The organism is Streptomyces sp. NPDC020489 (genome assembly GCF_044386545.1).
In the GTDB taxonomy this organism is placed as follows: domain Bacteria; phylum Actinomycetota; class Actinomycetes; order Streptomycetales; family Streptomycetaceae; genus Streptomyces.
Map to the genome: position 1 here is coordinate 283,557 of NZ_JBIRUZ010000009.1, position 46,141 is coordinate 329,697.

A 46,141-nucleotide genomic window follows, 5' to 3' on the forward strand; every position below is an offset into this window, starting at 1 on the left:
CTTCATCGGCCGTGTCGGTGGCTGGCTCGACACCCGGCCGGTGGAGGACGGCGGCCGGATCGTCGCCGTCGCCGAGCCCTCGGTGGTGCGCGCCGCGCTGGTGTACGCGCTGAAGGCGCCGCCGTCGACCTACTGGAACATCGACGTCCGCCCCCTGTCGACGACCACCGTGACGGGCCGCGGGGGCCGCTGGAACCTGCGTTTCGACGGGGCGCCGACGCAGCCGTTGCGGGCGTAGCGGTCAGCTCGCGCGGGTGTAGTGCGTGGTGAGGACGAGGTCCTTGGCGGGGCCGCCCACCCGCCACACCGACCGCCACCGGTCCTCGTCCAGGACGGTGAACTCGCCGCGGTAGAGGTCCGCCGCACAGGGGTGGTCGGCGAGGTGGTGCCCGAGGCTCAGATCGAGGGTGTGGAAGAAGCGGCCGTCGGCGAAGCACACCTCGGCCTCGGCCGCCGAACTCCCCGGCAGGAAGCGCAGAGTGCGTTCGGCGGGGCGGGGGACGCCCTGCCAGACGAAGGTGCCGGACTCGTGATGCAGGAGCCCGCCGCCGTCCAGGGGGCGGAAAAGCGTCGTGCCGGAGAACTCCCCGGTCCCCCCGCTCGCCAGATCCCGCACCGCGCGCCCCACCCGCCAACTCCCGGCCAGATACGCCAGCACGTCGGTTACCGGCCAGAACTCACCCACGCGTTCCTCCCTTCCGACACTTTCGGTACCGCGCGACCCGTTGACGCTCGCCGACCCCCTCCCTATCTTGCCGTTCGAAGTGCTGATCAGTGTCTGATATATCGAACAACTCCCCATCGAGCCGCGGAGTATCCATGTCACGCACCCGCTGGAGATTCGGCCTCGCCGCCACCGCCTTCCTGGTGGCCGCCGGTCTTGTGCCGGCTCCCGCCCACGCCGAGGACGCCACCGACTACGCGATCACCGTCGATCCCACCGCCAAGGGCGCGAAGATCGACGACACGATGTACGGCGTCTTCTTCGAGGACATCAACCGGGCCGCCGACGGCGGTCTGTATGCCGAGCTCGTGCAGAACCGGTCCTTCGAGTACTCCACCGACGACAACGCCTCGTACACGCCCCTCACCTCCTGGAGCGTCGACGGCACCGGACGGGTCGTGAACGACGACGGCCGACTCAATGCGCGCAACCGCAACTACCTCTCCCTGGGCGTCGGTTCGGCCGTGACGAACGCCGGGTACAACACCGGTGTCCCGGTCGAGGAGGGCAAGACGTACGACTTCTCGGTGTGGGCCCGCGCCGAGGGCGGCACGACCCTCACGGTCTCCCTCCAGGACGCCGCCGGCTCCCTCGCCACCGCCCGCCGGGTGGCCGTCACCAAGAGCGGCTGGGCCAAGTACCGGGCCACCCTCACCGCGACCCGGACCAGCAGCGCGGGGCGGCTGACCGTGGCCTCCTCGGGCGCGACCGCCCTGGACATGGTGTCCCTCTTCCCCCGGGACACCTACAAGCACCAGGCGAACGGCCTGCGCAAGGACCTCGCGGAGAAGATCGCCGCCCTGCACCCGGGCTTCGTGCGCTTCCCCGGCGGCTGCCTGGTCAACACCGGCTCGATGGAGGACTACAGCGAGGCCTCCGGCTGGCAGCGCAAGCGCTCCTACCAGTGGAAGGACACCGTCGGCCCGGTCGAGGAGCGCGCCACCAACTCCAACTTCTGGGGCTACAACCAGAGTTACGGTCTCGGCTACTACGAGTACTTCCGCTTCTCCGAGGACATCGGCGCCATGCCGCTGCCCGTCGTCCCCGCCCTGGTCACCGGCTGCGGCCAGAACAAGGCCGTCGACGACGAGGCGCTGCTCGAACGGCACATCCAGGACACCCTCGACCTCATCGAGTTCGCCAACGGCCCGGCGACCTCGACATGGGGCAAGGTCCGCGCCCGGATGGGCCACCCCAAGCCCTTCCACCTCACCCACCTCGAGGTCGGCAACGAGGAGAACCTGCCGGAGGCGTTCTTCGCCCGGTTCACGCGGTTCCGCGCCGCCATCGAGGCGAAGTACCCGGACATCACCCTGATCTCCAACTCCGGCCCCGACGACGCCGGTTCGACCTTCGACACGGCCTGGAAGCTCAACCGGGACGCCCACGTCGACATGGTCGACGAGCACTACTACAACAGCACGCAGTGGTTCCTTCAGAACAACGACCGCTACGACTCCTACGACCGGCAGGGCCCGAAGGTCTTCCTCGGCGAGTACGCCTCCTGGGGCAACGCCTTCAAGAACGGCCTCGCCGAAGCGGCCTTCATGACCGGCCTGGAGCGCAACGCGGACGTCGTCAAACTCGCCTCCTACGCACCGCTGTTCGCCAACGAGGACTACGTCCAGTGGCAGCCGGACCTGGTCTGGTTCAACAACCACGCCTCCTGGAACTCCGCCAACTACGAGGTCCAGAAGCTGTTCATGACCAACGTCGGCGACCGCGTGGTGCCCTCCACGGCCACCGGGACCCCGTCGCTGACCGGCCCCATCAAGGGCGCCGTCGGCCTGTCGACCTGGGCGACCACGGCCGCCTACGACGACGTCCAGGTCACGGACGCGGACGGCGACTCCCTGCTGAGCGACGACTTCTCCGGTGACGCCTCGCGGTGGACGCACACCGGCGGCGGCAGCTGGAGCGTCCAGGACGGGCAGTACGTGCAGAGCGACGTGGCCGCCGAGAACACCATGGTGTCGGCGGGCGACCCGGACTGGCACGACTACGACCTGAAGGTGAAGGCCACCAAGAAGTCCGGCAAGGAAGGCTTCCTCGTCGCGTTCGGCGTCAAGGACACCGGCACCTACTACTGGTGGAACCTGGGCGGCTGGAACAACACCCAGTCCGCCGTCGAGCAGGCCGTGGACGGCGGCAAGTCCACGCTGATCTCCAAGCCCGGCACGATCGAGACGGGCCGCACCTACGACATCGAGGTGAAGGTGCGCGGCCGCCAGGTCACCCTCTACCTCGACGGCCAGGAGTGGGGCAGCTTCACCGACGACAAGCCCGCCGAGCCGTTCCGGCAGGTCGTCACCCGGGACAAGAAGACCGGCGACCTGATCGTCAAGGTCGTCAACGCCCAGTCCGTCCCGGCCCGCACCGCGATCGACCTCGGCGGCGCCAAGGTCGCCTCCAGGGCCCGCGTCACCACGCTGACGGCCGACCCCGACGCGGTGAACTCGCAGACCGAGACGCCGGTCGCCCCGGTCCGGTCCACGTTCGACGGGGTCGCGAGCGAGTTCTCGTACACCTTCCCGGCGAACTCGATCACGTTCCTGAGAATCCGGCAGAAGTAGTTTCTCGCCTGCGCGCCGGTGACGTGAGTGCACCGGCGCGCAGGGTGCCGGGCCGGGAGCGAGGGTCCATCTGCGGGCGCGCGCCCTCGGCCGGCCGACGGGCCCACCGGCGCTTCCGGTCGGAGGGCGACGGAGGGGACTGCCAAGATTGCATAAACGTGCATCGAAACGTATAGTCATGCCATCCAAGAGGAGGATTCCATGGCGGTACGTGCGGCAGTGGCCGGAGCGAGCGGATACGCGGGCGGCGAAGTCCTGCGGCTGCTCCTGGCGCACCCCGAGGTCGAGATCGGCGCCCTGACCGGCAACTCCAACGCCGGACAGAAGCTGGGCGCGCTCCAGCCGCACCTGCTGCCGCTGGCCGACCGCGTGCTCCAGGAGACCACGGCCGACGTCCTCGCCGGCCATGACGTCGTCTTCCTCGCCCTGCCCCACGGCCAGTCCGCCGCCGTCGCCGAACAGCTCGGCCCGGACGTCCTCGTCGTCGACATGGGCGCCGACTTCCGGCTGAAGGACGCCGCCGACTGGGAGACCTTCTACGGCTCCCCGCACGCCGGCACCTGGCCCTACGGCCTGCCCGAACTGCCGGGCGCCCGCGCCGCGCTGGAGGGGTCCAAGCGCATCGCGGTGCCCGGTTGCTACCCGACCGCCGTCTCCCTCGCGCTCTTCCCCGCGTACGCCGCCGGTATCGCCGAGCAGGAGGCCGTGATCGTCGCCGCCTCCGGCACCTCCGGCGCCGGCAAGGCAGCCAAGCCCCACCTGCTGGGCAGCGAGGTCATGGGCTCCATGACGCCGTACGGCGTCGGCGGCGGCCACCGGCACACGCCCGAGATGATCCAGAACCTCAGCGGGGTCGCGGGAGAGCGGATCTCGGTCTCCTTCACCCCGACCCTCGCGCCGATGCCCCGCGGCATCCTCGCGACCTGCTCCGCCAAGGCGAAGCCCGGTGTCACCGCCGAGTCCGTCCGCGCCGCCTACGACAAGGCCCTCGCCGACGAACCGTTCGTGCACCTCCTCCCCGAGGGGCAGTGGCCCGCCACGGCGTCCGTCCTCGGTTCCAACGCCGTTCAGATCCAGGTCGCCCACGACGAGGCCGCGGGCCGCATCATCGCCATCAGCGCCATCGACAACCTGACCAAGGGCACCGCGGGCGGTGCCGTACAGAGCATGAACATCGCCCTCGGGCTCGACGAGTCCACCGGGCTTTCCACGATCGGAGTCGCACCGTGAGCGTCACGGCAGCCAAGGGATTCCAGGCGGCGGGCATCGCCGCCGGGATCAAGGAGAACGGCAACCCGGACCTGGCCCTCGTGGTCAACACCGGTCCGCGCCGCGCCGCCGCCGGTGTCTTCACCTCCAACCGTGTGAAGGCCGCGCCGGTCCTGTGGTCCGAGCAGGTCCTCAAGAGCGGCGAGCTGACCGCCGTCGTCCTCAACTCCGGGGGCGCCAACGCCTGTACCGGACCCAAGGGCTTCCAGGACACGCACACGACCGCCGAGAAGGTCGCCGAGGTGCTGGAGATCGGCGCGGGCGAGGTCGCCGTCGCCTCCACCGGCCTCATCGGCGTCCTGCTCCCGATGGACAAGCTGCTGCCGGGAGTCGAGGCCGCGGCCGCCCAACTCTCCGAGCACGGCGGTGAGAAGGCCGCCATCGCCATCAAGACCACCGACACCGTCCACAAGACGTCCGTCGTCAGCAAGGACGGCTGGACCGTCGGCGGCATGGCCAAGGGCGCGGGCATGCTCGCCCCCGGCCTCGCCACCATGCTGGTCGTCCTCACCACGGACGCCGACCTCGACAGCGCGGCACTGGACCAGGCGCTCCGGGCCGCCACGCGCACCACCTTCGACCGCGTCGACTCCGACGGCTGCATGTCCACCAACGACACCGTGCTCCTGCTCGCCTCCGGCGCCTCCGACGTCACCCCGGCGCAGGCGGAGTTCGCGGAGGCCGTACGGCAGGTCTGCGACGACCTCGGCCAGCAGCTGATCCGGGACGCCGAGGGCGCCAGCAAGGACATCAAGGTCGAGGTGATCAACGCCGCGAGCGAGGACGACGCCGTCGAGGTGGGCCGCTCCATCGCCCGCAACAACCTCCTCAAGTGCGCGATCCACGGCGAGGACCCCAACTGGGGCCGCGTGCTCTCCGCGATCGGCACCACGAAGGCCGCCTTCGAGCCGGACCAGCTCAACGTCGCCATCAACGGCGTCTGGGTCTGCAAGAACGGCGGAGTCGGCGAGGACCGCGACAAGGTCGACATGCGCTACCGCGAGGTGCACATCGTCGCCGACCTCGCGGCCGGGTCCGAGACCGCCACGATCTGGACCAACGACCTGACCGCCGACTACGTCCACGAGAACAGCGCGTACTCGTCATGAGCACTACTCGCAAGCACACCGCACTGCCGAAGGCTCAGATCCTCATCGAGGCGCTGCCCTGGCTGGTCCGCCACAACGGCAAGACCGTCGTCATCAAGTTCGGCGGCAACGCCATGATCGACGAGGACCTGAAGGCGGCCTTCGCCCAGGACGTCGTCTTCCTGCACCACGCCGGCCTCAAGCCGGTCGTCGTGCACGGCGGCGGCCCGCAGATCAGCGCCGCCCTCGACAAGCACGGCATCGTCAGCGAGTTCAAGGCGGGCCTGCGCGTCACCACCGAGGACGCCATGGACGTCGTACGGATGGTGCTGGCCGGGCAGGTGCAGCGCGAGCTGGTCAACCTGCTCAACGAACACGGGCCGCTCGCCGTCGGGTTGACCGGCGAGGACGCCCACACCATCACCGCCACCAAGCACCAGCCCGAGATCGACGGCGAGTTGGTCGACATCGGGCGGGTGGGCGAGATCACCGCGATCGACACGGGCGCCATCGAGGCCCTGCTCGCCGACGGCCGGATCCCGGTCGTCTCGTCGATCGCCCGAAGCCAGGACGACGGGCATGTCTACAACGTCAATGCTGATACGGCGGCTGCGGCACTCGCTGCTGCTCTGGACGCCGAGACCCTCATGGTCCTCACGGACGTCGAGGGCCTCTACGAGGACTGGCCGCACAGCGACGAGGTGATCAGCCGCCTCACCGCTTCCCAACTGGAGAAGCTACTGCCGGAGTTGAGCTCCGGCATGGTCCCGAAGATGGAGGGCTGCCTGCACGCCGTGCGCAACGGCGTGCACACGGCCCGGGTCATCGACGGGCGGGTCCAGCACTCGATCCTGCTGGAGATCTTCACGGACGAAGGCATCGGCACGATGGTCGTGCCGGACGCGCACGAGGGGGATGCCGTATGACCGACAATCAGGAGCTCACCCAGCGGTGGCAGGGCTCGCTCATGAACAACTACGGCACCCCGCGCCTGCCTCTCGTCCGCGGTGAGGGCATCAAGGTCTGGGACAGCGAGGGCACGGAGTACCACGACTGGGTCGGCGGCATCGCCACCAACGCGCTCGGCCACGCCCACCCGGCGATCGTCGACGCCGTGAGCCGGCAGATCGCCTCCCTCGGCCACATCTCCAACTTCTTCATGGCCGAGCCCACCGTCGCCCTCGCCGAACGGCTGCTCCAGCTCTTCGGCCGGGACGGCAAGGTCTTCTTCTGCAACTCCGGCGCCGAGGCCAACGAGGCCGCGTTCAAGATCGGCCGGCTCACCGGGCGCGGCCACATGGTCGCCACCTCGGGCGGCTTCCACGGCCGGACCATGGGCGCCCTCGCCCTCACCGGCCAGCCCGCCAAGCGGGAGCCGTTCCTGCCGCTGCCGGGCGAGGTCACGCACGTGCCGTACGGCGACGCGCAGGCACTGGCCGCCGCGGTCACCGAGGAGACCGCCCTCGTCGTCATCGAGCCCATCCAGGGCGAGAACGGCGTGGTCGTGCCGCCCGCCGGCTACCTCAAGGCGGCCCGGGCGATCACCGCCGCCACCGGCACCCTCCTCGTCCTCGACGAGGTGCAGACCGGCATCGGCCGGACCGGCCACTGGTTCGAGTACCAGGCCCACGAAGGCGTCCTGCCGGACGTCGTCACCCTCGCCAAGCAGCTCGGCGGCGGGCTGCCGCTGGGCGCGACCGTGGCCTTCGGCCGGGCGGCCGAGCTGCTCCAGCCCGGTCACCACGGCACGACCTTCGGCGGCAACCCCGTCGCGTGCGCGGCCGGACTCGCCGTGCTCGACACCATCGCGGCCGAGGGACTCCTGGAGAACGTCAAGCGGCAGAGCGCCGCGCTGCGGGACGGGATCGAGGCCCTGGGGCACCCGCTGATCGCCCATGTCCGGGGCAGCGGCCTGCTCCTGGGTATCGTGCTCACCGAGCCGCTCGCGCCCCAGGCGCAGCTGGCGGCTCAGGACGCCGGTTTCCTGGTGAACGCGCCCGCCCCCGATGTCGTACGGCTGATGCCGCCGCTGAACCTCGGCGACGACGAGGTGGCGGCGCTGCTCCAGGCGCTGCCCGGCGTTCTTGACGTGGCCCACGGGGACGGATGATCCGGAGAAATGAGACGTCGATGAGCCAGGCGCAGGAGCATGAGCAGAACGGGGCCGGCGGGCCTGCGGTGCCGCAGACCCGCACCGCGCGGCACCGCCGGATCGTGGACATCCTCAACCGGCAACCGGTGCGGTCGCAGAGCCAGTTGGCGAAGCTGCTGTCCGACGACGGGCTGAGCGTCACCCAGGCGACGCTCTCCCGGGACCTCGACGAGCTCAACGCGGTGAAGATCCGCAACACCGACGGCGACCTGATCTACGCGGTGCCCAGTGAGGGGGGCTTCCGGACCCCCCGGGCGCCGCTCGGGGAGTCGGCGAAGGAGGAGCGGATGCGGCGGCTCTCCCAGGAGCTGCTGATCTCCGCGGAGGCGTCCGCGAACCTGGTCGTGCTGAGGACACCGCCGGGCGCGGCCCAGTTCCTGGCGTCGGCGATCGACCAGGCCGAACTGCACGACATCCTGGGCACGATCGCGGGGGACGACACGCTGATGCTGATCAGCCGTGACCCCACGGGGGGTCAGGCTCTCGCCGAGCACCTGCTGCGGCTGGCACAGAACGGCCACTGAACGGGACGCTGGCGGTAGGCGGTAGGCGGTAGGCGGTAGGCGGTAGGCGGCAGGCGGTAGGCGGCAGGCGGCAGGCCGTCGGGCCGCCGGGTGGTGTGGGGCAGGCGGCCGGGCGCGCGCCGTCCGTGGCTCGTCGCGCCGTTCCCGGCGCCCCGAGGCGGGGGCGCTCACCCGAGTCGGGACGCCAGGCCCTCTGTGCACCGCACCTCGTCGCCGGCCGTGATCAGCAGGGCCTCCACGTCCGGGAGCGACTCCAGCCAGCGCAGGCCGTCCCGTGAGCCCATCGCGAACGCCGCCGTCGCCCAGCAGTCCGCCCAGGTCACGCTGGGCGCGACGACGGTGACGGCGACCAGGTCGGTCACCGCCGAGCGGCCGGTGCGCGGGTCGACGATGTGGGCGCCCCGCTCGGCCGTACCGGAGGTCGCCACGGACAGCTCGGTCGTACCCGCCGCGGACACCACCGCCGCCAGTCCGCCCGGCCGCAGGGGATCGGCGACCCCCACCCGCCAGGGCCGCTGCGGCTCCGGCGCCCCCAGCAACTGCACGTCGCCGCCGCCGTTGAGGCTGACCCCCGTCGCCCCGGCCGCCGTGAGGGAACGGGCCGCGCGTTCCACCGCCCAGCCCTTGACGACACCCGTCGGGTCCAGTCGGCCCTCGTAGCGCGTGCTGAACCAGCCGTCGCTCAGTTCCTCGGCCCTGGCCCCCAGCTCCAGGACCTCGGCGACCTCCGGATCGCAGTCGGTGACCGTCAGCTCGCCGCGCGCCAGCCGGGAGATCTGGCTGTCGTCGCGGTAGGTGCTGAAGACGGCGTCGACGCGGTGCAGACCGGCCACGGCCCGCTCCAGGGCAGCTCGCACGGCTTCGGGATCCCCGCCGCGGACGTCGAAGGAGAAGACGGTCCCCATGACCTCCTCCGTGTGACGCACCGCGGCGGGAGCCTTCGAGGGTCCGGTCACCGTGTCAGCCACCGGCCTGGTCCAGCGCGGACTGCAGCGACTGCTTGTATCCGGCGCTGGTGTACGTCGCCCCCGAGACCGCGTCGATGTCCGCGCTGCCCGCCGCCACCGCCGCCTGGTTGAGCTTGGGCACGGCGTTGCCGGAGATCTGGTCGCTCTGCCCGCCCTTGGGCTGCTGGACCGCCTCCGCCTTGGTGATCTTGCCGCCGCTGACGGTGACACGGACCTGGACCGGGCCGTACTGCGTCTGGGCGACCGAGCCGGTGACGGTCTTGGGGGCGGCTGCCTCGGCACCGCCCGGGCTCTGGGAGGGGGCAGGCGTGGACGAGCCCGACGCGCCCGAGGAGGCCGCCGCGTTCGCCTTGTCGATGGCCGACTGGAGCGACTTCTTGTAGCCGGCGCTGGTGTAGGTCGCCCCGGACACCGCGTCGATCTGCGCGCTCTGTTTCGCCAGCACGGCCGCGTTGAGCTTCGGCACCGCGTTGCCGGTGATCTGGTCGCTCTGGCCGCCCTTGGGGGCCTGCACCGCCTCGGCCTTGGTGATCTTGTTGTTGCTGAAGGTGATACGGACCTGGACGGCTCCGTACTGGGTCTGCGCGGCGTCCCCGGTGGCCGTGCCGGTGGCGCCCTGGGCACCGCCCTGCGCGGACTCCTGGGCCGCCGCGGTCGCCTGCGGGGCCGCGCCGCCCGCCGCGGAGGCGGAGGCCGGGTCGCTCGCCGGCTTCAGCGCCAGCAGCAGCACGATCCCGGAGACGGTGGCGGCGCCGGCCAGGACGACACGCCGTACGGGGTGACTCTTCCTCATCGCTAGAACAGCTCCTGAAGTCCCGTCGCTCACATCTCGAACGACTCGTGATGGATGCGGCGGGCGGGCACACCCGCACCGCGCAGTGCTTCGTAGACGCCCTGTGCGAAGCCGGGCGGCCCGCACATGAAGACGTCGTGGTCCTCGATGTCCGGCAGCTTCTGCCGCAGCCGCTCCGCCGAGATGTCGGGCCGCTCGCCGTCCGGACTGTTCACCGCGTACATCAGCCGCGCGCCCCGCTCGTCGGCGATGGCGGCCAGCTCGTCCCAGAGCGCCAGGTCCTGGGTGCTGTTGGCCCGGTAGAGCAGGGTGATGTCACCGGCCGCCCCGGGCAGCGTCTCGAACAGGGCCCGCATCGGCGTGATACCGACCCCGCCCGCCACCAGCAGCACCTTGCCGCGGCTGCGCCGCTGGGCGGTCAGCGCGCCGTAAGGGCCCTCGGCCCACACCTTGGTGCCGGGCGTCAGCTCGCGCAGCCGGGAGGTGTGGTCGCCGATCGCCTTGACCGTGATGCGCAGCATGTCCGGGCGCGGCGCCGCCGACAGGGAGTACGGGTGCGAGCTGAACCGCATGCCCGGCGCCTTGAACCGCCAGCGGAAGAACTGTCCCGCCTCCGCGCCCATCCGGTGCAGCTTCCTGCCGCCGATGAGCACCGACACGATGCCCGGGGTCTCCTCGATGACCGCCTCGACGTACATCCGGTGGCGCAGGTTGAGGCGGATCGGGGTCAGCACCCGGTACCAGAGCACCAGCGCGGTGACCACGCCGTACAACCCGTACCAGAAGGTCTTCGCGGCCGGTTCGACGGCGAACTCGTTGCCGGTGGTGATCTGGTGCCAGAACGTCAGGTACACCACGGCGTAGGTGAGCAGGTGCACGTGGTACCAGGTGTCGTACGGCAGCCGGCGGCGCACCCCGCCGATCGACAGCAGCGCGACGACCAGCAGCAGCCCGGTGCCGATGGCCGCCTTGCCCATGTCCGGCAGGGTGGTGATCAGGTCGATGAACTGCTGCACCACGTCGCCGAGCGTCCTGCCCGCCTGGAGCGCGTATCCCCAGGTGATGAGGAAGACGTGCGCGATGACCAGGCTCACCGTGTAGCGGCCGCTCATCGCGTGCCAGCGGGCGACCCGGTCCGAGCCGACCCGTCGCTCCAGCGCGGGCACCCGGGCCATCTGGAGCACCACGAGCGCCATCAGGTAGCCGGCCAGCAGACCGGTGATGCGGCCCGCGGCGACGATCCGGGCGGTGTTGTCCGCGAGGGACGGTGTGTTGTCCCACCACAGCCACAGCACCGCGGCCGCGCCCGCCCACAGGGCGATCACCAGCGGGACGGCCGGGGAGCGGCGCGGGCGGATGCGGCGCATCGTCTGGCGGCGGGCGGCGCGGCCGCCGGCGAGCGTGGTGGTCACGGTTCCTCCGGGAGCGGGGCAAGGGGGTTGGCGTGGTCCCCTGGCCCTGAGGTACGTGCCGCGACGCCCGGGTGTTCAGTCTCCGTTCGAGTTCGAGGCGGACTGGAGTGACTCGGGGTAACCCTCAGTACCGCGTGATCGCCGTACGCCCGCTCGTGGTGCCGATCGCGATGTGCGGCTCGGCGTCGGGCTCGGCCCAGTCGAGGATCCGCCGCATCGCGCCCGCGGACACCGACACGCATCCCGCGGTCGCCCCGGCGCCGTTGACATGGAGGAAGATCCCGGCACCCCGACCACGCACCGGCCGGCTGTAGTTGAAGCCGATGACCAGGGCGTACGCGTACTGCTTCGGGTACGTGACCAGATGCTCGGCCTCCGCGGCCCGGCAGTCCGCCGCGCGCGGCTCGCTCCAGCGGTTGTAGGAGCGGGAGTCGTTGTCCTGGCACCACCAGGAGTGCGCGCGCACGGGGCGGTACGGGTAGGAGGTCCCGTCCGGCGCGGCCTTGATGCCGAAGGCGAACGGCAGGTGGTAGAGCCCCGTCGGGGTGGTGTTCGTGCCCTGCTCGCGTGCGGCGCCCTCGACGAGCCCGCCCGCGCCGAACCGGGCCCTGACCGACCCGGCCTTCACCCACCGCCCCTCACGCCGGTCCCACCAGGTGACGGTCCCGGTGGTCGAGCCGCTCCGCGCGGCGACCGCGGTGATCAGCTGGGTGCCGCCGCCGGTGTCGGCCATCCGGGCGGGCAGCGGCGGCCCGCCGCCGGACGCGCCGGTGAGCACGAGCAGGGACGCGGTCACGACAGCCGTGGCGACGGTGGGGGAGCCCATGGCTCAGACCGTAGAGGGAGGCAGCGGCAACGGCAGCCCGGGTAGGCCGTCCAGGCTCGTGGCGATGTGCTCCTTCTTGGCGAAGTAGGCACTGAGCGACGCGTCGTCCTCGCGGGCGAAGCGCCTGGCGTGCAGGTCGCGGTCCTCGTCGTACGTCATGAAGGGCACCGCGTAGCCGCAGGAGTCGCGGACCGTCTGCGCGGTCACGAGGATGATCGCGCGCAGTCCGTGCAGGCTCGGGTCGATGTCGGGGAAGTGGCCGAGCAGTTCCCCGAAGCGGGGGTCGTCGCGCAGCACGGCCTCGCCGCGCCCGTGCACCCGGACGATGTTGGGCGGCCCCTGGAACGCGCACCACATGAGGGTGATCCGGCCGTTCTCCCGCAGGTGAGCGACGGTCTCCGCGGTGGATCCGGCGAAGTCCAGGTAGGCCACGGTGAGTTCGTCGAGGACCGCGAAGGAGCCCTTGAGGCCCTTGGGGGAGAGGTTGACCGTGCCGTCGCCGGAGAGAGGGGCGGTCGCGGTGAAGAAGAGGGGCTGCGCCTCGATGAAGTCGCGCAGCCGGCCGTCTATGCGTGCGTAGGTCTTTCCCATGTCTAACGATTATGGGAGCGACTCTTTTGCCTGTCTAAGGAATTGCCGCATTGGCCTCGGAGGCATCCGCGTCGGAGCCATTCGCGTCGGCGGCATTCGCCCCGGAGGCATCCGCCTCAAGGACACCTGCCGCGGAAGCGCCCGTCTCGGGGCCGGCCGGGGTCTGGCCCGGACATGCCGTGGCCGCCCCGGCCGGCGCTGAACTCGGGGCGGCCACAGCACCTGTCACGTCACTTGGTGACCGTGCAGGTGGCGAGAGCGTCCAGACCCTGGGGCTTGGCGGCGGTGCGGCCGATGGAGATGGCGATGCGGTCGATGGTCGACTTCCGCTTGTCCGCCAGCGGGCCGAGGATGGCGTTCTGGACGAAGTTGGGGCCGCCCTGTCCGACGGTGTCGACGAGTCGCTTGTTGGCCTCGGCGATCTGGGTCTGGAGGAGGGTGAGGTTGCGGGTGACCTCGGCCTGTGCGGTGGCGGGGATCGCGGGGAGCTTGGAGGCCACGTCCGGGCACGAGATGGTGCCGACACCGGCGTTCCCGGCGTTGTTCCCGGCCCCCTGACCGTTGCCCTGCTGGCCGGCCCCGTTGTTCGCCCCCTGGCCGTTGCCCTGCTGGCCGGCGCCGGTGTTCGCGCCGGCTCCCGCGCCGTTCCCGGCCGCGCCGCCCGCGTTCAGGGAGCACGGTGCGAGGGCGTCCAGGCCCTGGGGCTTGGCGGCGGTGCGGCCGATGGCGGTGGCGATGCGGTTGACGGTGGCCACCCGCTTGTCCTTGAGCGGGCCGAGGATGGCGTTCTGGACGAAGTTGGGGCCGCCCTGTCCGACGGTGTCGACGAGTCGCTTGTTGGCCTCGGCGATCTGGGTCTGGAGGAGGGTGAGGTTGCGGGTGACCTCGGCCTGTGCGGTGGCGGGGATCGCGGGGAGCTTGGAGGCCACGTCCGGGCACGAGATGGTGCCGGGGGAGGCCAGGGTCCGGGCGTCGGTGGCACCGCCGCTCTTGGAGCTCTCCCCGGCGAGGGCGGAACCGGCGATCACCGCACCGGTCAGCACGAGGGCGGTGGCACCGCCGATCAACGCGACGCGGCGCTTGTTGTACTTCGGAAGAGCCCTGGACATGCGGATGCCTCACAAGGGTCGGGGTGTCGTCGTTTACAAACGCGGCGCCTGCGTTCGGGGAGAGGTACGGGTAAGCGGTTTCACTTGTTCAAAGGATCTTCAGATCCATGCCGGAGGATCCTGAATTGACGAATCATGCAGTGCACTGCATACTCATGCAGGTACTCAGGTGGGTACTCATGCGTGACAGTGAACGCGGCATGATCCGGCGCAGACGCACCCCGACCCCTCTAGGAGCAACGCAAGTGAGCAGCAACAGCGGTGACGTTCGGCTCTGGGGCGCCCGTTTCGCCGACGGCCCGGCCGAGGCCCTGGCGAAACTGTCCGCGTCCGTGCACTTCGACTGGCGCCTCGCGCCCTACGACATCGCCGGTTCGCGGGCCCACGCGCGCGTGCTGCACAAGGCGGGCCTGCTCACCGACGACGAGCTGACGCGGATGACCGCGGGCCTGGACCAGCTCGCCGCGGACGTCGCCGACGGCTCCTTCGTGGGCACCATCGCCGACGAGGACGTCCACACCGCCCTGGAGCGCGGCCTGCTGGAGCGTCTCGGCCCGGACCTCGGCGGCAAGCTGCGCGCCGGCCGGTCCCGCAACGACCAGGTCGCGACCCTGTTCCGGATGTACCTGCGGGACCACGCCCGGATCATCGGCAGTCTGATCGCCGAGCTCCAGGACGCGCTGATCGGCCTCGCGGAGGCGCACCCGGACGTGGCGATGCCCGGCCGCACCCACCTCCAGCACGCCCAGCCGGTGCTCTTCGCCCACCATGTCCTCGCGCACGCCCAGGCCCTGTCCCGGGACGCGGAGCGGCTGCGCCAGTGGGACGAGCGCACGGCCGTATCGCCGTACGGCTCGGGAGCCCTGGCCGGGAGCAGTCTCGGCCTGGACCCGGAGGCGGTGGCGAAGGACCTCGGCTTCGAGCGCGGCAGCGTCGGCAACTCCATCGACGGCACGGCCTCCCGTGACTTCGTCGCGGAGTTCGCCTTCATCACGGCGATGATCGGGGTGAACCTGTCCCGGATCGCCGAGGAGGTCATCATCTGGAACACGAAGGAGTTCTCCTTCGTGACCCTGCACGACGCGTTCTCCACGGGCTCGTCGATCATGCCGCAGAAGAAGAACCCGGACATCGCGGAACTGGCCCGCGGCAAGAGCGGCCGGCTGATCGGCAACCTGACGGGTCTGATGGCGACCCTGAAGGCCCTCCCGCTCGCCTACAACCGCGACCTCCAGGAGGACAAGGAGCCCGTCTTCGACTCCTGCGACCAGCTCGAGGTCCTGCTCCCCGCCTTCACCGGCATGATGGCCACCCTCACCGTCAACCGCGAGCGCATGGAGGAACTGGCCCCGGCCGGCTTCTCCCTCGCCACCGACATCGCCGAGTGGCTGGTCAAGCAGGGGGTGCCCTTCCGCGTGGCCCACGAGGTGGCCGGCGAGTGCGTCAAGGTCGCGGAGGCCGAGGGCAAGGAACTGGGCGACCTGACGGACGAGCAGTTCGCGAAGATCTCGCCGCATCTGACGCCCGAGGTCCGCTCGGTCCTGAACGTGCCGGGCGCGCTGGCCTCCCGCGACGGCCGCGGCGGCACGGCCCCGAGCGCGGTGGCGGTGCAGCTGGCGGAGGTCAAGGCGGACGTGGCCGCACAGCACGAGTGGGCAGCGGAGAAGCGCTCTTAAGGGCCTCGGGGGACCGCACGTCAGACCCCGGTGGACCCGCCCCGCCCAGGAGCCGCGACCACCCGAGCTCCTGGGCGTGCGGCTCCCTCGCCGCAGGTCGTCGCGCGTTACGTTGGGTCCCAGACCGTCACCGGACCCGACCGAACGGAGCCCGCGATGCCCTTCGCCCGCCTGGCAACGGCGACCACCCCCACCTGCCACATCGGACTCGGCCTCGCAGCCGTCGGGCGCCCCGGCTACATCAACCTCGGCCGGGACGAGGACCTCGGGGAGAACCGCACCGTCGACGCCCTGCGCGCCCGCACCCATGAACTCCTCGACGCCGCCTACGCCCAGGGCGTCCGCTACATCGACGTGGCCCGCTCCTACGGCCGCTCCGAGGAGTTCCTCGCCGACTGGCTCGGAGCCCGCCCCGAGATCGACGACATCGTCGTGGGCAGCAAATGGGGCTACACCTACACCGCCGACTGGACCACCGACGCCGAGCGGCACGAGGTCAAGGACCACAGCCTCGCGACGTACGAGCGTCAGCGCGCCGAGAGCGCCGGGCTGCTCGGTGAGCGCCTGGACCTGTACCAGATCCACTCGGTGACCCCGGACAGCCCGGCCCTCACCGACAAGGAGCTGCACGCCAGGCTGGCGGAGGCGGCCGCCGCGGGCGTGAGCATCGGGTTCTCCACCAGCGGCCCCGCCCAGGCCGACGCCGTCCGGGCCGCCCTCGCCGTCACGGTCGACGGGGAGCCCCTCTTCCGTACCGTGCAGTCGACGTACAACATCCTGGAGACCTCGGCCGCCCCCGCCCTGGCCGAGGCCCACGACGCCGGACTCACGGTCATCGTCAAGGAGGGCATGGCCAACGGCAGGCTCGCGGACCCGTACGCGCCGGACGCCCTGAAGGCGGTCGCCGCGGAGACGGGCCTCGGCTGCGACGCGGTCGCCCTCGCCGTGATCCTGCGACAGCCCTGGGCCGGCGTCGTCCTCTCCGGTGCCGCCACCGCCGGCCAGCTCGCCTCCAACCTGCACGCCGCGGTCGTGGACCTGGACGAGGACCAGCTGGCCCGCCTCGCCGGGCTCGTGGAGGAGCCGCAGGCGTACTGGGCGCGGCGCGGGCAGTTGCCCTGGCACTGACAGCAAACGCCGCTCGACGGCCATGCGTGAGACGTCCATGCCCATGATGAGACGAGACTGTCTCACATGGGCTACCCTTGTCTCATGGCTGTCGATCGTGACCATGTGCTGCGCAGTGCCGCGGCCCTGCTGACCCGCAAATCCACCGCGACCATGGACGAGGTCGCGAAGGCCGCCGGGCTCAGCCGCGCCACCCTGCACCGGCACTTCGCCGGGCGGGACGCCCTCGTGCGGGCGCTGGAGGCGCTCGGCATCGCGGAGTGCGAGGCCGCCCTGGACGCGGCCCGCCCCGCCGAGGGGCCCGCGAGCGACGCCGTGCGGCGGCTGGTGCGTGAGATCGAACCCGCCGCCGGGCTGCTCGCCTTCCTCTACAGCGAGAACCAGCTGTTCGAGGGCGGGGAGCAGAACGCGGGCTGGACCCGGATCGACCAGCGCATCTCCGCGCTGTTCCGGCGCGGACAGGACAGCGGTGAGTTCCGTATCGACCTCAGCCCCGTCTGGCTCACCGAGGCGGTGTACGGCCTGCTGGCCTCCGGCGCCTGGGCGGTGTCGGAGGGCCGGGTCGCCCGCAAGGACTTCACCTTCATGATCACCGAGCTGCTGCTCGGCGGCGCACTACGGAGAGAGGAATCATGACCAGCACCCTGCGGCCGGCGTCGACGACCGAGGCGGTGACCAAGCGCCCGGGCCGTTGGCTCGCGCTGTCCGTCCTCGTCCTCGCCGTGCTGCTGGTGGCCGTCGACGCGACCGTCCTCGGTCTCGCGACCCCTTACATCAGCGAGGACCTGAAGCCCTCGGGCACGCAGCTGCTGTGGATAGGCGACGTCTACTCGTTCGTCATCGCCGGTCTGCTCGTCTCGATGGGCAGCCTCGGCGACCGTGTGGGCCGCAAGCGGATCCTGCTCGTCGGCGCCACGGCGTTCGGCGCGATCTCGGTCCTCAACGCCTACGCCACGTCACCCGAGTTGATGATCCTCGCCCGTGCCCTGCTGGGCGTGGCGGGCGCGACCCTGATGCCGGCGACCCTGGCCCTGATCCGCAACCTCTTCCACGACCCGCGCGAACGCAGCCTCGCCGTCGGCATCTGGGGTGCGACCGCCTCCGCCGGCACGGCGATCGGCCCGATCGCGGGCGGCTTCCTGCTCGAACACTTCTGGTGGGGCTCGGTCTTCCTGATCAACCTGCCCGTGATGGCGGTCCTGGTCGTCGTCGGCGTCAAGATGCTGCCGGAGTCGAAGAACCCGAACCCCGGCCCGTGGGACATGCTCAGCGTCACCCTGTCCCTGGTCGGCATGATCGCCCTGGTCTACGCCGTCAAGGAGACCGCCAGCCACGGCGCCACGGGCGGGAGCCTGGGCGTCGGCCTGGTGGGCGCGGCAGCCCTGTTCTGGTTCGTCCGCCGTCAACTGACCCTGCCGACACCGCTGCTGGACATGCGGCTGTTCCGCAACCGCGGTTTCAGCGCGGCCGTCCTGGCCGACCTGCTGACCATCCTGGGCCTGTCGGGGCTGGTGTTCTTCCTCTCCCAGTACCTGCAACTGGTCCAGGGCAGGCGCCCGTTGGAGGCCGGCCTGGCCGAACTGCCCGCGGCGATCGGCGCGGTGGCGGCGGGCCTGCTCGCCGGCCGCGCGGCCCGCCGCTACTCGGTCCGCTCGGTGGTCGCGGGCGGACTGGCGGCGGTCGGCCTCGCCCTGGCCTCGCTGACGGTGATCGACCAGTCGACGGGCTACCCGCTGCTGGGCGCGGCCCTGCTGGTCGTCGGCATCGGCGCGGGCTTCTCGTTCACGGTGACGGCGGACGTGATCCTCTCCAGCGTCCCGAAGGAACAGGCGGGCTCGGCGTCGGCGGTCTCGGAGACGGCCTACGAACTGGGCGCGGCCCTCGGGATCGCCGTACTGGGCTCCGTCGTGACGGGCGTGTACCGCGACTTCACCGGCCCGGCGGGCACACCGGACGGGGCGCACGAGTCGCTGGGCGGCGCGGTGGAGGCGGCGGCCGGGATGCCGGCGCAGCAGTCGGCCGCACTCCTGGACTCGGCGCGGCAGGCCTTCGTGGACGGTCTGTCACGGGCGACGGGCCTGGGGGCGGCGGTCCTGCTGGCAGCGGCGGTGGCGGCCTGGTTCATGCTGAAGGAACAGCGCCTGGAGAACGCCGCGTAGGGGACGCACCTCAGGGGCGCGGGGGACTGCGCGACCAGCCCCCGCAGCCCCGCGGCCGAAGTGCTACGCGGCCTCTTTCGCCTTGGTCGCGTACATGTCCACGTACTCCTGACCGGACAGCCGCATGACCTCGGTCATCACGGAGTCCGTCACCGCCCGCAGCACATAGCGGTCCCGGTCCATCCCCTCGTACCGGGAGAACTCCATCGCCTCCCCGAAACGGACGGTGACGCGGCCGGGCCGCGGGAAGCCCGCACCGCCCGGCTGCACCTTGTCCGTGCCGATGATGGCGAACGGCACGACGGGCGCCCCGGTCATCAGGGCGAGCCGGGCGATCCCGGTGCGCCCGCGGTAGAGCCGGCCGTCGGGGGAGCGGGTGCCCTCGGGGTAGATGCTGAAGACCTTGCCCTCCTCCAGCACCCGGCGGCCGGTCATCAGCGCCGCGACCCCGCCGCGCCCGCCGTCCCGGTCGACCGGGATCATGCCGCAGCCGGTGAAGAACCAGGCCATCAGCCGGCCCTTGAGGCCCTTGCCGGTGACGTACTCGTCCTTGCCGATGAAGAACACCTGACGGTCGCAGAAGAGCGGCATGATCATCGAGTCGATGAACGTGAGGTGGTTGCCGGCGAGGATCACCGGGCCGTCTCCCGGGATGTGCTCCGCGCCCTCCACCCGTGGGCGGAACATCAGGCGCATGATCGGTCCGAGCACTGCCTTGATGAGCGCGAAGCGGGACAACGGACCCTCCGGTGCCAAGTGAATCGGTATATGTCTGTGCAGGTGAGGACGATACTCGCGGTGACCGGGGTCGTGCACATCGGGTGCGGCGCGTTCATCGAGGTCTTACACGGTGTTGACGCTGGTTCACCTGCGGGGGCGTGCGCCGCGCGGTCCGTAACCTGACGGCCATGGTGTGACGGAACTCGCCTCCGCCTCTGACAGGCCGTCACCTCCGCCCTCACGGGTGACATCCAGCGTCACCCGCGTCTCCCTCCGGGGTGACATCCGGCGTCACCCGCGAATCCCTCCGGGTGACATCCAGCGTCACCCGCGTGTTCCCCCGAAGGTCTCCCGTCAGTCATGTACACGCACCTACGATCGGGCCGCACCGAAGAGCCGACGCAGGGAGGGCCTCATGGGAACGCAGGACTCGGACGAGCAGGCGGGCGGGACCGGGCGGCGGGCGCTCCTGGGCGCCGCGGTGCTCGGCGCGAGCGGGGCCGTGCTCGGCCTGCCGGGTACCGCGAGAGCGGGCGAGACGCGCCATGGTGGAGGCGTGAAGAGCCTGCCCGTGCCGACGATCATCGGTCACCGGGGCGCCAGCGGCTACCGTCCGGAGCACACCCTCGGTTCGTACCAGCTCGCCCTCGACCTCGGCGCCCATGTCGTCGAGGCCGGCGACCTGGTGCCCACCCGGGACGGTCACCTCGTCTGCCGCCACGAACCGGAGATCGGCGGCACGACGGACGTCGCGGACCACAAGGAGTTCGCCGACCGCAAGGCCACCAAGGTGCTCGACGGGGTCCCCGTCACCGGCTGGTTCACCGAGGACTTCACCCTCGCCGAGCTGAAGACGCTGCGCGCGATCGAGCGCATCCCGGCCAACCGCCCCCACAACACCCTCTACAACGGGCGCTGGGAGATCCCCACCTTCGAAGAGGTCCTGAAGTGGCAGGACGAGCAGACCCGCAAGCGCGGCCGCCAGGTGTGGATCTACCCCGAGACCAAGCACCCCACGTACTTCCGCAAGCTGGGCCTCGGCCTGGAGGAGCGGGTCGCGAAGCTGCTGCGCAAGTACGGCAAGGACAGGCGGAACTCGCCGGTCATCCTCCAGTCCTTCGAGCCGACCAGCATCCAGCGCCTCAACACGCTGGTCGACAACCCGCTGGTGGTCCTGCTCTCTGCCGCGAACAGCCGCCCCTGGGACTTCGTCGAGACGGGCGACCCGCGCACGGTCGCCGACCTGATCACGCCCAAGGGCCTCAGGGAGATCGCCGGCTACGCCCAGGGCATCGGCCCGACCCTCGACCTGGTCATCCCGAAGGACGCGAACGGCAACCTCACCACGCCGACCACGCTCGTCGCCGACGCGCACAAGGTGGGGCTGATCCTGCACCCGTACACCATGCGCAACGAGAACCCCTTCCTGCCGGCGAACTTCCGCAAGGGCACCGACGCCGACGCCTACGGCGACGTCTTCGGCGCCTACCGGGCGTACTTCGCCACCGGCATCGACGGCGTCTTCACCGACAACCCGGACACCGGCCTGCTGGCCCGCGAGGACTTCGTCAACGGCTGAGCGGCCGCCCCCGGTTGGGGTGACATGTGGCCGTCCGGGCAACCCCCGCCCGGGCGGCCGCGTCGTCAGGCACATGTCGCACGACCTGCTCACCTCCCTGCGTCCCCTGCTCACCGCCGAGGCCTCGGCCGAGGCACATGCCACCGGTACGGAACCGGGCGATCTGGAGCAGGCGGTCTGGCTCCGCCTCCTGGAACGCCTCGACGCCGACGGACCGCCCACGGACCCGCAGGGCTGGCTGCGCCGCGCGGTCCGCTCCGAGTCCCGCCGCACCCGCCGTACGACGCGGATCGAACGGCCGTATGAGGCCGACCCCGCGGACGACGCGGACCGCACCCCCGAACACCTCGCCCTCGCCGCGGCCCGCGGCCGGGCCCTGCGGGACGCCGTACGCCGACTGCCGGGCCGCTGCCCGAGGCTCATGGAGGCGCTGCTCTCCCCGATGGACCTCACGTACCGGGAAATCGCGGGGGAGTTGGGTATCTCACAGGGCAGTCTCGGCCCGGAACGTTCCAGATGCCTGGGTTGTCTCCGACGTTTGCTCACACCGGAGGTTGCGGCCCGGGGAGGGCGGGGATAGGAGTGAGGGACGACAGGCGATCAGGTGAGCGGGAGGCGTGCGCACATGGGCATGAGCGTGACCATCTCGGTGGCGACCGAGCAGGACGCGGAGCAGATCTTCAGGCTTCAGTACCTGTGCTTCCAGAGCGAGGCGGCGTTGTACGGCAACTACCGCATCGATCCGCTCGTCCAGACACTGGACTCGGTCCGTGAGGAGGTCGCCGCGGACTGCGTCTTCGTGGCGCGGCTCGGCGAGGAAGTGGTCGGCTCGGTGCGCGGCCGCACCACCGAGGACGGCTCCGCCGCCATCGGCAAGCTCTGCGTCCACCCCCGCCTCCAGGGCCACGGCATCGGCGCCCGCCTCCTCCGGGCGGCGGAATCCGCCCTGACGGAGCAGCGCGGCGCCACCAGGTTCCGCCTGGAGGCCGGCCACCGCAGTGAGGGCAACCTCCGCCTGTACCGCAAGGTCGGCTACGAGGCGGTCGGCACGTCGAAGGGCGCGGACGGCGTCCCGATGATCATCCTGGAGAAGCCCGCGGGGACGTACGCCGCTACGGCGTAGCGGGAGCCGTCCGGGCCTTGCGCAACCAGAAGATCGCCGACAGCGGCAGCAGTACGGGGATGAAGACGTACCCCATGCCGAAGTCGGACCAGACGGTCGCGTCGGGGAACGCCGACGGCTCCACCAGCGTCCAGGTCCCCACCGTCAGCACACCCACCAGCTCGGCGGCGCAGCACACCAGCGCCGCCTTGCGGGCGGTCTCCCCGCCGCGCACCAGGGTGTAGGTGATGAAGCCGTAGACCAGGCCGGCGAGGGCGGACAGGGAGTAGGCGAGCGGCGCCCGGTCGAACTCGGTCGCGATCTGGTAGGCCGAGCGCGACACCGCGCCGACGACCATCACGCCGTACAGCCACACCAGCAGGGTGCCCGGCCCGCTGACCAGCCGGTTCCTCGTCGACTCGCCCTCCGTCACGGGCACCTCAGCCTCCCCAGATGTCATAGAGCCGCACCTCCAGCACGGCCAGCACCACACCGCCGGCCGCGACCGTCACCGAGCCCCACTTGGACCGCTCGGTCAGCGACATCAGCCCCGCCGCCGGGACGCACGCGAACGCGCCCAGCAGATACGCCACGAAGATCGTCGTCCCCTGCTCGGGCTTCTCGCCCCGCGCCAGCTGCACGATCCCCACCACCAGCTGCACGAGCGCCAGCAGCGACACCACGCCCATCCCGATGAAGTGCCAGTCCTTCGTGGGCTCGTCACGGTAGGCCGCCCAGCCGCACCACGCGGCGAGCACGAGCGCGGCGACGCCGGTCGCGAGCGTCAGGGCATCAAGCATGTCGGCGAGCTTATTACGCAGGACGGGACCCCCGGCGCGCGGGCCTGACCACCGGACGCGCTCGCCCGCCCCGCTCGGACCCGCAGTCCCGGCCCCACCGGCGGAAACCGGTCGCGGAACCGGTTCGGCCCCCTCCAGCAACGCTCCAGCGACCCTCCAGCGGCGGCGGGTACGGGGGGCGACCGGACGAGCCCGCCCGCCCCCGTAGGGTCGGGACCATGACGATCCACGCGCAAGCCCTGCTCTTCGACAACGACGGCACCCTCGTCTCCTCCCTCGCCTCGGTGGACCGCTGCTGGCGGCAGTGGGCCGGGGAGTACGGGATCACGGCCGAGGAGTTCGGGCGGGTCGAGCTGCACGGTCGTACCGCCGCCGAGATAGCCGCCGACCTGCTGCCCGCCGAGGTCGTGCCCGAGGCGGTCGCGCGGATCGAGACGCTGGAGGTGGAGGACGTGCCCAACGGCGGTGTCCAGCTGCTTCCCGGCACCACGGACTTCCTCGGCTCCCTCCCCGCCGACCGCTGGGCCGTCGTCACCTCCGCCACCCGGCGGCTCGCCGAGGCCCGCCTCGACGCGGTCGGCATCCTGCCCAAGACCCTCGTCGCCGCCGAGGACGTGACGCGCGGCAAGCCCGACCCCGAGCCCTACCTCCTCGCCGCCCGCGCGCTCGGCGTGGACCCGGCCCGTTGCGTGGTCTTCGAGGACGCCCCCGCCGGTCTCAGGGCCGGTCGCGCCGCCGGCATGACCACCGTGGCGTTGACCACAACCCACCGGGCCCACGAGCTCGACGCCGACCTGGTGGTCGAGAACCTCTCGGCCTTGTCCGCCCTGGTCACGGACGCCGGAGTGGAGATCTCCGTCCGCCCCTGAACCCTGTCCGCCGGTGTCCAGCATGCGGACAACACCGGTTGGTAAGGACCATACGTCTGCTTTACTGATTCCATGACCACGACGAGCTGCCGCACCCTTGCGACCGAGGCGACCCTGACGCCCGGTGCTCGTTGTATGTGTCGAATGTGCGCCTTCTAGAGGGCCCCCGCACCACCTGAGGCTCGCGCCCCGAAGCGAGCAGCCGTGGCATGTCCGTACCAGCTCCGTTCGTACGTGACCGTGCTGCCCCGCGCACACCCGTTCCTCTCGTACCAGGGCACACCCACGCCCGCGTACGGATCTCGACAGTGATGGAATCCCAGTGATCACCACATCGGGCCTGACCAAGGTCTACCGCTCACGCGGCCGAGAGGTCACCGCCCTCGACGGCGTCGACCTCCACGTCCGCGAAGGCGAGGTCTACGGCGTCATCGGGCAGTCCGGCGCCGGCAAGTCCTCGCTGATCCGCTGCGTCAACCTGCTGGAACGCCCCACCGCCGGCACGGTCACCGTCGCCGGGCAGGACCTCACCGCCCTCGCCGGGCGCGGTCCCCGGGCCGGCCGGGAACTCCGCCAGGCCCGCAGCCGTATCGGCATGGTCTTCCAGCACTTCAACCTGTTGTCCTCCCGGACCGTCCAGGACAACGTCGAACTGCCCCTGGAGATCCTCGGGAAGTCCGGCAAGGAGCGCTCGCGCAAGGCCCTGGAGCTCCTCGACCTGGTCGGGCTCGCCGACAAGGCCAAGGCGTACCCCGCCCAGCTCTCCGGCGGTCAGAAGCAGCGAGTCGGCATCGCCCGCGCCCTCGCGGGCGACCCCAAGGTGCTGCTCTCCGACGAGGCCACCAGCGCCCTCGACCCGGAGACCACCCGCTCGATCCTCCAGCTGCTGCGCGACCTGAACCGGCAGCTCGGGCTCACCGTCCTGCTCATCACCCACGAGATGGACGTCGTGAAGTCGATCTGCGACTCCGCCGCCCTCATGGAGAACGGCCGCATCGTCGAGTCCGGGACGGTGAGCGAGCTGCTCGCCACTCCCGGCTCCGAACTCGCCGCCGCGCTCTTCCCGCTCGGCGGCGAGGCCACCGGCGACGACCGTACCGTCGTCGACGTCACCTTCCACGGGGAGGCCGCGACCCAGCCGGTCATCTCCCAGCTGTCGCGCACGTACAACATCGACATATCGATCCTCGGCGCCGCCATCGACACCGTCGGCGGCCTCCAGGTCGGCCGGATGCGCATCGAACTGCCCGGCCGCTACGAGGACAACGTGGTACCGGTCGGCTTCCTGCGCGAACAGGGCCTCCAGATCGATGTCGTCGGCGAAGACCTGCTGGTGAAGGAAGGTGCCAAGTGACCTGGTCCGAGATGCAGCCCCTGCTGGAGCAGGCGTGTTGGGACACCCTCTACATGGTCGGCTGGTCCACGGTCATCGCCGTCGTCGGCGGCCTCCCGCTCGGCGTCCTGCTGGTCCTGACCGACCGGGGCGGGCTCCTCCAGAACGTCCTCGCGAACAGGGTCATCGGGCAGGTCGTGAACGTCGCCCGCTCGATGCCGTTCATCATCCTGATGGTCGCGCTGATGGGCTTCACCCGCTCCCTCACCGGGACGACCATCGGCCGCGAGGCCGCGATCGTGCCGCTCGCCATCGGTGCCATCCCGTTCTTCGCGCGCCTGGTCGAGACGGCGGTCCGCGAAGTGGACGGCGGGCTCGTGGAGGCCGTGCAGTCGATGGGCGGCAACACCTGGACGATCGTCCGCAAGGTGCTCGTCCCCGAGTCCCTGCCCTCCCTGATCGCCAGCACCACCACCACGATCGTCGCCCTCATCGGCTACTCCGCCATGGCCGGCACCGTCGGCGCGGGCGGACTCGGCGACATCGCCATCCGCTACGGCTACCAGCGCTTCGAGACCGAGCTGATGTGGATCACCGTGGCGATCCTCGCCGTCGTGATCTCGCTCATCCAGTTCGCCGGCGACTACGCGGCCCGCTCCCTGTACAGCCGGGGCGGACGCGGGGGCGCCGAGCCGAAATTGCGGCTGCTGAAGGCGGCCACAGCGGACACCAAGACCGTCTGACCCACCCCCGAAAAAACTCCCCGTGCACCCGTTCACGGGGCCGCTGTACCCAAAAGGAAAGGCACTTTTCGTGCGTAACACCGCAAAGCTCACCACCGCCGTCCTCGCCGCCGGAGCCCTCACCCTCGGCCTCACCGCCTGCGGCTCGGAGGACTCCGGCAGCGCCGCCGCCGACACCAGCGGGCCGCTGGTCGTCGCCGCGAGCCCCGTCCCGCACGCCGAGATCCTCACCTACGTCAAGGACCACCTGGCGAAGAAGGCCGGACTCGACCTGGAGGTCAAGGAGTTCACGGACTACGTCACGCCGAACACGGCGACCGAGGACGGCTCGGTGTTCGCCAACTACTTCCAGAACCAGCCGTACCTCGACGACTTCAACAAGAAGAACGGCACCCACATCGTGCCCGTCGTGACGGTCCACCTGGAGCCGCTCGGCCTCTACTCGCACAAGGTGAAGAGCGCCGACGCGCTCAAGAGCGGTGCCACCATCGCCGTCCCCAACGACAGCGTCAACGAGGCCCGCGCCCTCAAGCTGCTCGACGCCAACGGGATCATCACGCTCAAGGACGGCGTGGGCAACGACGCGACCCCCGCCGACATCACCAAGAACCCCAAGAAGCTCCAGTTCAAGGAGTTGGAGGCGGCCCAGACCCCGCGCTCCCTGGACGACGTCGACGCCGCGGTCATCAACGGCAACTACGCCATCGAGGCCGACCTGAAGCCCGCCGACGACGCGCTCGTACTGGAGTCCGCCAAGGACAACCCGTACGGCAACTTCCTCGCGGTCAAGGACGGGAACGAGGACGACCCGCGGGTGAAGAAGCTCGCGAAGCTCCTCACCTCCGCCGAGGTCAAGAAGTTCATCGAGGACAAGTACGCCGGCTCCGTCATCGCCTCGTTCTGACCCGTATCGCCACGCACAGGGTCCACTCGCTCACCCCGGGTGGGCCCTGTAGTGCAGTTGAGTGCTTTCATGCTGCATGCTGGGCAGTTCAGCACGACGTGAAGGTTTCCGAAGGTTACGGAGCGGCGCATGGCAAGCACCTTCCCCAACATCTCCATCAGCACGGAGCGGTTGGTGCTGCGCCCCCTCGACGAGGACGACCTCCCCGCGCTGACCGAGATGATGAACGACGAGCAGATCGTGGCCTGGACGGACGTCCCGCACCCCTTCACCCGGGACGCCGCCCGCAGTTGGATCAGCGCCCACGCGTCCGCCGAACGCGAGACCGGCCGCGGACTCGACCTCGCCGTCACCGAGTTCCTCACCCAGCGCCTGGTGGGCGTCGTCCAACTCACCAGGACCGACTGGCACATCCGCTCCACCGAGCTGTCGTACATCATCGCCCCCTGGGCCCGCGGCGAGGGCTACGCCTCCGAGGCCGCGCTCGCCACCGCCCAATGGCTGTTCACCGACCAGAAGTTCGAGCGCGTGGAACTGCGCACGGCGGCCGACAACACCGCCTCCCAGCAGGTCGCCCAGAAGATCGGCTGCATCAGCGAGGGCGTCCTGCGCAACGCCTGCATAGCGCGGGTCCGCACCGACGACGGCACCTGGGTCGACGTCCGCACCGACTTCATCGTCTGGAGCCTGCTGCCCGAGGACGTGGAGAGCGCGGGGGAGCAGCTGAGCGACTCCGACGGCTTCACGTCCTACGGCGACTGGAACTGAACCGGAGCGCCCACGACGCCGCTGCCGTGTTCGCGGGGTCGACCAGGTACGCTCACGAAGCCCGCCCCTGACGACCTGCGCGAACCCTCTGGAGACTGACGAAGATGGCCGACCGGGTCACGGTGATCGGCTGGGACGGCTCGCCGCTGACCGACGCGGCACGCGCCGCGCTCGGCGCCGCCACGCTGGTGGCGGGCGCCGCCCACCACCTGGCACTGCCCGAGGTGCCCCCCGCCGCCGAACGCGTCCGCCTCGGCAGCGTCTCGCTGGCCGCCCGCCGGATCGCGGGCCACCGCGGCACCGCGGTCGTCCTCGCCGACGGCGATCCCGGGTTCTTCGGCGTCGTACGGACCCTGCGCGCCCCCGACTTCGGCCTGGAGGTCGAGGTCGTCCCCGCCGTCTCCTCGGTCGCCGCCGCCTTCGCCCGCGCCGGCATGCCCTGGGACGACGCCCAGGTGGTCGTCGCCCACCGGCGCACCCTGCGCCGCGCGGTCAACGTGTGCCGCGCCCACACCAAGGTCGCCGTCCTCACCTCACCCGGCGCGGGCCCCGCCGAACTCGGTCTGCTCCTCGAAGGCGTCCACCGCACCTTCGTCATCTGCGAGGAACTCGGCACCGAACGCGAACAGGTCACGATCCTCACCTCCGACAAGGCCGCCGACCACACCTGGCGCGACCCGAACGTCGTCATCGTCATCGGCGGTCCGGTCGGCCCCACCGGCGACGGCGGCTGGATCACCGGCCGCGAACCGGCGGCCGGACCCCGCGGCTGGACCCTGCCCGCCGAGGCCTACGACGGTCCGCTGGGCGAGGGCGAGTCCGACCTGCTCCGCGCGGCCCAACTCGCCCGTCTCGGGCCCCGCGTCGGGGACCTGGTGTGGGACATCGGCTGCGGCGGCGGAGCCTTCGCCGTCGAGGCCGCCCGGGCGGGTGCCGCCGTCCTCGCCGTCGACCGGGACCTCATCGCCTGCGGCCGCACCGACGCCGCCGCCCGCCGGCTCGGCGTCCAGCTCCAGATCGTGCGCGGCACCGCCCCGCACGTCCTGGAGAACCTCCCCGAGCCGGACGTCGTCCGCGTCGGCGGCGGGGGAGCCGCCGTCGTCTCCGCGGTCGCCGACCGCCGCCCGCAGCGCATCGTCGCCCACGCCATGACCCGCGACGAGGCCGAACTCGTCGGCCGGGACCTGACCGAGCACGGCTACCGCGTGGAGTGCGCCCTCATCCAGTCCGTCGAACTCGACACGCGGGCCTGGACGGAGACGGAGCGGAGCGTCGCGTTCCTGCTCAGCGGGGTCCTCCCGGACCGCACGAGCTGACCTCGTCCACCGTCCCGGTGATCCTGTTGTCGTACCGCGCGCGGTAGGCTGGCCGACTGTTGTACCGCTTGTACCGCTCCGGGTGGTCCGGCCATTCGTTCGTCAATGTCCGGAAAACCCGCCCGTTTTGGGGTGGGTGTGGTACGGCAGAGCCGGGGGCCGCGCAACGTGGCGCAGTCCACAGCGTGCTGTCGCGGATCAACCTGTCGCGACGGGGGAACGGCCGGGACAATGCCAGTTAATGGCTTTGTCGTCTTTCTCGGCGGGCCGTTCGTGCCGCTGGGCACGCACGCTCGTTCTTCACTGCGGGGCGGTCGGTGCGCCGTTCCCGGTGAGCTGGTCGTAGAAGCACTAACCGATGGGCGAGGGGTACGCATGACCGACACCGGCCAGGTCCCGGGCGAGGGACTGCCGGAGAACGCAGGCATGGTGGAGCAGCCGGGCGTTCCCGCGCACGGTGCGTACACCTACCTCTCCGAGACCACCGCCGAGGACGAAGACCTGTTGCTGCTGCCGGGCGCCCAGGGCGCGTGGGGCAACGAGGTCGCCCCGCCGGCGCCCGAGCCGGTCGTGGAGACCGTGCACGAACCGGGACCGCACGAGACGGCCGGCCGCGACAGCGGCGCGCACGACCTCAGTGCCGTACGCACGCCCGGACCGGCGCCGACGCTGCCGATCCCGCCCATCACCCCGCGCCGGCCCCTGCACCTCGGTCCGCCCATCCCCGACGCCTCCGCCAGCCCCGTCCGCTCTCTCGCCGACCGCGGCCCCGCGGGGGCACCGGCCCGCCAGCCGGTTCCGTCCACCGCCGAGTACCTCGACGTCCAGCAGCCCCTGCGCGAGATGGCCCCGCAGGGTGCCGCCCCCTGGGGCGCCCCGGCCCAGGCGGGCACCATGGCCCCGCCTGCCGAAACGGTTGTCCCGCTGCCGGACCAGGGCTCCGAGCCGACGGGCGCGGCCCAGGCCGCCATTGACCGCCTCGCGCCCCAGGAGGCCAGGCACGCCGAGCAGACGGCGGGTGCGGACGGTCACGCGTCGCTGCCCGAGGAGGGCGCCGGGTCCGATGCGGCCGTCGATGACATGGCGCAGACCGGTGACTCCACCGCGAGCGCGGAAGACCCGCAGGCGGCCACCCCGGTCGCGGCGGAGACCGGGGACACCCCTGTCGCCGCGCACCTGCCCGACACCGAGCCGCTCGTGGCGGAGGCTGCCGCGGGGGTTCCGGAGGGTGCCGAGCCCGCGCCGGAGGCCCACGAGGGCGAGGCCGTCGTACTGGCCCCGGAAGGCGGGGAGTTCCCCGGGACCGGAGTGCCGGGCGAGGCGGAGCCGATCGACATCGCCGGCCAGGCGGCAGGGCCCGAGGCGGTCGAGGCGGTCGGTGACGCCGGCCAGGACGCCATGGGTACGGCCGTTCCGGAGGCCGGGCAGATGCCGGGCGCCGAGGGTGACGTGGCGCCGGGTGCTGTGAACGGTGTCGAGCACGTCCAGATGCCGGGGGCCATGCCGGGCGCCGAGGCTGTTCAGACGCCGGGTGCCGTCCCGGGTGCCGTGGACGGTGTCGAGGACCTCCCGTCGCCGGACGCCCTGCCCGGTGCCGAGGCCGCCCAGGTGCCGGTCGCGGTGGACCCCGCGGTTGCCGCTGCGGCGCCTGGTGCCCTGGATCCTGCCGCTGGGGTGCCTGGTGCAGTGGACGGTGTCGAGGCCGCGCCGATGCCGGCCGTCGCCGATCCCTCCGTCGCCCCCGCCGCGCCCGGTGCCGTGGACCCCGCCGCCGCCGAACTGCCCGTCTCCGTCGAGGCCCCTGACACCGCTCAGGCCCCCGACGCCCTGGCGGTGCCGGATGGCGCCGAGGTCCCCGTCACCATGCACGCGACCGACGCACCTCAGCCCCCGAACGCCGTACCGGTGCCCGGCGAGCAGCCCCTGCCCCCGAACGCCGTACAGGTACCCGGCGCCGAGCACCCCTCGCCCGCCGAGCCTCTCCCCACCCCTGAGGCGTACGTCGCTGCCGAAGAGCCCGAGGCCGCCGAGCCCCACCCCACCCCGGCACCGGAGACCCCCGCGACCGAAGTCGCCGAGCCCCAGCCCGTACCCGTACCGGCGCCGGAGTCCCTCGACCCGCAGTCCGCCCCGCAGGCGGTACCCCTGGTCGCCGCGCCGGAGACGGCCGTAACGGACACCGCACCGACCCCCCAGGCCGCCGGTCCCGACCCCGCGCCGACTCAGCAGACGGCCCCTCCCGTGGCCCCCGTGGCCCTCACGGTCCTCGCGGCCGAGCCCGCGCAGGCCCCCGAAGCCGTAGCCGAGCCCGCTCCCGAAGCCGTACCCGAGCCTGCTCCCGCCCCTGAGGCCGCCGCCCCCGCCCCCGACCCCGTTCCCGCCCCCGAAGCCGTCCAGCCGCCCCCGGGCGCGTCCGAAGTCACCATCCCCGCCCCGGAGATCCTCGAAGTGCCGTCCCCCGAGTCCACCGACGCGGAGCAGCCGCCGCAGCCCGCGGACGGCGTGGCCGCCGTGGCGCAGCCGGAGTCGCCCGCCGCCGTCGCGGAGCAGGTCGAACCGCAGGGCGGCGTTCCCGCGGACGCCGAGGCGCAGGCCGAGCCGTCGGCGCTCATCGACGCGGCCGCCGGTCCCGCGCCCATGACCGCCGTCCCCCCGGCCGCCCAGGCCCCCGTTCCCGCCCCCTCGCTCCTCGCCCAACCGGCGGGCCCCCAGGTCCTGTTCGTGGACCAGGACCAGGCCCAGGGCCAGGACCACGGCCTGTCGGTCGCGGAGGTCCCGCAGCCGGTGGGGCAGTTCGTCCCGGTCGAGGGCTCGGTCCCGACGACCCCGCACCTCGCGCCGACCCCGCCGCAGGCGCTGGTCCTCCCGGCCGAGGAGCAGCCCGGCGTCCCCGCGCCGCGTGACGGTGACCCCGAACTCGTCCAGCACGCCGACGACCTGGACACCCGGGACGCCGATCAGGAAGAGAGCACGGCCGCCGTGGAAGAAGCACGCCCCTCCAACGGTCCGGCCGCGCCCGCCTATGACGACGCCGAGCGCGAGGCCGTCCTCAAGGTCATGCGCGAGCGCCGCGACATCCGCAACGGCTTCCGCAGCGACCCCATCCCGCACGAGGTGCTGCTCCGGGTCCTGGAGGCCGCCCACACCGCGCCCTCCGTCGGCCACTCGCAGCCCTGGGACTTCGTCGTCATCCGCTCCGCCGAGACGCGCGCCGCGATGCAGGACCTCGCCCAGCGTCAGCGCGAGGCGTACGCCAGGTCGCTGCCCAAGGGCCGGGCCAAGCAGTTCAAGGAACTGAAGATCGAGGCCATCCTCGAGACCCCGGTGAACATCGTCGTCACCGCCGACCCCACCCGCGGCGGCCGCCACACCCTCGGCCGGCACACCCAGCCGCAGATGGCGCCGTACTCCGCCGCGCTCGCCGTGGAGAACCTCTGGCTCGCCGCCCGCGCCGAGGGCCTCGGCGTCGGCTGGGTCAGCTTCTTCGACGAGCGCGAGATGGTCCGCGCGCTCGGCCTGCCCGAGCACCTCGAAGTCATCGCCTACCTGTGCGTCGGGTACGTCGACGAGTTCCCGGACGAGCCCGAGCTGATGCAGGCGGGCTGGTCCAAGCGCCGCCCGCTGTCGTGGGTCGTGCACGAGGAGACGTACGGCCGCCGCGCCCTGCCCGGTGAGGAGCCGCACGACCTGCTCGCGGAGACCGTCTCCCAGATCCGCCCGCTGGACGCCAAGGCGCTCGGCGAGGCCTGGGAACGGCAGAAGCGGATGACCAAGCCGGCCGGCGCGCTCGGCATGCTGGAGATCATCTCCGCCCAGCTCTCGGGGCTGTCCCGGCAGTGCCCGCCGCCCATCCCGGAGCCCGCAGCCGTCGCGATCTTCGCCGGTGACCACGGCGTCCACGCCCAGGGCGTCACCCCCTGGCCGCAGGAGGTGACGGCCCAGATGGTCGCCAACTTCCTCGGCGGCGGCGCGGTCTGCAACGCCTTCGCCGGCCAGGTGGGCGCCGAGGTGTGCGTGGTGGACGTCGGCGTCGCCGCGGACCTCCCCGCCACCCCCGGCCTGCTGCCCCGCAAGGTCCGCGCGGGCACCTCCGACATGACCACCGGCCCCGCGATGACCCGCGAGGAGGCCAAGCAGGCCATCGAGGTCGGCATCGAGACCGCCCGCGACCTGGTGGCGGCCGGCAACAAGGCCCTGCTGACGGGCGAGATGGGCATCGCCAACACGACGGCGTCCGCCGCGCTCATCTCCGTCTTCACGGACACCGACCCCGCCGAGGTCACCGGCCGCGGCACCGGCATCAACGACGAGACCCTCGCCCGCAAGACCGAGGTCGTCCGCCGTGCCCTCGAGGTCCACCAGCCGGACCCGGCCGACCCCATCGGCGTGCTCGCCGCGATCGGCGGCTTCGAGCACGCCGCCATGGTCGGCCTCCTGCTGGGCGGCGCCTCGCTGCGCACCCCGGTGATCCTCGACGGCGTCAGCGCCGGCGCCGCCGCCCTGGTCGCCCGTGCCATCGCGCCCGAGGTCCTCGCGGCCTGCATCGCCGGTCACCGCAGCGCCGAGCCCGGTCATGTGGCCGCCCTGAACAAGCTCGGCCTGCGCCCCCTGGTCGACCTCGACCTCCGCCTCGGCGAGGGCACCGGCGCCCTGCTCGCCCTGCCGCTGGTGCAGAGCACCGCACGGGCGATGCACGAGGTCGCGACGTTCGACTCGGCGGGCGTCACCGAGAAGTAGACGGCCGGCACGGGGGTGGGGAGGGCGTCCGTCGCGCCTGCCCCACCCCCGCCGTACGCTGAATCCGCAGCTTAAGATCCGCACGTCAGGGCAGCTCCAGAGCCGTAGCGCCCATCGCATCGCCTGTCCGAGGAGCCGCACCCTCATGGCCCAGAACCCCGCCTACCCCGTAGGCCTCCGCCTCACCGGCCGCAAGGTCGTCGTCCTCGGCGGCGGCCAGGTCGCCCAGCGCCGCCTCCCGGCACTGATCGCCGCGGGCGCGGACATCCTCCTCGTGTCCCCCGAGGCGACCCCCTCGGTCGAGGCGATGGCGGACGCGGGGGAGATCACCTGGGAGAGGCGGCCGTACGCCGAGGGCGACCTCGCCGACGCCTGGTACGCCCTCATCGCCACCAGCGACACCGACGCGAACCACGCGGCCTCCGCGGAGGCCGAGGCGCACCGCGTCTGGTGCGTCCGCTCCGACGACGCCGACCAGGCGACCGCCTGGACCCCGGCCACCGGCCACAGCGAGGGCGTCACGGTCGCCGTCCTCACCACGGACGCCAAGGGCCGCGACCCCCGCCACACCGCCGCCATCCGCGACGCGGTCGTCGAGGGCCTGCGCGACGGCACCCTGGTCGCGCCCCACCATCGCACCCGCACCGCGGGCGTCGCCCTCGTCGGCGGGGGCCCCGGTGACCCGGACCTCATCACGGTCCGCGGCCGCCGCCTGCTCGCCGAGGCCGATGTCGTCATCGCGGACCGTCTCGGCCCGCGCGACCTGCTCGCCGAGCTCCCGCCGCACGTCGAGGTGATCGACGCGGCGAAGATCCCGTACGGCCGTTTCATGGCCCAGGAGGCCATCAACAACGCGCTCATCGAGCACGCCAAGCAGGGCAAGTCGGTCGTACGCCTCAAGGGCGGCGACCCCTATGTCTTCGGCCGGGGCATGGAGGAACTGCACGCCCTCGCCGAGGCCGGCATCCCGTGCACCGTGGTCCCGGGCATCTCCAGTTCGATCTCGGTCCCGGGCGCGGCCGGCATCCCGGTCACCCACCGCGGTGTCGCCCACGAGTTCACGGTGGTCAGCGGCCATGTCGCCCCCGACGACGAGCGGTCCCTCGTCGACTGGGCGTCCCTCGCGAAGCTGACCGGCACCCTGGTCGTCCTCATGGGCGTCGACAAGATCGGCAAGATCGCCGAGACCCTCGTGGCGCACGGCAAGTCCCCGGACACCCCGGTCGCGCTCGTCCAGGAGGGCACCACGGCCGCCCAGCGCCGCGTGGACGCCACCCTGGCCACGGTCGCCGAGACGGTCGTCGCCGAGGAGGTCAAGCCGCCGGCCGTCATCGTCATCGGCGAGGTCGTGAACGCGGGCACCAGGAGCGGGGAGTAACCCCGGGTAACCCAAGTCGTCCCCAGCCGTTGGCACCGCACCGAGAGCAAGGCAGTATCACCCTGTGGCCGATCTCATCACCGTCGAGGATCCCGACGACCCGCGCCTGCGCGACTACACAGGCCTGACCGACGTCGAACTGCGCCGCAGACGAGAACCCGCCGAGGGCCTGTTCATCGCGGAGGGGGAGAAGGTCATCCGGCGGGCCAAGGAGGCCGGCTACGAGATGCGGTCGATGCTGCTGTCGGCGAAGTGGGTCGACGTCATGCGCGACGTCATCGACGAACTCCCGGCTCCGGTCTACGCCGTCAGCCCGGACCTCGCCGAGCGGGTGACGGGCTACCACGTCCACCGCGGCGCGCTCGCCTCCATGCAGCGCAAACCGCTCCCCACCGCCACCGACCTCCTCCAGACCACGCGCCGGGTGGTCGTCATGGAGTCGGTCAACGACCACACCAACATCGGCGCGATCTTCCGCTCGGCGGCGGCCCTCGGCATGGACGCGGTCCTGCTCTCCCCGGACTGCGCCGACCCGCTGTACCGCCGCAGCGTCAAGGTCTCCATGGGCGCGGTCTTCTCCGTCCCCTACGCCCGCCTCGACACCTGGCCCAAGAGCCTGGACTCGGTCCGCGAGGCCGGCTTCACCCTCCTCGCCCTCACCCCGGACGAGAAGGCCAGGACCCTCGACGAGGCCGCCCCGCACAAGATGGACCGGGTCGCACTGATGCTCGGCGCGGAGGGCGACGGCCTCTCCACCCAGGCCCTGGTCGCCGCCGACGAATGGGTCCGCATCCCGATGGCCCACGGTGTCGACTCCCTCAACGTGGGTGCGGCCGCCGCCGTCGCCTTCTACGCGGTCGCCACGGGTCGCCCCGAGCTCTAGCTCACGCCCCGATCCTCAGGGCGTGGAGTTCTCCGACAGCGTCCTGCCGACGCTCGGAGACCTCAGCGGGCCGAGTCGAACGTCGCCTCGAACCGCTGCTTCATCAGCGGCCCGTCGTCCGCGGGCGTCACACGGACCTGCTCATGCCGTACGACCTCACGATCGTCGTCGAGCCCCCGGGCCGGCCCCTGACACCCCTGGGCCGCGGCGATACCGAGCGCCACCAGCAGCGTCACCACCACGAACACGAACAGCCGCTGCCGCAGCAGCCGCGGATTGGCGGGCCGACGCCCCGTCCCCGTGGTCCGCGGCCCTGGCCGGCCGGCCCCGCTGCGCGGCGCGGGACGGTTCCCGGAACGCGTGGAGTTGCGCGAGGCGGGCGTGGGCCGCGCCCCGTTCCGGGAGGCCCCGGTGCCGCCCCGGGAAGCGGTCCCGCCGCGCGACGACTGCGAGGGCCCGCGCGGAGCGGAACCCCGGGGCGGGGGAGTGCGCTGGGTGGGCCCCGGCGCCTGGCCCTGCGGACGCCGCTGCGCACGCTGCTGCTCCGGATAGCTCTCGGCGAGCCGCCCACTGGGCCGGTCACCGTCACCCGCACGCGGCGCGGGCGGCCGTACGTCCGCGATCCCCTGCGCCTCGCGCGCGGCGATCTCCTTGAGCCGCAACGACAGTTGGAGCGTGCTGGGCCGCTCCTCGGGGTCCTTGGCGAGACAGGCGCGCACCAGCGGAGCCAGCGCGTCCGGCACCCCGTTGAGCTGCGCCTCCTCGTGCACCACGCGGTACAGCATCACCTCGGAACTGCCGTGCCCGAAGGGGGAGTCGCCCGTGGAGGCGTACGCCAGGGTCGCCCCCAGCGAGAACACGTCCGTGGCCGGGGTGACGGCGGCGCCGCGCACCTGCTCGGGCGCGAGGAAGCCGGGCGAGCCGACGGCCGTCCCCACATGGGTGAGGGTGGAGGCGCCGGTCGCCCAGGCGATGCCGAAGTCGATGATCCGCGGCCCCTTGGGGGACAGCAGGATGTTGGACGGCTTGAGATCCCGGTGCACGACCCCCGCCTCGTGCACCGCGACGAGCCCCTCCGACAGGGCGGCCCCGATGGCGGCGACCTCGGCCGCGCCCAGGCAACCCTCGTCGGCGACCTTGTCGTGCAGGGAGGGCCCGGGCACGTACTGCGTGGCGAACCACGGCCGCTCGGCGTCCAGGTCGGCCGCGACCAGCCGCGCCGTACAACCGCCCCTGATCCGCCGGGCCGCCGAGACCTCACGCGCGAACCGCGAACGGAACTCCTGGTCCTCCGCCAGATCGGGCCGGATCACCTTGAGCGCGACCCGCTGCCCCTTCTTGTCGGAGCCCAGGTAGACGACGCCCATCCCGCCCGCGCCGAGCCGTCTGTGAAGCCTGAACGAGCCGACGACGCGCGGGTCCTCGCGCCTCAGGCGCATCATCGCCATGTTCATCCCCGCTGCCCGGTCCGTCTGACGAGCCACAGCTTACGTTTCCACGGCCGCCCGCGCGCAGAGGCCGCGCCCTCTCGTCCCGACGGATTGTCAGTGCCGGGTGGGAGAATTGAGGGGTGGTCAGGGAGCGTGCGAGCAGGGCGGCTTCGTCGCAGCTGTGATCCCAACCACCCGTCACAGAAGGGGGATTGAACCCGTGAAGGGTGATCGCGTGGAGATAGTCGTGGACGCAGGTGACACGACGCGCACGTACGAGGTGGTGGCGAGCAGGGCGGGCCGCCGAGTGGAGACGGCGGTACGCCGAGGTGTCGTGGAAGTGAGCGAAGTCACCCGGAGCGGCACGGTGGTCCGTACGGCCCGCTTCATGGCCAACCGGGTCCTGGCGCTGGTCGAGCAGCCGGTGCCGCGCGAGGACGCCTCGGAGAAAGCGGGACAGTCCGGGCAGCCCCTCCGGGAAGACCCCAAGAGCTAGGCCCTCGTCTCCACCCAGGGGAGTAGGCCGCAGGTCACGGCTCATCCTCCGGGAGGCCCGCCAATCGGTACGAGGGCATGACGTCCGGCAGACCCCGGGCGCCTAGATTTGAGGTCAAGCGGCGGGTGCAGCACTCGTCCCCCGAGGTCAGACACCCGCCGCTGTCAACGACAACGGAACGGTCAGGAGAGGGACCATGGCCCACACGGCACCGCGGACGCTGATCCGCACCCAGGAGCGCAAGCCCCGCCGTCAGGGCCGCCGCCACCCCTTGGTGGCGACCATCATGGCCCTCCCCCTGGCGGCCCTGCTCCTCCTCGTCTTCGACGGCTGGGAGACAGTGGCCACACAAGCGTCGTCCGTGGGCGTGATGCTGGGGCGCTGAGCGGCGACCCCAGGCCCGGAAGAGCGGTCCGGGCGGGGACATCCACCCATGAAACCCCGTGGGGACGGGGGTGCGGCGGACGGCACAGATGCCGGCGCAGCTGGGGAGCTGCGCCGGCATTGCTGTGCCCACACCCGCGCGAAGCCCCCACTCCGAGGGCTTGCCGTCCGGACCCCTCACCCACCCGGAGGCGGCGCTGCCTCTCGAGGCCGGTCCCGCTCTTCCAGCCCGTCCGGCGTTTGAGGACGAGGGCTTGCAGTCCGGTGCCCCCACCCACCCGGAGGGACTCCGCCTCCCGATGCCGGTCCCGCTCTTCCAGCCCGTCCGGCGTTTGAGGACGAGGCCCTTTCGGGGCCGACGGGGGTCTGGGGGCGGAGCCCCCGGGGCCGGGGTCGAAGGGGCGGCGCCCCTGGAGGACGGGACGGGTAGGGGCGGCGGGGGCGAAATCACCCCGAGCCCAGCCACAACACCGAGCACCTGACAGCCGAGTCTCCCCGTACCCTCACGACCAGACAGCGCACCACCCCCCAGGGAGCCCCGTGACCACCACCCCCTTGCTCGCCGAGCTCACCGCCCGAGTCAAGGCCAGGGCCCACCCCCACCCCCACCCCACCCCCTGCCCCTGCGGAGCAACACGCGTTCTCGCCGACCGCCCCGACGCCACCGTCGTCCGCCACGCCGACACCGTCGCCAAGGCCCACGCCCCGGACACACCCCCCACCGAGCTGGCCGCCCGCCTCACCACGGCGACCACCCTCCCCGACGTCCTCCTCGCCCCCCTCACCCCGACGCCGGTCACCCTGCACGGCCGCCTGGTCACCTTCTGGCCCTACGGCACCCCCGTGGACCCGGACGCCCCGGACACGGCCCCCTGGGAGGAAGCCGCGACCCTCCTCGCCCACCTCCACCGCACCCCCACCCCACCCGGCACACCCCTCATGCGCGGCCCCGCCAAGGCGGCCCAGTCCATCGCCCGCCTCCGCACCACACCCGCCGCCCCCGAACCCCTCGTACGCCCCGTCCTCGACGCCTGGTCCGCCCTCCCCGCCTGGGCCCGCGCCGAGGCCCCCATGCCGGACGCCACCACCCTCTGCCACGGCGACCTGCACCTCGGCCAGCTGGTCCGCCACCCCGCCCCGGACGGCCCCTGGCGCCTGATCGACGTGGACGACCTGGGACGCGGCGTACCCGCCTGGGACCTCGCCCGCCCCGCCGCCTGGTACGCCTGCGGCCTCCTCCACCCCGACGAGTGGACCCGCTTCCTCGACGCCTACCGCGCGGCAGGCGGCCCGGCCGTCCCCGCGGACGGCGACCCCTGGCCCGCCCTGGACGTCCCGGCCCGCGCCCTCACCGTCCAGACCGCCGCCCGCGCCCTCACCAAGGCCGTCCTGGCAGGTCGCCCCCTGGACGAGGTCGAGCAGCTGCTCGTCGACGCCTGCGCCCGAATGGGTTCGGCCCCGCCCGAGTTGACCCGGACCAACGCGAAGTAGGGTGCAACCGACCGGAGCCGGACAGAGTCTGTCCTGGCGTAACGCGAAGCAGGACCAACCGGCGAGGAGTTGAGCCGACGATGCAGTGTCCGAAGTGTCACGCGCCCATGCACACGTACAACCGCAACGGTGTCCAGATCGAGCAGTGCAGCGGCTGCCGAGGGATCTTCCTCGACTACGGCGAGCTGGAGGCGCTGACCCGTCTGGAGTCCCAGTGGACCCAGCCCGCCCCGCCGCCCCCGGCCGCCCCGCAGGCCTACCCGGCGGCGCCCGCGGCCCCCATGGCCCCCGCCTGGGGCGCCCCGCAGCACGGCGGTCACGGCGGCCACTACGGCCACAAGCGGCACAAGAGCTTCGGCCACATGCTGTTCTCCAGCTGACAGCCGGCAGACACGAAGAAGCCCCCGGCCGCAGGGCCGGGGGCTTCGGTGTGTGGACGATACTGGGATTGAACCAGTGACCTCTTCCGTGTCAGGGAAGCGCTCTCCCGCTGAGCTAATCGTCCAGGTCAGCCACCCCGTGAGAGGGGCTGCGTGCGCGATACTGGGATTGAACCAGTGACCTCTTCCGTGTCAGGGAAGCGCTCTCCCGCTGAGCTAATCGCGCGGGTCGGATCATCGAGGATCCAGTGGACGATACTGGGATTGAACCAGTGACCTCTTCCGTGTCAGGGAAGCGCTCTCCCGCTGAGCTAATCGTCCTTGGAGGTGGAGACGGGATTTGAACCCGTGTAGACGGCTTTGCAGGCCGTTGCCTCGCCTCTCGGCCACTCCACCAGGAGTGCGGGGTCCGGGAAGATCCCCTTGCTCTTTCGAGCGAACGACGAGGTTCGAACTCGCGACCTCAACCTTGGCAAGGTTGCGCTCTACCAACTGAGCTACGTTCGCCTGTCTTTCCGATCCGCTTGCGCGTCCCGGCGACGTGTTGAACTCTAGCGGATTCCCGGGCCAGTACAAAAACGCGTTTGTGCAGCGTGCTGCGCCGCACGAACGCCGGCACCTGGTCAGGGGCCCCGGAGGGACATGACCAGGTCACCTGTCGGACACCCGCCCTAGACTCGACGCGTGCCCGACCTGCCTCCCCTCGCCCGTTTCGGCGAGCGCCTCGCCACCGGCCTCCTCGATGTCACCAGCGACCCCGCCGCTCTGGACTCCAGCGGTTTCTGGGCGGTCTGCGCCGACTTCGAGGGCCGTCTGACCTGCGCCCGCTTCCGTGACGTACGACACGCGCCGGTGCCCGCGCCGGTGCCGGGGGGATGGCACGGCCCGGCGGCCGGCGACTGGACCTCCTCCCTCGACCGCGCCGGATACACGGCCGGCGTCCGCCGCATCCGGGAGCACATCGCGGCCGGCGAGGTCTACCAGGCCAACCTCTGCCGCGTCCTGACCGCGCCCGTCCCGCCCGACGCCGACGTGGACGCGCTGACCGCCCTGCTGGCCCGCGGCAACCCGGCACCGTACGCAGGAACGATCCGGCTGCCGGAGCACGGTGTGGAGATAGCCACCGCCTCCCCCGAGCTGTTCCTGCGGCGCGACGGCCGGATCGTCGAGTCCGGGCCGATCAAGGGCACCGGGCGCACCGAGGCGGACCTCCTGGAGAAGGACTACGCCGAGAACGTCATGATCGTGGACCTGGTCCGCAACGACATCGGCCGCGTGTGCGCCACCGGCAGCGTCGGCGTCCCCGACCTGTGCGCCGTGGAGAAGCACCCGGGCCTCGTCCACCTCGTCTCCACGGTCCGCGGCGAGCTGCGCGACGGCGCGGGCTGGCCCGAGCTGCTCGACGCGGCCTTCCCGCCCGGCTCCGTCACCGGCGCCCCCAAGTCCAGCGCCCTGCGGATCATCGACGCCCTGGAGACCGCGCCCCGCGGCCCGTACTGCGGCGGCATCGGCTGGGTCGACGCCGATCGCGGGACCGGTGAGCTGGCCGTCGGCATCCGCACCTTCTGGATCGACCGCGCCGACGGCGTGCTGCGGTTCGGCACCGGCGCCGGCATCACCTGGGGTTCGGACCCGGAGGGGGAGTGGCGGGAGACCGAGCTGAAGGCGGCCCGGCTGCTCGCGGTAGCGTCGGGGACGTACGAGGTGAGTGGGGGACCCTGACGTACCGTGCCGGTCCGGGGCTTCCGGTCCGGCCGCGGTCGGGACCCGGTAGAGACATGCGAGGTAGGACCAGTGAAGGTTTGGCTCGACGGCGGGCTCCAGGACATCGAGTCCGCCCGTGTCTCCGTCCTCGACCACGGGCTGACCGTGGGCGACGGCATCTTCGAGACGGTGAAGGCGGTGCACGGCGAACCCTTCGCGCTCACCCGGCACCTCGACCGGCTGACCCGCTCCGCCCGCGGCCTCGGACTGCCCGACCCCGACCTCGACGAGGCCCGCCGCGGCTGTGCGGCCGTCCTCGACGCGAACCCGATGGCGCTCGGCCGGCTCCGCATCACCTACACCGGCGGTCGCGGCCCCCTCGGCTCCGACCGCGGCGAGCACGGTCCGACCCTCGTCATCGCCCTCGGCGAGACCACCCGCCGCCCCGACACCACGGCCGTGATCACCGTCCCCTGGACGCGCAACGAGCGCGGCGCCCTCGCGGGCCTGAAGACCACCTCGTACGCCGAGAACGTCGTGGCGCTCGCCCGGGCCCGTGAGCACGGCGCGTCCGAGGCGCTGTTCGCCAACACGGTCGGACAGCTCTGCGAGGGCACCGGGTCGAACGTCTTCGTCGTCCTGGACGGCGAGCTCCACACCCCGCCGGTCGCCTCCGGGTGCCTGGCGGGCATCACGCGCGCGTTGGTCGTCGAATGGACCGGCGCCAAGGAGACCGACCTGCCGCTGGACGTGCTGGAGCGGGCCGACGAGGTCTTCCTGACCTCCACACTGCGGGACGTGCAGGCGGTGCACCGCGTCGACGACCGCGAACTGCCGGGCGCCCCCGGCCCGGTGACGGCGAAGGCCATGCGGATCTTCGACGAGCGGGCCGGGAACGACCTCGATCCGTGAGATCCGTGCGGCGCCGCCGGAAAACGGGCTGACGCACGCGCGCGTGGCGGGTAGAACACCCTTGATGACCACGACCCTGCGGCCGACCGAGCCGCTCCAGCACCACGCCGACGGCACGCGTTCACGCCACTACCAGGTGTGCGTGAACAGCCGCCCGGTCGGCGCGGTCCACCTCGGCACGTCGCCCGCCTTCGGCGACTCGGTGGCCCGCGTCCACGACCTGCGCATCGAGGAACCCGACCGCAGGCGCGGCCGGGGCACGGTGGCCGCGCTCGCCGCCGAGGAGGTCGCGCGGAGCTGGAGCTGCCGGCTGATCGAGATCACCGTGCCCGCGGACGCCGAGGCGGGCCTGCGGCTCGTCCGGGCCCTCGGCTACGTCCTACGCAACCGCGGCATGGTGAAGCGACTGGGCGAGACCCCGCCCGAACTCCCCGCCGGCAGCCGGGCCCGCCCCATGACGCAGGACGAGTTCGACACCTGGCTGGCGCACGAGTCGGAGGAATACACCCGTACGTGGATCGAGCGAGGCGTCCCCGAGGCCGAGGCACGCGCCAAGTCGCAGCGCGACCACGAGACGCTCCTCGGCGACGGGCTGGCCACCGAGGACGTGTGGTTCAGCGTCCTGGAGCACGAGGGCACGCGCGTGGGCACCCTCTGGCTCGCCCTGCGCGACGGCAAGCCCTTCATCTTCGACGTGGAGATCGAGGACGCCCACCGCGGCCGGGGGCACGGCCGCACCCTCATGCTCGTGGCGGAGGCCCAGGCCCACGCCGTCGGCGGACGTACCCTGGGCCTCAACGTGTTCGCGGGCAACACCCCGGCCGAGCGGCTGTACGAGTCACTCGGCTACGAGACGACGCAGTACGCCTTCCACAAACCCCTGTTGTAGCTGTGACGGCTCAGACGCCCGGCGCTTCCAGCAGCCGGTCCACGATCTCCTCGATGCGTTCGCGCAGGCCTTCCTGGCTCTTGCCGCCGTCGAGGCGCTCACCGTCGACGACATAGGTCGGCGTGCCGGTCACGCCGATCGCCTTGCCCTCGGCCTGGTCGGCGTCGACGATCAGGATGTGCCGGCCGTCGATCAGCGCCGTGTCGAACTCCTCGGCGTCCAGCCCCAGTTCACCGGCGACCTCGACGAGGAGGGGCTCGCCCGCGCGGTCCAGCTCCTCGACCCGGTCCAGGACCGCCTCGACGTACTCCCAGCCCTTGCCCTGCTCCGCGGCCTCCTCGGCGGCCTGCGCGGCGGCGAAGGCGTGCTTGTGCTTGTCCAGCGGGAAGTGCCGCAGCCGCAGCTCCAGCCGGTCGCCGTAGCGGGCCCGCAGAGCCCGGACGTCGTCCAGCGCGGTCCGGCAGTCCGGGCACTGGAGCTCGCACCAGACGTCGAGCACGGGGACGACGGGGTGCGCGGGGGAGGAGTCGTTCATGGCCCCAGTCTCCCAGCCGGGCGCCGGACGACCCAATCGACCCCGTGCCCTCGTCGACCCCGCCCGCACCCCGTACCGGCACCTCGGGAGGAGCCGACCCGGAGATGTCCCTGATGTCGGGCCGGAGCATGGCCCCGCGGGGCGGGGGCGGTGCAGGATGGAAGGGACGTACCGCCCGAGCGAGCCCTGCCTGGAGGACCGGATGATTGCCGAGACCGTCTGTTCCGCCGTCGCCGCGGCAGGCCTGGGCATCGCCGCGGTCACCGCGTACCGCAAGCGCTTCCTGACCGCCGCCCGCCTCGCCGCGTACTCCCTGGTGCCGCTGGGGCTGGTGATGACCGGAGTCGTCGACTGGCTGGCGGACACCGCGTTCAGCCCGACGGCCTGGGCCGGCTTCGGTGTGCTCGGCGCCTCCTGGCTGCTCCTCGTGGGCGTCCGCGCGGTGGAACGGCGGCGCGGCGGCACCCGCAAGGAGCGCAGGGCGGCCCGGTCCGCCCAGGCGGCGGCGGTGGCCCCGGCGGCCTCGGCGCCCTCCCTGGGCGAGCCCTCGCGCCCGGCGGCCCGCCCCGCGGCGGCACCGCGCACCGGCGCCGCGGACGACTTCAGCGACATCGAGGCGATCCTGAAGAAGCACGGCATATGACGGACGCGGGCGCACTGAAACGACACAGTCGGTCAGCAGTCGCACCGAGGTGGTCCACCACCTGATCCGCCCGTCACGGGATCCGGCGAACTACCCCTTCGTCCGGGCGTGTTGGTCATCCGGGGGGTGCGGACTGCGTCATCATCGCCCGCGAGATGCTGGACACGACACAGAGCGACGCCGCGCCACCTCAGGACGAGCCGCGCGGGTGCCTTTTCGCCCTTTCCCAGCCACCGCTGATGATCTTCCTTGCGGTGATCGGGTGTCTGCTGCTCATGGCTGCGCTGCACGATCTGCTGCTGCTCTGAGCCGTTCCCGCGGTGCCCGGCGTCACCCGCCGGGTACCGCGTCATCATCGGGCCGGGCCGTCAGCCGGCCGCTTCCTTGCGGCGCGCCCGGTAGGCGGCCACATGCAGCCGGTTCCCGCAGGTGCGGCTGTCGCAGTAGCGTCGCGAGCGGTTGCGGGAGAGGTCGACGAAGGCGCGCCGGCAGTCGGGGGCCTCGCAGCGCCGCAGCCGCTCCTGCTCCCCGGCGACCACGAAGAAGGCCAGTGCCATCCCGCAGTCCGCCGCGAGATGGTCGGCGACGGAGGCACCGGGCGCGAAGTAGTGCACATGCCAGTCGTAGCCGTCGTGGTCGGTGAGCCGGGGCGTGGTGCCGGCCGCGGCCACCAGCTCGTTGATCAGGACGGCGGCGGCCCTGGCGTCCGGCGCCGAGAAGATCGCCGCGAACCGTCCGCGGATCTTGCGCACCGCCGAGAGGTCGAACTCGGACAGCACGCCGACGTCGCTGATCTCGTGCCGGTCCACGAACTCGGCGAGAGTTGCCACGTCCGTCAGCGCGTCCGGGGTCGTGGCGTCCTCCGGGGCGGTGTTCACCAGATCCACCACGGCGTCGAGGGCACACCGCATGTCGTGGGTGATCAGCACGTTTCGCTCCCTGGCCTGGGGGTCGGGCGGGCGCCCGCCGATGCTGGCCGATGGTAATGGCTCCACGGGCGCCCGTACCGGCCGCGGCCCTCGCGAATCGGCCGGAACCGGGTACGCCCACCGGCGTGGGGGCCCGGGGGCGCCCGCGGGGGGGCGCGGGGGGGGGCGGGGTGGGGGGGGGGGTTGGGGGCGGCGGCGCCCCCCCCCGGCCCGGCCCCGGCGGG

The 46,141-nt window shown here is 72.0% G+C and carries 45 protein-coding genes and 5 tRNA genes (1 of these 50 running past the window's edge); 32 read left to right on the forward strand and 18 right to left on the reverse strand.

Annotated features, from left to right (window positions below; genetic code table 11):
• Positions 1-238, forward strand: partial view of a histidine phosphatase family protein gene (locus ACH41F_RS25285; RefSeq protein ID WP_391242086.1) — the final stretch only. The gene continues 356 nt to the left of window position 1, outside the view; only the last 238 of its 594 coding nucleotides appear in the window; its start codon lies beyond the left edge, outside the window; it ends in the stop codon at positions 236-238.
• Between the two features lie 3 nt (positions 239-241).
• Here the strand turns inward: ACH41F_RS25285 and ACH41F_RS25290 are convergent, their stop codons facing one another.
• Positions 242-685: a DUF6314 family protein gene (locus ACH41F_RS25290; protein ID WP_391242088.1), complete on the reverse strand. Its 444-nt coding sequence runs from the start codon at positions 683-685 to the stop codon at positions 242-244.
• Between the two features lie 134 nt (positions 686-819).
• Here ACH41F_RS25290 and ACH41F_RS25295 point away from each other — a divergent pair, with 134 nt between their 5' ends.
• From ACH41F_RS25295 to ACH41F_RS25320, 6 genes are all read left to right on the forward strand, one after another.
• Entirely contained in the window at positions 820-3,297 is a 2,478-nt protein-coding gene (locus ACH41F_RS25295) for an alpha-L-arabinofuranosidase C-terminal domain-containing protein (protein ID WP_398837642.1), read from the forward strand.
• A gap of 201 nt (positions 3,298-3,498) precedes the next feature.
• The gene (gene argC / locus ACH41F_RS25300) at positions 3,499-4,527 is read left to right on the forward strand and encodes an N-acetyl-gamma-glutamyl-phosphate reductase (protein ID WP_391242094.1); all 1,029 of its coding nucleotides are present in this window, start codon (positions 3,499-3,501) and stop codon (positions 4,525-4,527) included.
• Positions 4,524-5,675 (forward strand): bifunctional glutamate N-acetyltransferase/amino-acid acetyltransferase ArgJ, encoded by a 1,152-nt coding sequence (argJ, locus tag ACH41F_RS25305; RefSeq protein ID WP_391242096.1) that lies wholly within the window; start codon positions 4,524-4,526, stop codon positions 5,673-5,675. Before argC ends, argJ begins: the two co-directional genes overlap by 4 nt.
• Complete coding sequence (gene argB, locus ACH41F_RS25310; RefSeq protein ID WP_391242099.1) at positions 5,672-6,580, forward strand: acetylglutamate kinase; 909 nt, start codon at positions 5,672-5,674, stop codon at positions 6,578-6,580. Before argJ ends, argB begins: the two co-directional genes overlap by 4 nt.
• Positions 6,577-7,764: an acetylornithine transaminase gene (locus ACH41F_RS25315; protein ID WP_391242102.1), complete on the forward strand. Its 1,188-nt coding sequence runs from the start codon at positions 6,577-6,579 to the stop codon at positions 7,762-7,764. Before argB ends, ACH41F_RS25315 begins: the two co-directional genes overlap by 4 nt.
• Before the next feature lie 20 nt (positions 7,765-7,784).
• Positions 7,785-8,330, forward strand: a complete 546-nt coding sequence (locus tag ACH41F_RS25320) for an arginine repressor (protein WP_391242104.1) — start codon at positions 7,785-7,787, stop codon at positions 8,328-8,330.
• Between the two features lie 167 nt (positions 8,331-8,497).
• Here the strand turns inward: ACH41F_RS25320 and ACH41F_RS25325 are convergent, their stop codons facing one another.
• The 6 genes from ACH41F_RS25325 to ACH41F_RS25350 all read right to left on the reverse strand — a co-directional run bounded on the left by ACH41F_RS25325 (position 8,498) and on the right by ACH41F_RS25350 (position 14,029).
• Positions 8,498-9,298: an FAD:protein FMN transferase gene (locus tag ACH41F_RS25325; RefSeq protein WP_398837644.1), complete on the reverse strand. Its 801-nt coding sequence runs from the start codon at positions 9,296-9,298 to the stop codon at positions 8,498-8,500.
• Positions 9,291-10,091, reverse strand: a complete 801-nt coding sequence (locus ACH41F_RS25330) for an FMN-binding protein (RefSeq protein WP_398837646.1) — start codon at positions 10,089-10,091, stop codon at positions 9,291-9,293. Before ACH41F_RS25330 ends, ACH41F_RS25325 begins: the two co-directional genes overlap by 8 nt.
• Positions 10,092-10,120: 29 nt before the next feature.
• Positions 10,121-11,503, reverse strand: coding sequence for a ferric reductase-like transmembrane domain-containing protein (locus ACH41F_RS25335; protein WP_398837648.1), 1,383 nt, complete (start codon positions 11,501-11,503; stop codon positions 10,121-10,123).
• 124 nt (positions 11,504-11,627) lie between these two features.
• A complete protein-coding gene (locus tag ACH41F_RS25340; RefSeq protein WP_391242116.1) occupies positions 11,628-12,329 on the reverse strand; it encodes a L,D-transpeptidase family protein in 702 nt (233 codons plus the stop codon).
• 3 nt (positions 12,330-12,332) lie between these two features.
• A complete protein-coding gene (locus ACH41F_RS25345) occupies positions 12,333-12,920 on the reverse strand; it encodes a pyridoxamine 5'-phosphate oxidase family protein (protein ID WP_398837650.1) in 588 nt (195 codons plus the stop codon).
• 230 nt (positions 12,921-13,150) lie between these two features.
• Positions 13,151-14,029, reverse strand: a complete 879-nt coding sequence (locus ACH41F_RS25350) for a hypothetical protein (RefSeq protein WP_398837651.1) — start codon at positions 14,027-14,029, stop codon at positions 13,151-13,153.
• Between the two features lie 245 nt (positions 14,030-14,274).
• On the opposite strand from ACH41F_RS25350, the gene argH reads away from it, so the two are divergent.
• From argH to ACH41F_RS25370, 4 genes are all read left to right on the forward strand, one after another.
• A complete protein-coding gene (gene argH / locus ACH41F_RS25355) occupies positions 14,275-15,705 on the forward strand; it encodes an argininosuccinate lyase (RefSeq protein ID WP_398837652.1) in 1,431 nt (476 codons plus the stop codon).
• A 156-nt stretch (positions 15,706-15,861) separates the two neighbouring features.
• Positions 15,862-16,833: an aldo/keto reductase gene (locus ACH41F_RS25360; protein WP_398837654.1), complete on the forward strand. Its 972-nt coding sequence runs from the start codon at positions 15,862-15,864 to the stop codon at positions 16,831-16,833.
• An 84-nt stretch (positions 16,834-16,917) separates the two neighbouring features.
• Entirely contained in the window at positions 16,918-17,469 is a 552-nt protein-coding gene (locus ACH41F_RS25365; RefSeq protein ID WP_398837655.1) for a TetR/AcrR family transcriptional regulator, read from the forward strand.
• Positions 17,466-18,992, forward strand: a complete 1,527-nt coding sequence (locus tag ACH41F_RS25370; protein ID WP_398837657.1) for an MFS transporter — start codon at positions 17,466-17,468, stop codon at positions 18,990-18,992. Before ACH41F_RS25365 ends, ACH41F_RS25370 begins: the two co-directional genes overlap by 4 nt.
• 63 nt (positions 18,993-19,055) lie before the next feature.
• On the opposite strand, the gene ACH41F_RS25375 is transcribed toward ACH41F_RS25370, so the two are convergent.
• Positions 19,056-19,730 carry a 1-acyl-sn-glycerol-3-phosphate acyltransferase gene (locus ACH41F_RS25375; protein WP_391242139.1) on the reverse strand — a complete coding sequence of 225 codons (675 nt, stop codon included), beginning with the start codon at positions 19,728-19,730 and terminating at the stop codon, positions 19,056-19,058.
• 397 nt (positions 19,731-20,127) lie between these two features.
• Between ACH41F_RS25375 and ACH41F_RS25380 the strand changes: the two genes are divergently transcribed.
• From ACH41F_RS25380 to ACH41F_RS25390, 3 genes are all read left to right on the forward strand, one after another.
• Positions 20,128-21,291 (forward strand): glycerophosphodiester phosphodiesterase family protein, encoded by a 1,164-nt coding sequence (locus tag ACH41F_RS25380; protein ID WP_391242142.1) that lies wholly within the window; start codon positions 20,128-20,130, stop codon positions 21,289-21,291.
• A gap of 73 nt (positions 21,292-21,364) precedes the next feature.
• Entirely contained in the window at positions 21,365-21,871 is a 507-nt protein-coding gene (locus ACH41F_RS25385; RefSeq protein ID WP_398837658.1) for an RNA polymerase sigma factor, read from the forward strand.
• Between the two features lie 45 nt (positions 21,872-21,916).
• Positions 21,917-22,414 (forward strand): GNAT family N-acetyltransferase, encoded by a 498-nt coding sequence (locus tag ACH41F_RS25390; RefSeq protein ID WP_391242148.1) that lies wholly within the window; start codon positions 21,917-21,919, stop codon positions 22,412-22,414.
• Here ACH41F_RS25390 and ACH41F_RS25395 read toward each other — a convergent pair.
• On the reverse strand, positions 22,404-22,853 hold the full coding sequence (locus ACH41F_RS25395) for a hypothetical protein (protein ID WP_391242151.1): 450 nt from the start codon (positions 22,851-22,853) through the stop codon (positions 22,404-22,406). The genes ACH41F_RS25390 and ACH41F_RS25395 overlap by 11 nt on opposite strands.
• Positions 22,834-23,193: a hypothetical protein gene (locus ACH41F_RS25400; protein WP_391242153.1), complete on the reverse strand. Its 360-nt coding sequence runs from the start codon at positions 23,191-23,193 to the stop codon at positions 22,834-22,836. Before ACH41F_RS25400 ends, ACH41F_RS25395 begins: the two co-directional genes overlap by 20 nt.
• A gap of 218 nt (positions 23,194-23,411) precedes the next feature.
• On the opposite strand from ACH41F_RS25400, the gene ACH41F_RS25405 reads away from it, so the two are divergent.
• The 9 genes from ACH41F_RS25405 to ACH41F_RS25445 all read left to right on the forward strand — a co-directional run bounded on the left by ACH41F_RS25405 (position 23,412) and on the right by ACH41F_RS25445 (position 36,124).
• Positions 23,412-24,062 (forward strand): HAD family hydrolase, encoded by a 651-nt coding sequence (locus ACH41F_RS25405; protein ID WP_398837660.1) that lies wholly within the window; start codon positions 23,412-23,414, stop codon positions 24,060-24,062.
• A 322-nt stretch (positions 24,063-24,384) separates the two neighbouring features.
• Positions 24,385-25,416, forward strand: a complete 1,032-nt coding sequence (locus ACH41F_RS25410; protein WP_391242160.1) for an ATP-binding cassette domain-containing protein — start codon at positions 24,385-24,387, stop codon at positions 25,414-25,416.
• Positions 25,413-26,138 (forward strand): methionine ABC transporter permease MetI, encoded by a 726-nt coding sequence (locus ACH41F_RS25415; RefSeq protein ID WP_391242163.1) that lies wholly within the window; start codon positions 25,413-25,415, stop codon positions 26,136-26,138. The genes ACH41F_RS25410 and ACH41F_RS25415 overlap by 4 nt, the downstream gene beginning before the upstream one ends.
• A gap of 70 nt (positions 26,139-26,208) precedes the next feature.
• Positions 26,209-27,042, forward strand: a complete 834-nt coding sequence (locus tag ACH41F_RS25420) for a MetQ/NlpA family ABC transporter substrate-binding protein (protein WP_391242168.1) — start codon at positions 26,209-26,211, stop codon at positions 27,040-27,042.
• 129 nt (positions 27,043-27,171) lie between these two features.
• A complete protein-coding gene (locus tag ACH41F_RS25425; protein WP_391242171.1) occupies positions 27,172-27,810 on the forward strand; it encodes a GNAT family N-acetyltransferase in 639 nt (212 codons plus the stop codon).
• 104 nt (positions 27,811-27,914) lie between these two features.
• Positions 27,915-29,126 (forward strand): precorrin-6y C5,15-methyltransferase (decarboxylating) subunit CbiE, encoded by a 1,212-nt coding sequence (gene cbiE / locus ACH41F_RS25430; protein ID WP_391242174.1) that lies wholly within the window; start codon positions 27,915-27,917, stop codon positions 29,124-29,126.
• 375 nt (positions 29,127-29,501) lie between these two features.
• On the forward strand, positions 29,502-33,863 hold the full coding sequence (gene cobT, locus ACH41F_RS25435) for a nicotinate-nucleotide--dimethylbenzimidazole phosphoribosyltransferase (RefSeq protein ID WP_398837664.1): 4,362 nt from the start codon (positions 29,502-29,504) through the stop codon (positions 33,861-33,863).
• Between the two features lie 145 nt (positions 33,864-34,008).
• Positions 34,009-35,241, forward strand: a complete 1,233-nt coding sequence (cobA, locus tag ACH41F_RS25440) for a uroporphyrinogen-III C-methyltransferase (RefSeq protein WP_391242180.1) — start codon at positions 34,009-34,011, stop codon at positions 35,239-35,241.
• Positions 35,242-35,305: 64 nt separating this feature from the next.
• Positions 35,306-36,124 (forward strand): TrmH family RNA methyltransferase, encoded by an 819-nt coding sequence (locus ACH41F_RS25445; protein ID WP_391242183.1) that lies wholly within the window; start codon positions 35,306-35,308, stop codon positions 36,122-36,124.
• A gap of 62 nt (positions 36,125-36,186) precedes the next feature.
• Here the strand turns inward: ACH41F_RS25445 and ACH41F_RS25450 are convergent, their stop codons facing one another.
• Positions 36,187-37,578, reverse strand: a complete 1,392-nt coding sequence (locus ACH41F_RS25450; RefSeq protein WP_391242231.1) for a protein kinase — start codon at positions 37,576-37,578, stop codon at positions 36,187-36,189.
• Positions 37,579-37,774: 196 nt separating this feature from the next.
• Between ACH41F_RS25450 and ACH41F_RS25455 the strand changes: the two genes are divergently transcribed.
• The 4 genes from ACH41F_RS25455 (at position 37,775) to ACH41F_RS25470 (ending at position 40,305) form a co-directional block, all read left to right on the forward strand.
• Entirely contained in the window at positions 37,775-38,050 is a 276-nt protein-coding gene (locus tag ACH41F_RS25455; RefSeq protein ID WP_391242186.1) for a hypothetical protein, read from the forward strand.
• Positions 38,051-38,246: 196 nt separating this feature from the next.
• Complete coding sequence (locus ACH41F_RS25460) at positions 38,247-38,435, forward strand: hypothetical protein (protein WP_391242189.1); 189 nt, start codon at positions 38,247-38,249, stop codon at positions 38,433-38,435.
• 539 nt (positions 38,436-38,974) lie between these two features.
• Positions 38,975-39,925 carry a phosphotransferase gene (locus ACH41F_RS25465; protein WP_391242191.1) on the forward strand — a complete coding sequence of 317 codons (951 nt, stop codon included), beginning with the start codon at positions 38,975-38,977 and terminating at the stop codon, positions 39,923-39,925.
• Between the two features lie 80 nt (positions 39,926-40,005).
• Complete coding sequence (locus tag ACH41F_RS25470; protein WP_391242194.1) at positions 40,006-40,305, forward strand: zf-TFIIB domain-containing protein; 300 nt, start codon at positions 40,006-40,008, stop codon at positions 40,303-40,305.
• Between the two features lie 53 nt (positions 40,306-40,358).
• Here ACH41F_RS25470 and ACH41F_RS25475 read toward each other — a convergent pair.
• The 5 genes from ACH41F_RS25475 to ACH41F_RS25495 all read right to left on the reverse strand — a co-directional run bounded on the left by ACH41F_RS25475 (position 40,359) and on the right by ACH41F_RS25495 (position 40,812).
• Positions 40,359-40,430: transfer RNA gene (locus ACH41F_RS25475), tRNA-Val, on the reverse strand.
• Positions 40,431-40,459: 29 nt separating this feature from the next.
• Positions 40,460-40,531 (reverse strand) — tRNA-Val (locus tag ACH41F_RS25480).
• A gap of 23 nt (positions 40,532-40,554) precedes the next feature.
• Positions 40,555-40,626, reverse strand: a tRNA-Val gene (locus ACH41F_RS25485).
• A gap of 1 nt (position 40,627) precedes the next feature.
• A tRNA-Cys gene (locus ACH41F_RS25490) sits at positions 40,628-40,701 on the reverse strand.
• A 38-nt stretch (positions 40,702-40,739) separates the two neighbouring features.
• A tRNA-Gly gene (locus tag ACH41F_RS25495) sits at positions 40,740-40,812 on the reverse strand.
• Between the two features lie 177 nt (positions 40,813-40,989).
• On the opposite strand from ACH41F_RS25495, the gene ACH41F_RS25500 reads away from it, so the two are divergent.
• The 3 genes from ACH41F_RS25500 to ACH41F_RS25510 all read left to right on the forward strand — a co-directional run bounded on the left by ACH41F_RS25500 (position 40,990) and on the right by ACH41F_RS25510 (position 43,810).
• A complete protein-coding gene (locus tag ACH41F_RS25500) occupies positions 40,990-42,027 on the forward strand; it encodes a chorismate-binding protein (protein ID WP_391242197.1) in 1,038 nt (345 codons plus the stop codon).
• Positions 42,028-42,099: 72 nt separating this feature from the next.
• Positions 42,100-42,921, forward strand: a complete 822-nt coding sequence (locus ACH41F_RS25505) for an aminotransferase class IV (protein WP_391242200.1) — start codon at positions 42,100-42,102, stop codon at positions 42,919-42,921.
• A gap of 64 nt (positions 42,922-42,985) precedes the next feature.
• Complete coding sequence (locus ACH41F_RS25510) at positions 42,986-43,810, forward strand: GNAT family N-acetyltransferase (protein ID WP_398837668.1); 825 nt, start codon at positions 42,986-42,988, stop codon at positions 43,808-43,810.
• A 10-nt stretch (positions 43,811-43,820) separates the two neighbouring features.
• On the opposite strand, the gene ACH41F_RS25515 is transcribed toward ACH41F_RS25510, so the two are convergent.
• Positions 43,821-44,345 carry a DsbA family protein gene (locus ACH41F_RS25515; protein WP_391242206.1) on the reverse strand — a complete coding sequence of 175 codons (525 nt, stop codon included), beginning with the start codon at positions 44,343-44,345 and terminating at the stop codon, positions 43,821-43,823.
• A 202-nt stretch (positions 44,346-44,547) separates the two neighbouring features.
• On the opposite strand from ACH41F_RS25515, the gene ACH41F_RS25520 reads away from it, so the two are divergent.
• Both ACH41F_RS25520 and ACH41F_RS25525 read left to right on the forward strand, forming a co-directional pair.
• A complete protein-coding gene (locus ACH41F_RS25520) occupies positions 44,548-44,988 on the forward strand; it encodes a hypothetical protein (RefSeq protein WP_391242209.1) in 441 nt (146 codons plus the stop codon).
• Positions 44,989-45,143: 155 nt separating this feature from the next.
• Positions 45,144-45,296, forward strand: a complete 153-nt coding sequence (locus tag ACH41F_RS25525) for a hypothetical protein (protein WP_020138043.1) — start codon at positions 45,144-45,146, stop codon at positions 45,294-45,296.
• A gap of 60 nt (positions 45,297-45,356) precedes the next feature.
• Here ACH41F_RS25525 and ACH41F_RS25530 read toward each other — a convergent pair whose 3' ends face one another.
• Complete coding sequence (locus ACH41F_RS25530; RefSeq protein WP_391242213.1) at positions 45,357-45,917, reverse strand: CGNR zinc finger domain-containing protein; 561 nt, start codon at positions 45,915-45,917, stop codon at positions 45,357-45,359.
• Positions 45,918-46,141: the final 224 nt, after the last annotated feature.

Coding starts and splice junctions, on each gene's coding strand:
- ACH41F_RS25520 (WP_391242209.1), top strand. CDS start 44,548: ATGATTGCCGAGACCGTCTGTTCCGCCGTCGCCGCGGCAGGCCTGGGC.
- ACH41F_RS25405 (WP_398837660.1), top strand. CDS start 23,412: ATGACGATCCACGCGCAAGCCCTGCTCTTCGACAACGACGGCACCCTC.
- cobT (WP_398837664.1), top strand. CDS start 29,502: ATGACCGACACCGGCCAGGTCCCGGGCGAGGGACTGCCGGAGAACGCA.
- ACH41F_RS25360 (WP_398837654.1), top strand. CDS start 15,862: ATGCCCTTCGCCCGCCTGGCAACGGCGACCACCCCCACCTGCCACATC.
- ACH41F_RS25460 (WP_391242189.1), top strand. CDS start 38,247: ATGGCCCACACGGCACCGCGGACGCTGATCCGCACCCAGGAGCGCAAG.
- ACH41F_RS25295 (WP_398837642.1), top strand. CDS start 820: ATGTCACGCACCCGCTGGAGATTCGGCCTCGCCGCCACCGCCTTCCTG.
- cbiE (WP_391242174.1), top strand. CDS start 27,915: ATGGCCGACCGGGTCACGGTGATCGGCTGGGACGGCTCGCCGCTGACC.
- ACH41F_RS25510 (WP_398837668.1), top strand. CDS start 42,986: ATGACCACGACCCTGCGGCCGACCGAGCCGCTCCAGCACCACGCCGAC.
- ACH41F_RS25395 (WP_391242151.1), bottom strand. CDS start 22,853: ATGACATCTGGGGAGGCTGAGGTGCCCGTGACGGAGGGCGAGTCGACG.
- ACH41F_RS25345 (WP_398837650.1), bottom strand. CDS start 12,920: ATGGGAAAGACCTACGCACGCATAGACGGCCGGCTGCGCGACTTCATC.
- argC (WP_391242094.1), top strand. CDS start 3,499: ATGGCGGTACGTGCGGCAGTGGCCGGAGCGAGCGGATACGCGGGCGGC.
- ACH41F_RS25365 (WP_398837655.1), top strand. CDS start 16,918: ATGGCTGTCGATCGTGACCATGTGCTGCGCAGTGCCGCGGCCCTGCTG.
- argB (WP_391242099.1), top strand. CDS start 5,672: ATGAGCACTACTCGCAAGCACACCGCACTGCCGAAGGCTCAGATCCTC.
- ACH41F_RS25470 (WP_391242194.1), top strand. CDS start 40,006: ATGCAGTGTCCGAAGTGTCACGCGCCCATGCACACGTACAACCGCAAC.
- ACH41F_RS25380 (WP_391242142.1), top strand. CDS start 20,128: ATGGGAACGCAGGACTCGGACGAGCAGGCGGGCGGGACCGGGCGGCGG.
- cobA (WP_391242180.1), top strand. CDS start 34,009: ATGGCCCAGAACCCCGCCTACCCCGTAGGCCTCCGCCTCACCGGCCGC.
- ACH41F_RS25400 (WP_391242153.1), bottom strand. CDS start 23,193: ATGCTTGATGCCCTGACGCTCGCGACCGGCGTCGCCGCGCTCGTGCTC.
- ACH41F_RS25450 (WP_391242231.1), bottom strand. CDS start 37,578: ATGAACATGGCGATGATGCGCCTGAGGCGCGAGGACCCGCGCGTCGTC.
- ACH41F_RS25425 (WP_391242171.1), top strand. CDS start 27,172: ATGGCAAGCACCTTCCCCAACATCTCCATCAGCACGGAGCGGTTGGTG.
- ACH41F_RS25330 (WP_398837646.1), bottom strand. CDS start 10,091: ATGAGGAAGAGTCACCCCGTACGGCGTGTCGTCCTGGCCGGCGCCGCC.
- ACH41F_RS25390 (WP_391242148.1), top strand. CDS start 21,917: ATGGGCATGAGCGTGACCATCTCGGTGGCGACCGAGCAGGACGCGGAG.
- ACH41F_RS25515 (WP_391242206.1), bottom strand. CDS start 44,345: ATGAACGACTCCTCCCCCGCGCACCCCGTCGTCCCCGTGCTCGACGTC.
- ACH41F_RS25320 (WP_391242104.1), top strand. CDS start 7,785: ATGAGCCAGGCGCAGGAGCATGAGCAGAACGGGGCCGGCGGGCCTGCG.
- ACH41F_RS25525 (WP_020138043.1), top strand. CDS start 45,144: ATGCTGGACACGACACAGAGCGACGCCGCGCCACCTCAGGACGAGCCG.
- ACH41F_RS25315 (WP_391242102.1), top strand. CDS start 6,577: ATGACCGACAATCAGGAGCTCACCCAGCGGTGGCAGGGCTCGCTCATG.
- ACH41F_RS25370 (WP_398837657.1), top strand. CDS start 17,466: ATGACCAGCACCCTGCGGCCGGCGTCGACGACCGAGGCGGTGACCAAG.
- ACH41F_RS25385 (WP_398837658.1), top strand. CDS start 21,365: ATGTCGCACGACCTGCTCACCTCCCTGCGTCCCCTGCTCACCGCCGAG.
- ACH41F_RS25340 (WP_391242116.1), bottom strand. CDS start 12,329: ATGGGCTCCCCCACCGTCGCCACGGCTGTCGTGACCGCGTCCCTGCTC.
- ACH41F_RS25350 (WP_398837651.1), bottom strand. CDS start 14,029: ATGTCCAGGGCTCTTCCGAAGTACAACAAGCGCCGCGTCGCGTTGATC.